The 56,660-nt window shown below is 57.6% G+C and carries 51 protein-coding genes, 1 tRNA gene and 1 pseudogene (1 of these 53 running past the window's edge); 24 read left to right on the forward strand and 29 right to left on the reverse strand.

What is annotated here, in order from left to right; genetic code table 11:
• The first annotated feature begins 112 nt into the window (after window positions 1-112).
• The 4 genes from ACYU7Z_RS06200 (at window position 113) to ACYU7Z_RS06215 (ending at window position 4,611) form a co-directional block, all read left to right on the forward strand.
• Complete coding sequence (locus tag ACYU7Z_RS06200; RefSeq protein ID WP_460568468.1) at window positions 113-817, forward strand: hypothetical protein; 705 nt, start codon at window positions 113-115, stop codon at window positions 815-817.
• A 127-nt stretch (window positions 818-944) separates the two neighbouring features.
• A complete protein-coding gene (locus ACYU7Z_RS06205; protein ID WP_460568470.1) occupies window positions 945-3,341 on the forward strand; it encodes a PAS domain-containing sensor histidine kinase in 2,397 nt (798 codons plus the stop codon).
• Window positions 3,338-3,742, forward strand: coding sequence for a response regulator (locus ACYU7Z_RS06210; RefSeq protein WP_460568472.1), 405 nt, complete (start codon window positions 3,338-3,340; stop codon window positions 3,740-3,742). Before ACYU7Z_RS06205 ends, ACYU7Z_RS06210 begins: the two co-directional genes overlap by 4 nt.
• 134 nt (window positions 3,743-3,876) lie before the next feature.
• On the forward strand, window positions 3,877-4,611 hold the full coding sequence (locus ACYU7Z_RS06215; RefSeq protein WP_460568474.1) for a DUF72 domain-containing protein: 735 nt from the start codon (window positions 3,877-3,879) through the stop codon (window positions 4,609-4,611).
• Here ACYU7Z_RS06215 and ACYU7Z_RS06220 read toward each other — a convergent pair.
• The 6 genes from ACYU7Z_RS06220 to ACYU7Z_RS06245 all read right to left on the reverse strand — a co-directional run bounded on the left by ACYU7Z_RS06220 (window position 4,608) and on the right by ACYU7Z_RS06245 (window position 8,852).
• A complete protein-coding gene (locus tag ACYU7Z_RS06220; protein WP_460568476.1) occupies window positions 4,608-5,912 on the reverse strand; it encodes a glycosyltransferase 87 family protein in 1,305 nt (434 codons plus the stop codon). The two genes, ACYU7Z_RS06215 and ACYU7Z_RS06220, sit on opposite strands and share 4 nt — an antisense overlap.
• A 10-nt stretch (window positions 5,913-5,922) precedes the next feature.
• Window positions 5,923-7,350, reverse strand: coding sequence for a serine dehydratase alpha family protein (locus ACYU7Z_RS06225; RefSeq protein ID WP_460568478.1), 1,428 nt, complete (start codon window positions 7,348-7,350; stop codon window positions 5,923-5,925).
• A 37-nt stretch (window positions 7,351-7,387) separates the two neighbouring features.
• Window positions 7,388-7,864 carry an FKBP-type peptidyl-prolyl cis-trans isomerase gene (locus ACYU7Z_RS06230; protein ID WP_460568480.1) on the reverse strand — a complete coding sequence of 159 codons (477 nt, stop codon included), beginning with the start codon at window positions 7,862-7,864 and terminating at the stop codon, window positions 7,388-7,390.
• A 42-nt stretch (window positions 7,865-7,906) separates the two neighbouring features.
• Window positions 7,907-8,386, reverse strand: a complete 480-nt coding sequence (locus ACYU7Z_RS06235; RefSeq protein WP_460568482.1) for an FKBP-type peptidyl-prolyl cis-trans isomerase — start codon at window positions 8,384-8,386, stop codon at window positions 7,907-7,909.
• Between the two features lie 33 nt (window positions 8,387-8,419).
• Window positions 8,420-8,743, reverse strand: coding sequence for a hypothetical protein (locus tag ACYU7Z_RS06240; protein ID WP_460568484.1), 324 nt, complete (start codon window positions 8,741-8,743; stop codon window positions 8,420-8,422).
• 38 nt (window positions 8,744-8,781) lie between these two features.
• A tRNA-Cys gene (locus ACYU7Z_RS06245) sits at window positions 8,782-8,852 on the reverse strand.
• A 98-nt stretch (window positions 8,853-8,950) separates the two neighbouring features.
• Here ACYU7Z_RS06245 and ACYU7Z_RS06250 point away from each other — a divergent pair.
• The 3 genes from ACYU7Z_RS06250 (at window position 8,951) to ACYU7Z_RS06260 (ending at window position 11,343) form a co-directional block, all read left to right on the forward strand.
• Complete coding sequence (locus ACYU7Z_RS06250; protein WP_460568486.1) at window positions 8,951-9,835, forward strand: nucleoside phosphorylase; 885 nt, start codon at window positions 8,951-8,953, stop codon at window positions 9,833-9,835.
• Between the two features lie 140 nt (window positions 9,836-9,975).
• Window positions 9,976-10,764 carry a diaminopimelate epimerase gene (gene dapF, locus ACYU7Z_RS06255; protein WP_460568488.1) on the forward strand — a complete coding sequence of 263 codons (789 nt, stop codon included), beginning with the start codon at window positions 9,976-9,978 and terminating at the stop codon, window positions 10,762-10,764.
• 105 nt (window positions 10,765-10,869) lie between these two features.
• Window positions 10,870-11,343 carry an NUDIX hydrolase gene (locus ACYU7Z_RS06260; protein WP_460568490.1) on the forward strand — a complete coding sequence of 158 codons (474 nt, stop codon included), beginning with the start codon at window positions 10,870-10,872 and terminating at the stop codon, window positions 11,341-11,343.
• Window positions 11,344-11,490: 147 nt separating this feature from the next.
• Here ACYU7Z_RS06260 and ACYU7Z_RS06265 read toward each other — a convergent pair whose 3' ends face one another.
• The gene (locus ACYU7Z_RS06265; protein WP_460568492.1) at window positions 11,491-12,297 is read right to left on the reverse strand and encodes a VUT family protein; all 807 of its coding nucleotides are present in this window, start codon (window positions 12,295-12,297) and stop codon (window positions 11,491-11,493) included.
• Window positions 12,278-12,577, reverse strand: coding sequence for a hypothetical protein (locus ACYU7Z_RS06270; protein WP_460568494.1), 300 nt, complete (start codon window positions 12,575-12,577; stop codon window positions 12,278-12,280). The genes ACYU7Z_RS06265 and ACYU7Z_RS06270 overlap by 20 nt, the downstream gene beginning before the upstream one ends.
• 53 nt (window positions 12,578-12,630) lie before the next feature.
• Here ACYU7Z_RS06270 and ACYU7Z_RS06275 point away from each other — a divergent pair, with 53 nt between their 5' ends.
• Genes ACYU7Z_RS06275 through ACYU7Z_RS06295 form a run of 5 tightly spaced genes read left to right on the forward strand, consistent with a single transcriptional unit; the run spans window position 12,631 to window position 19,188 of the window.
• Entirely contained in the window at window positions 12,631-15,093 is a 2,463-nt protein-coding gene (locus ACYU7Z_RS06275) for a YfhO family protein (RefSeq protein ID WP_460568496.1), read from the forward strand.
• A complete protein-coding gene (locus tag ACYU7Z_RS06280; protein WP_460568498.1) occupies window positions 15,090-16,187 on the forward strand; it encodes a glycosyltransferase family 4 protein in 1,098 nt (365 codons plus the stop codon). The genes ACYU7Z_RS06275 and ACYU7Z_RS06280 overlap by 4 nt, the downstream gene beginning before the upstream one ends.
• Before the next feature lie 57 nt (window positions 16,188-16,244).
• On the forward strand, window positions 16,245-17,072 hold the full coding sequence (locus tag ACYU7Z_RS06285) for a glycosyltransferase family 2 protein (protein WP_460569146.1): 828 nt from the start codon (window positions 16,245-16,247) through the stop codon (window positions 17,070-17,072).
• Window positions 17,072-18,277, forward strand: coding sequence for a glycosyltransferase family 4 protein (locus ACYU7Z_RS06290; RefSeq protein WP_460568500.1), 1,206 nt, complete (start codon window positions 17,072-17,074; stop codon window positions 18,275-18,277). The genes ACYU7Z_RS06285 and ACYU7Z_RS06290 overlap by 1 nt, the downstream gene beginning before the upstream one ends.
• Window positions 18,274-19,188: a glycosyltransferase family 2 protein gene (locus tag ACYU7Z_RS06295; RefSeq protein ID WP_460568502.1), complete on the forward strand. Its 915-nt coding sequence runs from the start codon at window positions 18,274-18,276 to the stop codon at window positions 19,186-19,188. Before ACYU7Z_RS06290 ends, ACYU7Z_RS06295 begins: the two co-directional genes overlap by 4 nt.
• On the opposite strand, the gene ACYU7Z_RS06300 is transcribed toward ACYU7Z_RS06295, so the two are convergent.
• Window positions 19,185-19,931 (reverse strand): class I SAM-dependent methyltransferase, encoded by a 747-nt coding sequence (locus tag ACYU7Z_RS06300; RefSeq protein WP_460568504.1) that lies wholly within the window; start codon window positions 19,929-19,931, stop codon window positions 19,185-19,187. The two genes, ACYU7Z_RS06295 and ACYU7Z_RS06300, sit on opposite strands and share 4 nt — an antisense overlap.
• A gap of 9 nt (window positions 19,932-19,940) precedes the next feature.
• Between ACYU7Z_RS06300 and ACYU7Z_RS06305 the strand changes: the two genes are divergently transcribed.
• From ACYU7Z_RS06305 to ACYU7Z_RS06330, 6 genes and pseudogenes are all read left to right on the forward strand, one after another.
• Window positions 19,941-20,657 (forward strand): class I SAM-dependent methyltransferase, encoded by a 717-nt coding sequence (locus ACYU7Z_RS06305; protein ID WP_460568506.1) that lies wholly within the window; start codon window positions 19,941-19,943, stop codon window positions 20,655-20,657.
• Window positions 20,654-21,799, forward strand: a complete 1,146-nt coding sequence (locus tag ACYU7Z_RS06310; protein ID WP_460568508.1) for a glycosyltransferase family 4 protein — start codon at window positions 20,654-20,656, stop codon at window positions 21,797-21,799. The genes ACYU7Z_RS06305 and ACYU7Z_RS06310 overlap by 4 nt, the downstream gene beginning before the upstream one ends.
• 86 nt (window positions 21,800-21,885) lie before the next feature.
• Window positions 21,886-24,345: a LamG-like jellyroll fold domain-containing protein gene (locus ACYU7Z_RS06315; RefSeq protein ID WP_460568510.1), complete on the forward strand. Its 2,460-nt coding sequence runs from the start codon at window positions 21,886-21,888 to the stop codon at window positions 24,343-24,345.
• An 82-nt stretch (window positions 24,346-24,427) separates the two neighbouring features.
• Window positions 24,428-25,168 (forward strand): annotated as a pseudogene (locus ACYU7Z_RS06320) (LamG domain-containing protein); the annotation flags it as partial.
• Between the two features lie 1,998 nt (window positions 25,169-27,166).
• Window positions 27,167-30,169 (forward strand): T9SS type B sorting domain-containing protein, encoded by a 3,003-nt coding sequence (locus ACYU7Z_RS06325; protein WP_460569148.1) that lies wholly within the window; start codon window positions 27,167-27,169, stop codon window positions 30,167-30,169.
• A gap of 110 nt (window positions 30,170-30,279) precedes the next feature.
• Entirely contained in the window at window positions 30,280-31,095 is an 816-nt protein-coding gene (locus tag ACYU7Z_RS06330; protein ID WP_460568512.1) for a LamG domain-containing protein, read from the forward strand.
• On the opposite strand, the gene ACYU7Z_RS06335 is transcribed toward ACYU7Z_RS06330, so the two are convergent.
• Window positions 31,092-31,844 (reverse strand): menaquinone biosynthetic enzyme MqnA/MqnD family protein, encoded by a 753-nt coding sequence (locus tag ACYU7Z_RS06335; protein ID WP_460568514.1) that lies wholly within the window; start codon window positions 31,842-31,844, stop codon window positions 31,092-31,094. The two genes, ACYU7Z_RS06330 and ACYU7Z_RS06335, sit on opposite strands and share 4 nt — an antisense overlap.
• Window positions 31,845-32,106: 262 nt before the next feature.
• Between ACYU7Z_RS06335 and purB the strand changes: the two genes are divergently transcribed.
• Window positions 32,107-33,453 (forward strand): adenylosuccinate lyase, encoded by a 1,347-nt coding sequence (gene purB / locus ACYU7Z_RS06340; RefSeq protein WP_460568516.1) that lies wholly within the window; start codon window positions 32,107-32,109, stop codon window positions 33,451-33,453.
• A 204-nt stretch (window positions 33,454-33,657) separates the two neighbouring features.
• On the opposite strand, the gene ACYU7Z_RS06345 is transcribed toward purB, so the two are convergent.
• The 3 genes from ACYU7Z_RS06345 to ACYU7Z_RS06355 all read right to left on the reverse strand — a co-directional run bounded on the left by ACYU7Z_RS06345 (window position 33,658) and on the right by ACYU7Z_RS06355 (window position 37,519).
• The gene (locus tag ACYU7Z_RS06345) at window positions 33,658-35,223 is read right to left on the reverse strand and encodes a flotillin family protein (protein WP_460568518.1); all 1,566 of its coding nucleotides are present in this window, start codon (window positions 35,221-35,223) and stop codon (window positions 33,658-33,660) included.
• Window positions 35,224-35,268: 45 nt separating this feature from the next.
• Window positions 35,269-35,847, reverse strand: coding sequence for a hypothetical protein (locus ACYU7Z_RS06350; protein WP_460568520.1), 579 nt, complete (start codon window positions 35,845-35,847; stop codon window positions 35,269-35,271).
• Between the two features lie 82 nt (window positions 35,848-35,929).
• Window positions 35,930-37,519: a peptide chain release factor 3 gene (locus tag ACYU7Z_RS06355; RefSeq protein ID WP_460568522.1), complete on the reverse strand. Its 1,590-nt coding sequence runs from the start codon at window positions 37,517-37,519 to the stop codon at window positions 35,930-35,932.
• Between the two features lie 192 nt (window positions 37,520-37,711).
• On the opposite strand from ACYU7Z_RS06355, the gene ACYU7Z_RS06360 reads away from it, so the two are divergent.
• Window positions 37,712-37,915 carry a hypothetical protein gene (locus tag ACYU7Z_RS06360; RefSeq protein WP_460568524.1) on the forward strand — a complete coding sequence of 68 codons (204 nt, stop codon included), beginning with the start codon at window positions 37,712-37,714 and terminating at the stop codon, window positions 37,913-37,915.
• Window positions 37,916-38,141: 226 nt separating this feature from the next.
• On the opposite strand, the gene ACYU7Z_RS06365 is transcribed toward ACYU7Z_RS06360, so the two are convergent.
• Window positions 38,142-38,813 carry a LolA family protein gene (locus ACYU7Z_RS06365; protein WP_460568526.1) on the reverse strand — a complete coding sequence of 224 codons (672 nt, stop codon included), beginning with the start codon at window positions 38,811-38,813 and terminating at the stop codon, window positions 38,142-38,144.
• Window positions 38,814-39,116: 303 nt separating this feature from the next.
• Between ACYU7Z_RS06365 and ACYU7Z_RS06370 the strand changes: the two genes are divergently transcribed.
• On the forward strand, window positions 39,117-39,479 hold the full coding sequence (locus ACYU7Z_RS06370; RefSeq protein ID WP_460568528.1) for a hypothetical protein: 363 nt from the start codon (window positions 39,117-39,119) through the stop codon (window positions 39,477-39,479).
• Between the two features lie 21 nt (window positions 39,480-39,500).
• On the opposite strand, the gene ACYU7Z_RS06375 is transcribed toward ACYU7Z_RS06370, so the two are convergent.
• The 12 genes from ACYU7Z_RS06375 to ACYU7Z_RS06430 all read right to left on the reverse strand — a co-directional run bounded on the left by ACYU7Z_RS06375 (window position 39,501) and on the right by ACYU7Z_RS06430 (window position 52,935).
• Window positions 39,501-42,290: a DNA translocase FtsK gene (locus tag ACYU7Z_RS06375; RefSeq protein ID WP_460568530.1), complete on the reverse strand. Its 2,790-nt coding sequence runs from the start codon at window positions 42,288-42,290 to the stop codon at window positions 39,501-39,503.
• Between the two features lie 112 nt (window positions 42,291-42,402).
• Window positions 42,403-42,789 (reverse strand): DUF423 domain-containing protein, encoded by a 387-nt coding sequence (locus ACYU7Z_RS06380; RefSeq protein ID WP_460568532.1) that lies wholly within the window; start codon window positions 42,787-42,789, stop codon window positions 42,403-42,405.
• A 207-nt stretch (window positions 42,790-42,996) separates the two neighbouring features.
• Window positions 42,997-43,566: a shikimate kinase gene (locus ACYU7Z_RS06385; protein WP_460568534.1), complete on the reverse strand. Its 570-nt coding sequence runs from the start codon at window positions 43,564-43,566 to the stop codon at window positions 42,997-42,999.
• Window positions 43,567-43,658: 92 nt separating this feature from the next.
• The gene (locus ACYU7Z_RS06390; RefSeq protein ID WP_460568536.1) at window positions 43,659-44,837 is read right to left on the reverse strand and encodes an acyl-CoA dehydrogenase family protein; all 1,179 of its coding nucleotides are present in this window, start codon (window positions 44,835-44,837) and stop codon (window positions 43,659-43,661) included.
• Window positions 44,838-45,040: 203 nt separating this feature from the next.
• Window positions 45,041-45,622 (reverse strand): thioredoxin family protein, encoded by a 582-nt coding sequence (locus tag ACYU7Z_RS06395; protein ID WP_460568538.1) that lies wholly within the window; start codon window positions 45,620-45,622, stop codon window positions 45,041-45,043.
• A gap of 115 nt (window positions 45,623-45,737) precedes the next feature.
• Window positions 45,738-46,604 carry a beta/alpha barrel domain-containing protein gene (gene pyrF, locus ACYU7Z_RS06400; RefSeq protein WP_460568540.1) on the reverse strand — a complete coding sequence of 289 codons (867 nt, stop codon included), beginning with the start codon at window positions 46,602-46,604 and terminating at the stop codon, window positions 45,738-45,740.
• 119 nt (window positions 46,605-46,723) lie between these two features.
• Window positions 46,724-48,070: an FAD-dependent oxidoreductase gene (locus tag ACYU7Z_RS06405; protein ID WP_460568542.1), complete on the reverse strand. Its 1,347-nt coding sequence runs from the start codon at window positions 48,068-48,070 to the stop codon at window positions 46,724-46,726.
• A 72-nt stretch (window positions 48,071-48,142) separates the two neighbouring features.
• A complete protein-coding gene (locus ACYU7Z_RS06410; protein ID WP_460568544.1) occupies window positions 48,143-48,556 on the reverse strand; it encodes a GxxExxY protein in 414 nt (137 codons plus the stop codon).
• A gap of 101 nt (window positions 48,557-48,657) precedes the next feature.
• A complete protein-coding gene (kynU, locus tag ACYU7Z_RS06415; RefSeq protein ID WP_460568546.1) occupies window positions 48,658-49,929 on the reverse strand; it encodes a kynureninase in 1,272 nt (423 codons plus the stop codon).
• Between the two features lie 131 nt (window positions 49,930-50,060).
• A complete protein-coding gene (locus tag ACYU7Z_RS06420) occupies window positions 50,061-50,480 on the reverse strand; it encodes a RidA family protein (RefSeq protein WP_460568548.1) in 420 nt (139 codons plus the stop codon).
• 104 nt (window positions 50,481-50,584) lie between these two features.
• Complete coding sequence (locus tag ACYU7Z_RS06425) at window positions 50,585-52,045, reverse strand: aldehyde dehydrogenase (RefSeq protein WP_460568550.1); 1,461 nt, start codon at window positions 52,043-52,045, stop codon at window positions 50,585-50,587.
• 104 nt (window positions 52,046-52,149) lie between these two features.
• The gene (locus ACYU7Z_RS06430; protein ID WP_460568552.1) at window positions 52,150-52,935 is read right to left on the reverse strand and encodes a Rossmann-fold NAD(P)-binding domain-containing protein; all 786 of its coding nucleotides are present in this window, start codon (window positions 52,933-52,935) and stop codon (window positions 52,150-52,152) included.
• Between the two features lie 160 nt (window positions 52,936-53,095).
• Between ACYU7Z_RS06430 and ACYU7Z_RS06435 the strand changes: the two genes are divergently transcribed.
• From ACYU7Z_RS06435 to ACYU7Z_RS06445, 3 genes are all read left to right on the forward strand, one after another.
• Entirely contained in the window at window positions 53,096-53,626 is a 531-nt protein-coding gene (locus tag ACYU7Z_RS06435; RefSeq protein ID WP_460568554.1) for a 3-hydroxyanthranilate 3,4-dioxygenase, read from the forward strand.
• A 114-nt stretch (window positions 53,627-53,740) separates the two neighbouring features.
• Window positions 53,741-54,739, forward strand: a complete 999-nt coding sequence (locus tag ACYU7Z_RS06440) for an amidohydrolase family protein (RefSeq protein WP_460568556.1) — start codon at window positions 53,741-53,743, stop codon at window positions 54,737-54,739.
• Window positions 54,736-55,113 (forward strand): hypothetical protein, encoded by a 378-nt coding sequence (locus tag ACYU7Z_RS06445; RefSeq protein WP_460568558.1) that lies wholly within the window; start codon window positions 54,736-54,738, stop codon window positions 55,111-55,113. The genes ACYU7Z_RS06440 and ACYU7Z_RS06445 overlap by 4 nt, the downstream gene beginning before the upstream one ends.
• 1 nt (window position 55,114) lies before the next feature.
• On the opposite strand, the gene ACYU7Z_RS06450 is transcribed toward ACYU7Z_RS06445, so the two are convergent.
• The 3 genes in view from ACYU7Z_RS06450 to ACYU7Z_RS06460 are tightly spaced (at most 42 nt apart) and all read right to left on the reverse strand, a layout consistent with a single transcriptional unit that may run on beyond the window.
• Window positions 55,115-55,591 carry a GNAT family N-acetyltransferase gene (locus ACYU7Z_RS06450; protein WP_460568560.1) on the reverse strand — a complete coding sequence of 159 codons (477 nt, stop codon included), beginning with the start codon at window positions 55,589-55,591 and terminating at the stop codon, window positions 55,115-55,117.
• Window positions 55,588-56,226, reverse strand: coding sequence for an FMN-binding negative transcriptional regulator (locus ACYU7Z_RS06455; RefSeq protein ID WP_460568562.1), 639 nt, complete (start codon window positions 56,224-56,226; stop codon window positions 55,588-55,590). The genes ACYU7Z_RS06450 and ACYU7Z_RS06455 overlap by 4 nt, the downstream gene beginning before the upstream one ends.
• A 42-nt stretch (window positions 56,227-56,268) precedes the next feature.
• Window positions 56,269-56,660, reverse strand: partial view of a four helix bundle protein gene (locus ACYU7Z_RS06460; RefSeq protein WP_460568564.1) — the 3' portion only. The gene runs 19 nt beyond the window's last position; 392 of the gene's 411 nt are visible here — the last part of the coding sequence; its start codon lies off the right edge, out of view; the stop codon is at window positions 56,269-56,271.

Raw genomic sequence — 56,660 nt, forward strand, 5'->3', positions numbered from 1 at the left:
CATTGAAAATTGAACATTACCGGCCTTAGGACAGGTCGACGCAGAAAGTACGCGCCCCTTTCAGCGAACGGGCGGCTAGGCACGACAGTTGCCGTATATACGAAAACGAGTTATGGCAAAGGCAGACGATAATCGGCGCAACCGCGCCCCGGAAAACGATCCGTCGAAAGCAATGGACAGCAAGCGGGAGGTAGAGCAATCGCCCGACGCGAAAACCGACCAGGATTTCCCGGGCTACCCGCACTACCCCGCCAAGGAGGATATCATGGACAAGCGAACGGACAGCCACCGGGTTGACGTGGATGTGGAAAATCTTCCCAACTCACGCAACCTCAGCGGCGTGAGCCAGCGCTTCAACGGCAACAGCGGCAGCAACCGCGAGCCGGAGGCCAACCGCAACGGCGACGTCAGCGAAGGCGAAAGCGATGCGCTCCGCAGCACCGACAGCCGGCGCCGCGAGATCGGCGCCCCGCAGGACGTGGACAGCGACGACCTCGGCCTGCGCCCCGGCACCGACGCGGATGTGAGTCCCGATGAGGCCCGCGCCCTCGCCAACACCGACCGTGGCACCATCGACAGCGACAACCTCCGCCGCGCGGCCCTCGACGACCGCGACTTCGAAGGCGAGCCGCTCAACGAAGCCTCCTTCGGCAACAACCGTACGGGCAGCGACCTCGACGTGCCCGGTGCGACGGATGAGACCGAAACGGAGTCACTGGGCCAGGGCGACGAGGAAAACAAGTACTACAGCCTCGGCGGCGAGCGTAACGAGCCAAACGAGGAAGACCCCTACTCGGGCCCCGATCGCGAATCCTGATCGCACCCGCACTGCATATCGAAAGGGAGGCTCGCCTCCCTTTCCCTGTTCGGGGCATTGCCGTTTTGGGCGTACCTTTAAACCAGATTTTTCACCCGGCCCCGAGCCATCCCAATAAATTCAGTTCGTGCATAGCCAAGCAGAAACCCAACAACCAACGCTCGACCTGGAATACCTGCCTTCTTTTGCGCAGTACCTGCTGACGCAGCAGCTCGAGGACCTCATCCGCCTGCAACGACAACTCGCCCTCGAGGAAGACCTTCCGCTGCTTCGCCAGGTGGCCCACCTCGACACCGACACCCAGCTCTCGCTGCTCCGCACATTTGCCCAGGAACAGCTTAGCTACCTCGCCGAAAACCGCGCCGCCGACTGGATCGAAGTCAGCATCCGCCACTGGCTCGAGAACGAATTTCCCTTCGACCGCTATGCCTTGCTTTCGGAAGACATCAGCAAGACAACCTATATCCGCAAGAAAAGCTTCCTGCAATTCCTGCCGGGCTATTGCACCGATACCGGGCTCATGCTCCAGGTGATCGAAGAGATCGACCGCTTTCACCTCGAGCACAGTAAGGCCGTGATGAACACCTTTTCGCGCCTTATGGAAGAGCGCCTCCAAAGCCGCGAGGCGCAGCTGCTCGAAGCCCAGGCACTGGCGCATATCGGCTCCTATGTGTGGGACCTGGAAACGGGTCAGTCGTCGGTAACGCCGGAGCTGACAAGGCTGCTGGAGGTGGAAAACGACAGCTTCACATTCCTCAGCCACGTGCACGAGGACGACCGCGCCCGCGTGGAAGAAGAGCTGGCAGCGGCCCGCATCAGCGGCCGCTTCGACAGCGAGTTTCGCTACCGGCACAGCAGCGGGATCAAATACCTCTGGTCGCGCGGGAAAGTGCAGTACCGCGACGACAAAGCCGTTTCGATCGCCGGCACCGTGATGGACGTGACCGACCGGCAGCACCTAATGCACCAGATGCAGGAGAAGGAACACTTCCTGCGCAAGCTCGCCGACGCGACGCCGTCCATTATCGCGGCCTACAGTATCAAGACGGGCGCTTATTCCTTTGTGAGCGAGGGGATGGAAAAGCTGTTGGGCTATTCCCCACTCGAGGTGTACGAGAAAGGGTCGGCCTTCGTTACCAGCCTGATTCATCCCGACGACCTCGCAACCCTTCAAAACCGCAACAAGGAGATCATCGACGAAGCCAATGCGAACCCCGAGCGCGAGCCGGTCGCCGAGTTTCGCTTCCGCGTGCGGCATGCCGACGGCTCCTGGCGCTGGCTGCACACCTTCGGCACCGTGTTCGACCGCGACGAGACGGGCCAAGTGGCCCACGTGCTCAACATCAGCCTCGACATCACCGAGCAAACCGACGCGCAGCACAAGATCCGCGAGCAGGAATATTTTATCCAGCAGATCGCCGATGCCTCGCCGATGGTGCTCTATCTTTTTGATATCCCGAGCGGCTGTTTCCATTACCTCAACCGCGAAATTTTCTACGTGCTCGGGTATACGCCCGAGGAAGTGCTGGCCATGACACCCGAGCAGGTAAGCAGCCTGTACCATCCCGAAGACCGGCACCTTCTGCCCGAGCGCAGCGGCAGCGACAGCCACTTCCAGTACCACGAGTCGATGATGCAGTACGAGTGCCGCCTCCGCAAGAAAGACGGCAGCTGGTACTGGCTCCTTGCGCGCGAGATCGTGTTTCGGAAAGACGACCAGGGCGGCATCCTGCAGATCCTCGGCGCAGCGCTCGACATCAACCGGCGCAAGGAGATGGAGCGGACGCTGCTCCAGAATTCGTTCCAGCTCGAACAGAGCAACGCCAGCCTCGAGGAGTTCGCATACGTCGCTTCCCACGACCTGAAGGAGCCGCTGCGCAAGATCTCGACCTTCGGCGACCGCCTCGTCGCCACACAGGTGAACCTCATGACGGAAGACGGGAAGATGTATCTCCGTAAAGTGGTGGATGCGTCGCAGCGGATGCAGACGATGATCGACGACCTGCTTTCGGTATCGCGCATTTCCGGCAACCGCTCTTTTGAAAATACAAGCCTCCAGAGCCTGCTCAACGACGCCCTGCAGACACTCGAGTTCAAGATCGAGCAGAAGGGCGCCACGATCGACGTCGACGAGCCCCTCCCCGAAGCCAAGGTGGTGCCGTCGCAATTCCGGCAGCTGTTTCAGAACCTCCTGAGCAACTCGCTCAAGTTTGCCCGTGAGGACGCCGCCCCGGTTATCCGTATCCGTTCGAGCGTGCGTACACCCGAAGAAGTACCGGCGGGCGTGGCGAAGGCCCCGGCCTACCTGCAGCTGGAATTCACGGATAACGGGATTGGCTTCGAGCAGGAATTTGCCGGCAAGATCTTCCAGATCTTCCAGCGGCTTCATGGCCGCAGCGAATACGAGGGCAACGGCATCGGCCTGGCGATCGTTAAAAAGATCGCCGAGCACCATGGCGGCACTATTTATGCATCAGGCACGCCCGGCGAAGGAGCCGTCTTTACCCTAATTTTACCCCTATGAGGAAACCCTACGAGATCTGGATCGTAGACGATGATGCCGATGACCGCGAAATCCTGCGCGATGCGTTCTCCGCAAGCCGGAGCGGCGATGAGTATGGCTTCCAGGAGAACGGCGATGCCCTGCTTGAAGCACTCGCGGCCCGCAAGACCGACGCGCTGCCCTCGCTGATCATGCTCGACCTCAACATGCCGGGTAAGGATGGCCGTGAGGCCCTGCGCGAGATCAAGATGCACGAAGACTTTCACCGCATCCCAATCGTGGTGTTCACCACGTCTTCTTCCGACCGCGACAAAAACCATTGCTATAACCTCGGCGCCAACTGCTTCGTCACAAAGCCCGATACCTTCAAGAAGCTCGTCGAGCTCGCCGGGCATGTACAAAGCCTGTGGCTGCCTGCATAAAACAAAGTTTGTAGTTTGTAGTTTGAAGTTTGGGGTTTTGCAGGTAGTTGCGTAGCGTGGCGAACTCCAAACCGGAAACCGCAAACGCCAAACTGTCAATAACCTGGTGGCACCATTATTTTGCCTTCCCGTTCATGACTCACCCGATTGACTGGAAGATCGGTTGCTCCGGCTTTCATTACGATAGCTGGAAGGAGGTTTTTTACCCGAAGGGCCTGTCGAAGAGCCGCTGGCTGGAATACTACTGCGGGCACTTCAACTCGCTCGAGATCAACAATACCTTTTACCGGTTCCCCGAGCTTCGCACCTTTGAAAGCTGGTACCAACGCACGCCGCCCGGCTTCAACTTTTCGGTCAAGGTGCCGCAGCAGGTAACGCACGTGCAGCGCTTCGAGGACAGTGCCGACCTCGTAACCGAATTTTACCGGCTTGCCGCCGCGGGTCTACAGGAAAAGCTGGGCTGCATCCTGTTCCAGCTGCCGCCCTCGATGACCTACGACAGGGCATTGCTTGATACGATCCTGGCGCAGCTTTCCACCGAGTTCAACAACGTGCTGGAATTCCGCCACGCAAGCTGGTGGAAGCCTTCGGTCTACGACCGCCTCCATGCCGAGGGCGTCACGTTCAGCGGCGTGTCGTACCCGGGCCTTTCGCCGGATGTGATCTCGAACGCACCGCTGATTTACTACCGGTTTCACGGGGCGCCGCGCCTGTATCACTCGGGGTACAGCTATGAATTTATCAACCAGATCATCGACCTGATCCGGACCGATCCGCAGGCACGAAAGGCCTGCCTGTATTTCAACAACACGGCCGACGCCGCAGCGCTGGCAAATGCACGGACCGCGCAGGCATTGATAAAGGGTTAAGGCGCCGTTGCTACGGGCTCCGGCCAGAGGTGGATCAGCAGCGCAAGCAGCAGCAACACTTCACCAAGGGCATGAAGCAGCGGGCTCGCCGCCGGGAAGCCGATTACGAGGCATAGTCCCGACAGCAGCAGCGGCCAGACAAATGTTCTTCGCCGCGGCTCAAGCAGCAGCACAAGCGAAGGGACGATCCAGAGGATCATGTTGTACGTGCCGCGGGGCGCGGGCACCAGCACTTCGAGCCATACATAGAGAAGAAAGCCGGCAAGCAGCAGGTCGGACGCACTGCCGTTGCGGAAACGTCGGCGCAGGAGCACGACGATCGTGGCAGCGCCAAATGCGAAGACATTCAGGAAGGCCTTCGGAGGCAAGCCCCGCAGCCAGTATTGGTATTTGAAAAACAGCGACGGCAGTCCGCCGATGCGGAAGTCCTGGTGCGCCCGCTGGATCCATTGCGCGTCGAGCCCTTCCACCTGTTGCGGGAAGCTCCACACAGGCGTGACCACCGGTGCCGAGCGAAGGAGTCCGGAATAGATGGCCATGGAGCGGGTGTAGTCCTGCCAGAGCGGCGACAGCAGCATGTGCAGGGCCAGCGGCAGGCCGGCAGCGAGTGCGGCGGCCAGCATCCGCCAGCGGCCAGCGAGCAGGAAGGGCAGACCGAATACGACCATCGTCGGCCGCAGGTATACCAGCACCGCGAGCAGCACACCGGCCGCATACTGGCCCTTGCGCTGCGGGCTTTCGGCCAGGCGGAGCAGCCCGGCAAGACCGGCCGCCAGCAGCATGTACGACTGGCCGCGCTCCACATTAAGCAGCCACAGCGCCGAGCAACCGAAAAACAGGAAACCCACGCCCAGTGCGCGCAGCCGCGCCTCGTCGGAAGGGCCGCGGCCCGGGAGCAGCCAGCCGAAGCAAAGCGCCAGCAACACATATTGCAGCAGCGTCCACAGCCAGCGAACGGTGCCGAAACCGAGCGGGTTGAAAAGAACGTGGAGATAGAGAAGTCCGGGCGACACCGATACGCCGTTGACCTCGGCGGGATGAAGCGGGTGGTGCGGCGTGATGATCCACCGGTCGGGGTCGCCGGGACGCCACTTGTAGAAATACGGTGACTCGCCGGCCGCCAGCAGCCGCGCCCCGACCACGCGGGTGCGGAGATCGACGCCGCCATAGTCGCGGGTGTAGTGCACGGACCGGGAGATGCTCAGCATCAGCAGCGCCGACAGCAGCAGCGCGCTGAGCGGCCCGAGCGCGCGCGGGCGCCGGGCGGCGACCAGTTCGTATGCGGTACTGAGGGCTCTCATGCGGGCATCGTCAGCATTCGCTGAGGCTAAGGGGGATATTTACAGCCAGGCCGCCCTCGGCGGTTTCCTTGTATTTGCTGTTCATGTCGAGCGCCGTGGCCCACATCGTATCGACAACTGCGTCGAGCGACACCTTGGCGTAATCGGGCGCGCTCTGAAGTGCCAATTGCGACGCGGTGATGGCCTTGATGGCGCCCATCGTGTTGCGCTCGATACAGGGCACCTGCACGAGGCCCGCTATGGGGTCACAGGTCATGCCCAGGTGGTGCTCCATGGCGATCTCGGCCGCCATCAGCGCCTGCCGCTGCGAGCCGCCGAGCGCTTCGGTAAGCGCCGCCGCCGCCATCGACGACGATACGCCGATCTCGGCCTGGCAGCCACCCATCGCCGCGGAGATCGTGGCGCCCTTCTTGAAGATGGAGCCGATCTCGGAAGCCGTCAGCAGGAACTGAACGATCTTATCATCCGTAACACCGGGATAAAAGACCTTGTAATAATGGAGCACGGCGGGGATAACACCGGCAGCGCCGTTGGTGGGTGCCGTCACCACTCGGCTGAAGGAGGCATTCTCCTCGTTCACCGCCAGCGCGAAGCAACTCACCCAATCGAGAATGTATTGAAACTGGTTGCCGCCCGAGCGCACGGCTTCGATCCAGCTGTCGTAATCCGCATAGCTTTTGCCCTGCAGCAGGCGCGCGGCAAGCGGCGCGGCACGGCGCTTTACGTTGAGCCCTCCGGGCAGCGTGCCTTCCGTATGGCAACCGCGGTACACGCATTCCTGCATCACCTTCCAGATGCGCAGCACACCGGCCCGCGTTTCAGCTTCAGGGCGCCAGGCGTTCTCGTTCTCGGCCACCACTTCGTGAATGTTGAGGCCGGTCTTGCGGCACCAGTGGAGCAGGTTCTCGGCATCGTTGATCGGGAAAGGCAGCTGTACGCTGTCCTTGACACCGCTCGTCTCTCCTTCCTTCAGCACAAAGCCGCCGCCGATCGAATAGTAGGTATCCGAAATCTGCGCGCCGTCGCCGAAGCTGACGAGAAAGCTGAGGGCATTGGGATGGTACGGCAGCGACTCGGTCATGAGGAACTCGATGTCGGTGGCGGGGTCGAAGGGAACAGGCTGCGTGCCGGCGAGGAGCAGTTGCCGCTCCGAACCGATCCGCGCGATCTTGCTATCAAGCTGGTCGACGGGAACGGTTACCGGGTCTTCGCCATTGAGGCCCAGGAGCACGGCCACATCGGTGCCATGTCCCTTGCCGGTTTTGGCCAGCGATCCGTACAGCAGTACCCGCAGCGAGCGCACCGAGCCGAGGCGTCCGGCTTCCTGCAGCGATGCCGTGAAGCGTTGCGCGGCACGCCAGGGTCCCAGCGTGTGGGAGCTCGATGGGCCGATGCCGATCTTGAACATGTCGAATACGGAAATCGCTTCGTGTGCCAAGGGATTGCTTTTGATAAAGGTAGCTCAATCGCCGCGCCTACTGGACGTCGACGAGTGTGACGTCGAAAATGAGAATGGAGTTGCCGGGGATGCTTCCGTAGTTGTTCGGACCGTAGCCTAGCGACGGCGGAATGTACATCAGGATATGCCCGCCTTCTTTGACCAGCGGCACGAGGTTCGTCCATCCTTTGATGACGCTGCCGAGGCTGAAGGTGGCGGTTCCGGCATCGAACTGGCTGCCGTTGGTAAAGCGCCCCTGGTAGGTGGCGGTCACCGAAGAGCAGGCGGTTGCCGCGTCGCCGCTGCCGCCGTCGAGGATCTTATAATAAGCGCCGCTGCAGTGCTGTACAGCCCCGCTGATGTTGTTTTGCGTGAGATAAGCCTGTACCGCGTTGATCTCTGCCTGCGGCGCCACGGTGGCGCAGGCGTCGTAGCGGCAGCCGGTGTCTTTTGCCTTCAGGCAGGAAGCGAAGAGAAACAGTACGGGAAGAAGTGCGATCCGGAATTTTTTCATGACTGGTTTATTGGGTGCGGACGCCGTGCGCCGCCCGGTGGATTAGTTGACGCCGATGAGCTTAACGTTGAACTTGAGATACGAGTTGGCCGGGATCGACGCGAAGGCGGAGCCACCGTAAGCCATTGTAGGCGGCAGGTACATGTTGATCTCGCCGCCGGTGCGGATCTTGGGCAGCAGGGCGCGCCAGCCTGTGATAACCTGCTTCATGTCGATATTGCCGTATTGCGTGCTGTCGAAGCGGCCGCCGCCGATGACCCAGCCCTGCGAGATCACGTTGACATTGCTGCAGGGATCGATGGAGGCACCGGTGCCGGGGTTAACGATCTCGTAAAAGCCGCCGGTGCAATGCGGCGTAGCCGTGATGCCCTGGCTGGTCAGGAGGCTGTCGAGAAAATCAAGCTCGCCCTGCGGGGCGAAAGCGCTGCGGCATTCGTCGTAGTTGCAGCCCGTATCTTTTGCTTTGAGGCAGGAGCTGGCGAGGATCAGGAGCGCCAGGGCGGCGCCGATGGTCTTTTTCATTCGATTTGCTTTATGGGTGGACAAGATTTTGTTTCAGGGCGCTGCATTTTGGTTCTCGCGGTGCAGCAGCGTCTGGTAGCGTTCTTCATTCTGGTCCCACTCGTGCTGGGCCGAGAAGTAGCTCATAAAAATGACGATGCCGACGGCTGCAAGGATGACGACGAGGATGACCGATGAATGGGTGCGGATGACGGCGGTGGCACGCTCGTACCAGCCGGTGAAGATGCTGACGAACAGCACCGCCACGATCAGCACGCTGAGGGGCAAGCCCGAGGAGAGCCGCGATGCGACCGACTTGCGGCGGTTGCGCTGCACCGCCCAATAGTCAATAAAGGCCTTTTCTTCCGGTGTAAGCATAGACAGCAAAAAATCCCGCGGGCGGGATTTCAGGTTTGAGGTACCAAGCAGATTCGAACTGCTGTAGCAGCTTTTGCAGAGCTGAGCCTAGCCACTCGGCCATGGTACCGGATTCAGCGGTAAAGATTACCGTTGGGCAGGCCGCGAAAATAGATATTTTTACGCAATTAATACCTACAGAATCAATTTTTTAAAAAAGGACCGTCCATGCAGCCGATTGCCGAATCCGAACTCATTATCAATGCCCGCGGGGCCATTTACCACCTCGATGTACGCCCCGAGGAAATCGCCGATACCATCATCACCGTAGGCGACCCCTTCCGCGTAAAAGAGGTCAGCAAGCACTTCGACCGAATCGAGCACAAAAGCGAGCACCGCGAGTTTGTGACCCACACCGGCTACATCGGCAGCAAGCGCCTTTCGGTCGTGAGCACCGGCATTGGCCCCGACAATATCGACATCGTATTCAACGAGCTCGACGCCCTTGTCAACATCGATTTTGCCACACGCACGATCAACCCGCAGCTCAAATCGCTCAGCATCGTGCGGATGGGTACATCGGGATCGCTCCAGAAGCATATCCCGGTCGATACGTTCGTGGCCTCCACCCATGGCCTCGGCCTCGACAACCTGCTCAATTACTACCGCCTCGAGCAGAACCCCGAAGAGAACGAGATGCTCCAATCGTTCATCACCCACACGGGTCTCAGCAGCAACATCACGAACCCGTATATCAGCAGCGCCGCTCCTTCCCTGCTGAAGCACTTCGCCGGCGAGGGCTGGCATGCCGGCATCACGGTCACCTGCCCGGGTTTCTACGGTCCGCAGGGCCGCGTACTCCGCCTCGGCATCCGCAACCCCGCGCTGATCGACCGCCTTACCGAGTTCCGCTTCGGCAACCATTTCATCTCCAACTTCGAAATGGAAACCTCGGCTATCTACGGACTGGGCCGCCTGCTCGGGCACCAGTGCCTCTCGCTCAGCGCCATCGTGGCCAACCGCGTGGCGAAGGAATTCTCCAAAGACGGCGGCGCGCTCGTGGAGCGGCTCATCGAAAACAGCCTCGGGATTCTCAGTAACTTGCCGGGATAAAGAGAAAGAACGCAGATCTTTTATGATTGTTATGATTGACGCGGATTTCCGTTTGCGTGCGTCAGCAAATCATAACCAATCTTAATAGATCTGCGTATCCCGCTTGCGGGATCTGCGTTCCTTCTCTTTCCACTCTACACATGAAACACACGTTCTACAAATACCAGGGCACGGGCAACGACTTTGTGCTTTTCGACAACCGCGACGGCGCGTACGACGCCCTTGGCACCGCGCAGATCCGCCGGCTTTGCGACCGCCGCTTCGGCATCGGTGGCGACGGCCTCATGCTGCTCAACATGGCCGATGGCTACGACTTCGAGATGAAGTATTTCAATGCCGACGGCCGGGAGAGCTCGATGTGCGGCAACGGCGGGCGCTGCCTTGTACAGTTTGCCGCCGACCTGGGTATTGTGCAAACCGATTACCGCTTCCTCGCCGTCGACGGGCCGCACGAGGCCTCCATCGGGCTCGACGGGCTCGTGGCGCTTAAGATGGTGGATGTGACCCATATCGAGCACGACGGCAACAACTTCGTGCTCAACACGGGCTCACCGCACCTCGTGCACCTCAGCACCGATGTGATGCACAAAGACATGGTCCGCATCGGCCGCGAGATCCGCTACAGCGCGCCCTACGAGAAGGAAGGCATCAACGTCAATTTCGTGGAGCAGACCAACGAGGCCGACGAGATCATCGTGCGAACCTACGAGCGCGGCGTCGAGGACGAAACACTCTCCTGCGGCACCGGCGTTACGGCGGCGGCACTTGTATGCGCCCACAACGAAAACGGCTTCAACCGCGTGGAGGTACGCACCAAGGGCGGCCAGCTCGCCGTGGAGTACGACAAGAACGGAAACCACTTTACCGACATCTGGCTCATCGGCCCCGCCGAGCGGGTGTTTGAAGGCAACATAGAGATTGATCTCTGATCTCTGATCTCGGATCGCGGATCTCGGAGGTTGGCAGTAGCCCAGAATCCGACCTCAGCCGCTCTACATCCGACATCCTACATCCTACATCCCACATCTTCTCCCATGGCTTTATTCAACATCCGCGTCTACGGTTTCCTGGTCAACGAGCGCAACGAGGTGCTGGTGACCGACGAATGGATCCGCGGGATGCGGATCACGAAGCTCCCGGGTGGCGGGCTTGAATTCGGCGAGGGCACCCGCGACTGCCTCGTCCGGGAGTTCCAGGAGGAAATGGCCCTCCGGGTGGAAGTGGGCGAGCACCTGTATACCACCGATTTCTACCAGCAGTCGGCCTTCAACCCGGCGCACCAGATCGTATCCGTTTATTACCGCGTGCGCGCACTCGAGCCCATCGCCGTTCGCATCAGCACCGAGCCATTCGACTTCGACGAAACTCAGCTTGCGCGCTACGCCGCGCAGCAAGAGTGCGAATCCTTCCGCTTTATTCCCTGGGACGAATTTTCCGAAGACAGCGTTTCGCTGCCCATAGACAAGGTGGCTGCGCAACTGTTCAAAAGGAAGGGGCTAATCTGCTAGTCTGCTAATCTGCTAGTCTGCAAATAGAAGAAAGCGTGCCTGCGGCACGCTTTCTTAGTAAAATGGACTTCCCTAATTAGCAGACTAGCAGACTACTTCATTAGCAGACACCTTATTAGCAGACTAGCAGACTAACGCATTAGCAGATTAACCAGCTGTGGGAACCGGTGTCGGAGCCTCGTCCTGCCCCATGGCCGCGGCCTTCATCCGCTGCGTCGTTTCGGTGCCCAGGTAGCGCTCGATGCGTCGCTCGGCGAGGTAGATCAGGGGCGTGAGCAGCACGGCGACCGTCAGCTTGTAGGAGTAGTTGAGCAGGGCGATGGCGATGACCTGCGCCCAGGACCAGTTGTTCCCGAATTTGAAGGCAATGATCAGCACGATGAAGGAATCGATCAGCTGCGAGATGAGCGTGGAGCCGGTGGCGCGGAGCCACACCCGCTTTTCGCCGGTATAGCGCTTGATGCGGTGGAACACGTAGACGTCGATCAGCTGGCTGACGCCGAAGGCCACGACGGAGCCGAAGATGATCCACATGCCCTGGCCGAAGATGCCGGTATAGGCCTTCTGCATATCGGGCACGCCCTGGTCGGCCTTGGAGCCGATCCACCAGGCGGCGCCCGGTGCGCGCATGCTGATATAGAACATCAGGAACGCATAGAGGATAAGCGCGATGGCGGTGTAGCTGATGCGCCGTACCACCTTCGGCCCGTAATACTCGTTGACGATATCGGTCATGATGAACTCGAGCGGCCAGAGAAGCACGCCACAGGTAAGGCTGTACGAAAGTCCTTTTTGCCCCAGGAAGCTGATATTGGCCTGCGGCAGGCCGAACACATCCTCGAGCGAGAAGATCTTTCCGCCGATGATCTCGGCGATGAGCGCGTTGGCCACGAAAAAAGCCGACATGCCGAGCAGCAGCTTCGTGGGGCGGTGGTTAAGCAGGGTATTTACCATTGATAAAAAGTATGTATTGTACTTGTAACAGGAGGAAGATAAAGTTGGCGACGGCAAGCCAGACGGGCATCGCGGCCCGCAGGCGGCGGCGCAGGAGGAGCACGCCGTTTACGAGGTTGGCAACCGGGTTGAACAGCAGCACGAGCAGGTAGCCGGCAATCAGGATGGTCGATACAAGCGCCTGCGAGCGCGCCGGCACACCCATCTGCAACAGCAGCACGAGGAGAAAAAAGAGGTTGCAGATAAAAGCCACACGGCTCAAAAAAAGCGAAAAGCGCATACCGGTATTTGCTGTAAAATAATCTTAATTTGCCCAGATTTTAAATGATAACTATGAAGAAAGGGCTCCTTGTCAAACTCCTTCCCCACCTGGTCGCTGTCGTGGTTTTCCTGCTCGTGGCGGTTCTTTATTGCAAGCCCGCCCTGCAGGGAATGGTGCTGAGCCAGCACGACATCATCCAGTGGAAGGGAGGGATCCATCAAAGTGAGCTCTATAAGGAAACGCACGGCAAGTACCCGCTGTGGACCAACAGCATGTTCAGCGGCATGCCTGCGTTCCAGGTCGGGTCGCCGGGCAACAATATCGTACCCTGGCTGGTGCACGACATTCTTACGCTGCACCTCCCCGCTCCCATCCAGTTCTTCTTCCTGGCCTGTATCTGCTTTTATATTCTCTGCCTCTGCCTGCGCATCAACCCCTGGATCGGGATCTTCGGATCGCTGTCGTTTGCGTATGCCACCTACAACCCCGTGATCATCAGCGTGGGCCACGACACCAAGATGTGGTCCATCGCCTACATGCCGGCGCTGCTCGGGAGCATCCTCCTCATCTTCAACCGCCGCTACTGGCTGGGCGCGGGGCTTACGGCGCTCTTCACCTCGGTGCTGGTGGCGATGAACCACCCGCAGATCGATTACTACCTGTTCCTGACCCTCGGGATCATGGGCGTCTTTTTCATCGTCCGCTGGCTGCGCGAAAAGCAATACATCCACCTGTTCAAGGCCCTCGGCCTGACGCTCGTGGCCGGCGCTATCGGGCTGCTCGTGAACGCGGTGACGATCCTTTCGACCTACGAATACCAAAAAGAAACGATCCGCGGCGGCGCCTCCGAGATTACCGGCACGAAGCAGGGCGATGCGAAGGATGGCCTCGACAAGGAATACGCGTTTTCCTACAGCTTCGGGCTCGGCGAACCGGTCACGATGTTCCTGCCGCATGCCTACGGCGCTCATTCGCCGAGCAACAACCCGGCGGTGCGACCGGTGGTTGAGGACGACAAATCCAAGACCGCGCAATTTCTCAGCGAGCACGGGCAGTCGGCGCAGGGCGTCAGTTATTACTGGGGCAACTTAAGCCTCACCTCGGGCCCGCCCTACATCGGCATCGTGGTATGCCTGTTAGCCCTTCTGGGCTTTTTCATCCTCGACGACAAGCACCGCTGGTGGGTGCTGGCAGCTACCGTACTGGCCATCCTGATGTCCTGGGGCTCGAACTTCATGGGCTTTAACACGTTCCTGTACGACCACCTGCCGATGTACAACAAGTTCCGCGCGCCGTCGATGATCCTCGTGATCCCGCAGCTGCTCTTTCCCTTCATGGCCGTGCTCACGCTCGACAAGCTGGCCTCGACCGACTTCGCCGTGCTCCGGCCGCGCCTGAAGCAGGGCCTCATCGGTATCGGTGTCCTGTTCCTGTTCTTTTTCGTGATGTATGCGATGCTCGACTACATGAGCCTTCAGGAGCACGACGCACTCAAGGCTGGACTCAGCAACCCGCAGCAGGCGGAAGGCATGCGGCAATATTTCGACGCGCTGAAGTCCGACCGCCAGTCGCTTTTCATGGGCGATATCTTCCGTGCCCTCGGTTTCGGCATTGCCGCGGCGGCGCTGGTATGGATGCTGCTGAAGCGGATCCTGAAACCGGCGTTTGTATTCGCGGGCTTCGCCCTCCTGTCGCTTATCGATCTTCTTCCCATCGACAGCAACTACATCAACAGCGATTCGTTCATGGAAGACTCGTCGGGTGAAGTAGTTTTCAGCACTACCGACACCGACCGGCAGATCCTCGCCGACAAAAGCTACTACCGTGTGTTCGATGTATCGGGCAATGCCTTCGCCGATGCGCACACCTCGTACCACTACAACTCCGTGGGCGGCTACCATGCCGTGAAGCTGCGGATCTACCAGGATCTTATTGAGAACCAGCTGGCCAAAGGCAACATGGCCGTCGTGAACATGCTCAATGTAAAGTACCTGATCCAGAAAGACCAGGGCGGCAACACGACCGGCATGCAACAGAACCCCGGCGCTCTGGGTCCTGCCTGGTTTGTCAAAAACCTCGTATTTGTAAAAGACGCGAAGACGGAAATGAGCTCGCTCGATCACTTCAACCCGCGCGACACGGCCTTTGCGCGCGCCGAATTCCAGGTGCCGAGTGCGCCGACCCAATTCAGCGGCGAAGGCAGCATCGTGCTGGAAAAGAACGACAACGACGTCATCACCTACAACAGCAATTCGCCGTCGGCACAGTTTGCCGTGTTCAGCGAGATCTACTATAAGGCGGGCTGGAAGGCCTTTGTTGACGGCAAGGAAACGCCGATCGCCAAGGTCGACTACGCGCTTCGCGGTCTGCAGCTGCCCGCAGGTGCGCACAGGATCGAGTTCCGCTTTGAGCCGCAGGGCTTTTACCGCGGCTATACGATCACGACCATTTGCCAGGTGCTGCTCGCCCTGCTGCTGCTGGCCGGCGTCTTTCTCGAATGGCGGTCGCGCCACCGCGAAAGCGAGCCCGCATGAAGATCCTGAGCCTCGTATGGTTCAAGGTTTTGCCGGCGCGCTTCGGCGGCCAGAAAGGGACGGCGCAGTTCAACCGCTACCTGGCGGAGCAAGCCGAGCTGGTTTGCCTCTGCTCCTCGGACAACGAGCCCGACGGGCCGCTGCCCTACCGGTTGCTGCCCCTGCTGCCCCCCGGGAAACGCTCTGTGGCGCGGCCCTGGGTGTGGCGGCTTATCCGCCGCACGGTGCGCGCCGAGCAACCCACGCACCTCCTGCTCGAATATCCCTACCATGCCCTTGGCGCGCTGCGGGCCTGCCGCCGCTATGGAGCGAAGCTGGTGCTCCACGAGCACAACATCGAATACCGTCGTTTCCGCGCACTGGGTCACCCCGGCTGGCGCCTCCTGAAGGCCTACGAGCGCTGGGCCTGCCGCCAGGCCGACCTCGTGCTGTTTAAAACCGAAGCCGACCTCCGGCATGCCCGCGATGTTTTCGGGATCCCCGAAGAAAAAACCTTTCTTGTGCCCTACGGTATCGATCCGAAGTCGCCGGAGCCTTTATCCGTAGATATACGGGAGCAGTGGAGCATCCCTCATGACGCGCAGCTCTATTTGTTCGCCGGCACGCTCGACTATGCGCCCAACGCAGCGGCTGTCCGGGCCCTGTACGAGGAAGTAGCGCCGCGGCTCGATGCCACGGGACGGCCGTACCGGATCCTCGTATGCGGGCGCAACCGGAGCGCCGGATTCCGGGAGCTCGACACGTTACAGCATCCGAACATCATCCGCTGCGGCGAGGTGCCCGACATTGAGCCCTATTTTGCTGCGGCCGACCTCTTTCTCAACCCTGTACTCGAAGGCGGCGGTGTACAGACGAAGGTGATCGATGCGCTGGCGCAAGGTTGCCAGGTTCTCTGTTTCACATTCGGCGCGCAGGGCATAGATCGCCAGGTTTGCGGAAATGCGTTACGTACTGTGCCGAACGGGGATTGGGATGGATTGCTGCGGCTCTTATTAACCCCGGAGAGGAAAGGCCCGGCACCGGATGCGTTTTTTGCGTATTACAGTTGGCCGAATATCGTAAGACGCTTACTAGAGACTTTACGGCATCTCTAACGGTAAAGCGGTACTGAAACCGTATTTTTGCAAGTCGGCAACGCTGCCAGTCCCAATATGCCCCGTGTAAGTGTTATTATGCCTGTGTACAACGCCGCTGCTTTCCTTCGGGAAGCGATCGACAGCATTGTACAGCAAACGTTCACCGATTGGGAGCTCATCCTCGTTGAGGATTGCAGCACGGATGCGTCCCGTTCCATTATTTCCAGCTACAACGATGAACGCATAAGGCCTTACTATCGCAGCCAAAACGGTGGCGTGGTAGCGGCTACCAACGATGGTTTGCGTATAGCCGTAGGCGATTATATCGCGATTATGCATGCCGACGACGTGTCCTACCCCGAGCGCTTTTCCAGAGAAGTCGCGTGGCTGGATGCACATCCGGAAAGTGCCGTCGTAGCAGCCTTCATCAATATGATTGACGAAAGCGGAACACCTGCCGGCGTATGGAAGGTAGACCGGGCAGTTCGGTCACCAGTAGAAATTAGGGAACACATGGTGCTGGAAAATTGCATAGCGCATTCTTCTGTTATGATGCGCGGCGATATTGTGCGGCAGTATGGTTACGATGCCGGCCAGCAGAAAAAAGGCTTTGCTGTTGAAGATTATGGCCTTTGGCTGGAATTGCTCAGCGATGGCTTCGAGTTTGGGAAAATAGAGCTGCCCTTGCTCCAGTACCGTGTACATCGGCAGTCGGCCACGAGCAAATATTTACGACGCAACAATCCTTTTTTTATCAACTACGAGACAAAAAAGATGTACCTCCAGCGAATCAGAACGAAGAGGTCACTTAATTCGTTTGATCGGCGGATTCAGCGGCGCATGTTTATCGATTATTTACTGGCAATGGGGAAGGAAGTCAGGCAAAAGCTGAAGCGACGCTGATGTTTTCTCTATTGATTTGGAAACGCCGACTGGAGAGCCTGCTGATGTCGCCACTGGTGGCGCTCGGCTGGCTGGCAGCGCAATGTGTTCCGTGGAAACGAACCTACCGCATCATATACTTCTTCCCGTTTTACCACACCGGCGGCGCGGAAAAGATCCATGCCCAAATTGCCGCGGCTACCGGCGGACCGGATTGCCTGATCATATTTACCCGCAAGTCTGTAAACGAGCGCTTTCGCAGCGCATTTAACGAAAGCGGTAGTCGGATTCTCGATCTGAGCCGCTACACCGGCACGAAATGGCTGTACCCGATCAATTTCTTCTTTCGTGGCTTTGTCGCGGCCCAGATCAACAGGATGGCACAAACACCGGTACTATTTAACGGCCATTCGAATTTTGCCTACAAGCTTTCGCCCTGGCTGCGCCGTCAAATCCGGCAGCTTGACCTGGTACACTCGCTGAACAGCTTTTCCCGCATCCGGGTGCCCTATGCCCCGTTTTACGCGCAAAGTATACAGATAAGCAAAGTAAAACTGGAGGCACACCGGGCCCTATACCACAAACTTCATGTACCCCAAAACCTGATTGAGCGTCTTCTCTATATTCCGAACGCGGTACCATTCCCGGAAAGGGATATCACTGTTAAGCCAGAAGAGCGCTTTACAGTTCTCTTCAATGGCCGGCATAGCCCTGAAAAACGCTTCCCACTTTTTGTTCGCGTAGCTGCCGAAGTAAAGGCAAAAGAGTGGCCGGTACGATTTCGCGCGATTGGTGTTTCTCCCGACGAAGCAGGACCGAAAGCAAATGCTTTGGTAGAATGCCTGGGTTCGCTAACCGACCCCGCCCGGATCCACAATTTATTTTTTGAAAGCCAGGTTTTACTGCTGACTTCGAGTACCGAGGGGTTTCCTCTCGTAGTCATTGAGGCCATGGCGAATGGCTGCGCGATCCTGGCTACTCCTGTTGGCGATCTTCCATTGCATATTACGAATGATGTCAATGGATATCTTTTTTCGACCATAGACGACGAAAATCAAATTATTGAAGAAGCCGTTGCCGCCATTGGGAAGTTGCTAAAACATACGGAACTTTGCCAGCAAATGGCTAGAAGCAACCGAACCTATGCTGAAGCAAACTTTTCTATGAGCGCATTCAATGAGGCCTATCGGCGTCTTCTCCATCAACAAAACGCATTCAGAGCGTGAAGCCAATCAGTTTTATCATTATTACGTATAATCGTCCGGATGATACGATGGCCCTGTTGCAAAACATCATGACCTTAGACGGTGCAGACACGCTTGTACAGGAGATCGTACTGGTCAACAATGCATCAACAAGTGATTACAAAGATGTGCAGGACTATTGCCGGACGCCACATCCGGTAGCTATTCGCTACGAGGACGCCCCCGCGAACCTGGGGGTGGCCCGTGGACGCAATTATGCGTTGCGCTTTGCCACAGCTCCGATACTTGTGATGATTGATGACGACGCCGAAATGGGCAACAGCGATTGCCTATACCGGCTGCTGGAGGAATTCGAGCTTGAACAAACAGGCCGACCCAAAGCGATCGTTTCGTTCAAAGTGCTGTACTACGAGAGCAGACAGCTACAGCGGAACACGCTTCCCCATAAGCAGTTTGAACGCTACAAAAACAAATCGTTTTTCGAGACCTATTTCTACGCCGGTGGCGCACATGCTGTACGGCGGTCGGCACTCGACAAGGTTGGCGACTATCCGGAAGATTTCTTCTACGGTATGGAAGAATACGACCTGAGCTACCGCCTGCTCGATGCCGGCTTTTCGATCGTCTACACCGACGCCATAGTGATGTTGCATAAGGAATCGCCGCTTGGCCGGAAGCCTAAAGCCGAGAAACTACGGATGATGTGGGTTAATAAATCAAAGGTTGCGTGGCGCTACCTGCCTTTACGATTTTTCTGGAGTACGGCAGTGCTTTGGTCTTTTGAGTATCTACTGAAATCCGGAGGCAAGCTGGGAGGATATTTCAAGGGTTGGAAGACGATTTTCGAAATGATGGGGCACGAACGCCGGCGTACCGTTTCCTCCTCTACCCTCCAACATTTGCGGGCACTTCACGCAAGGCTTTGGTACTAGGATTTGATAAATACCCGACCGGTGTAGTCAATCCGATGTAACAGCGGGAAAAGGTTGTGCTGTGCGAAGTATTCGTCAACTGCTTTACGGGCACCCTGCCAGTGTCCGTAGTCATCGATGATAACCACGCCCCCAGGCGCAACCAGAGGATATAAATGAAGGAGTTCGTGGCGGGTCGACTCGTACCAATCCGTATCCAGACGCAGCAAGGCGATTGTCCGGGGAAGTGTTGCCGGAATGCTGTCCTCTACTTTCCCCTGCACATAATGGGTGTTCGCAGCCGGGTAACCAGTCCGGGAAAGATTTTGGCGAACATCTTCCAGAGTGGCATAAGCCCAGATAATGCTTTCATTTGTTTTTTGTGAACGTTGGAGCAGTTTGTCGGCACTATTTTGATTCAAGTCGACGTCTTCCGCCCCGGGTTCGGACATTCCCTCGTAGGTATCGTATAAATACAGGTCGCGTAATTCGCCGGCGGCAAGAAGCTCAATCGCCATCATCATGGAACTGCCACCGCGCCACACGCCGCATTCCACAAAATCGCCCTGAATCCGGTTCTTGACGACGTAGCGAACCGCGGTGCTTAAGGTGAACAAACGTTCAGGCGATGTCATCGTAAAAGGCTGACAGCGCTGGAGGTGAGACATGAATTGCAGATCCGCAGCTATATCCTTGTCTGGCTCCCGGGCTGCGTCCTTTCGGACGTATCCTAGTTTTTCTATTACTTTGTTGATCAGATTCATATCGCCTAAATGCCGCCAAAAATAAAGCTATTACCTCAATTCGACCCTTCCGTCAATTATTCGCTGTTCCTGATCCGCAACCGGCTTTTGAAAGCGATACAGAAGCAGGCGCCCCGCTTTTCAGGCCGCCTGCTCGACTTTGGCTGCGGGATCAAGCCTTACCAAAAGCTTTTCACGGTAGCGGAATATATAGGCGTCGACTACGCGGGAGAGGGCGAAACTTATTCGAAGGAGCAAGCGGATTTCTTGTATGACGGGAAGACGCTGCCTTTTACCGATAGTTATTTCGACGGCATTTTCACAACTGAAGTGGTCGAGCACATTTTCAATCTTGAAAGTATCATTCCTGAACTAGCAAGGGTGCTCAAGCCGGGTGGGGAACTTTTGCTGACCTGCCCCTTCGCGATGCCGGAGCATGAGGTGCCTGCAGACTTTGCACGGTATACCTCCTTTGCCATTCAGGACCTGTTTCGCCGCAATGGTTTCGATATTGTGCATTACGAGAAAACCGGCAATTTCATCGAGGCCATCTTCCAGCTTTGGATCATCTGGCTTGACCAGGGCCTTCTATACCGTGTTCGAAAAATACCAGGCTTACGCTGGGCATTGCGGGCAATCGTTTATTGTACAATGAATGTGGCAGCATTACTTTTCAGCAAGCTCTTTCCCCGAAACCGAAACCTGTATTTGAATAACGTACTGGTATTGAAAAACACGAAGCGATGAAAGTAGGATTTGTTTCCATAGTCAGGGAGCCCTGGGGCGGGAGCGAAGAGTTATGGGCCGAAGCTGCACTGCAACTGCTGCAGCAGGGGCATGAAGTTTTTGTATCGATTCTCCACCATGACCGGATGGCCCCACGCTTGATTCAGCTAGGTGATGCCGGTGCCAAAATCATTTACAGGAAAGGTTTTATCAAACCGGGCCTACCTTTTAAGAAACGGGCTCCACGAAAGCTTTGGAACTTTGTTTCGGAACGAGTGCGCAACCCTTATCAAGCCTTTTTCGCCCTTCCGCTTGACGTACTCGTCTTTACGGGGGCATGCGACTCTTTTAAGAACGATCGGAATTTTCTGAAGGCCATTACCGCGTCAAGCATTCCCCTGGTTAATATCAACCAGGTGAACTGGGAATACCTGCGCACATTTGACGACTATGAGGCGGAACTGATCCTGCGCGGGCACAACCGGGCCGAAAAAAACCTTTTTGTTTCGGAGCGTAACCTGCACGTGCTTGAGCGGTTTCTGGCGGCCTCCATACCCAATGCGCAGGTTGTGCGCAATCCCATTAATCTGCGTGAAATTGGTGTGTTGCCGCTGCCTGAGTCAGAACCGATTCAATTCGCTACCGTCGCAAACCTATTGATCAACCACAAGGGGCAGGACCTCCTTTTCGATGTTCTCCGGCAACCGAAGTGGTTGAAACGCCCGTGGCACCTGAACCTTTATGGTGAAGGCATTGACGAAGCCTACTTAAAAAAGCTTTGCCAGTTCTATGGGCTTCAGAATCGCGTAACCTTTCACGGGAGGGTAGCTGATATCCGGGCATTGTGGCGCACAAACCATATACTCGTAATGCCTTCGCGCCTCGAGGGCACACCGCTGGCGATGGTCGAAGCTATGCTCTGCGGGCGTCCGGTAGTTATGACAGACGTTGGAGGTCATGCCGAATGGGTTCGGGACGGTGCGAACGGATTTCTGGCAGAGGGTGCCAATTCCCTATCCATTGATCGTGCTTTGGAGCGAGCTTGGGGACGTCGCCCTGAGTGGGAAATCCTTGGCCGGACGGCATTTACCGATGCCGAGGCAAAATATGACCCTTCGCCGGGCAAGACCCTGGCGGACCTCATTCTCTCGCTCCGGCAATAACAGAATGGGTCCGAAATTGATTACATTTATTACACTTTCGAATGGGCGCACAGCGCTCTGTCCGGGACAACGCCAACTGTAACTTTATGAGAAAGATTATTTCCATTCTTCTGCTAACACTGCTTTTCGGTACCGTCAGGGCGCAGGTAGACCTTACTGCCGGCCTTGTGGCCAATTACCCTTTTTCCGGAACTGCCAACGATATTAGCGGCAACGCACACCATGCTACAATCCTTGGTGGGGCTGCATTTACGGCGGACAGGTTTGGTAACGCCGGAAGCGCTATTTCGTTTGATGGGATAGACGACTACCTCCGAGTTATCGACAACGGAGCCTTTTCTACCACAAGTTTCTCCATTTCATTCTGGTTCACAACCGATCGCAACAACCAGATTCAGGTGCCTGTCGGAAAACGCGATTTTGGCCCCACCAATAATTCCGAGTTTGGAATCAACCTGATGCCTGCAGCTTCGGGCTCACACCTGCAAACATTTCTTGTTTCCAGCACGAAAACATGCGCAGACTTTGGCGCACCGAATGATTATTATAACTATGATGCGTTTCCTGCGAACTATTGCACTGGACGCTGGTACCATGTCGTGATTACGTTCGCCAACGGCACCGAAAAGGTGTACCTCGATGGGCAGCTAAAAAGCAGCGGTACAGCTCCTTTCGCCGGCAAGTCGACCTGCCAGACGGACCTACGCTTCGGTATGTGGTGGGGAGGCGATCCGGCATGGTTTCGTGGCAAACTGGACGACATTCGCTGGTATAGCCGGGAAATCAATGCTGCCGAGGCTTTTGCACTTTACAGCAGCCCGGTAGCTCCTCCGGCGCAAGCGAATTGTGCCAGTTGCAGTGTACTGCCGCAGGGAGGAATCAGTGGGTCCAGCCTTTGTGTGAACAGCGGTACTGGTTCAATTAGCTTCAGCGCTACAACCGGCACGGCTCCATTTACGGTTACGATCAGTGATGGAACGAATAGTTACACCCGTCTTATCGCAGGAAACAGTGGCAGCATTGCCGTTCCTGCCGTTAGCACTACTACGTATACACTTTTGTCTGTAAAAGATGCAACCGGGTGTGAACGTAGTTCGGGGTTCAACAGCGGCAGCGCCACAGTGACATTTAACCCTGCTCCCACCATCGCAACGACACCGGCTAACCCGGCCTTCTGCCCTGGTGATTCGGTCCAACTGACCGCATCGGGCGGAAGCACCTATACCTGGACACCTACAGCAGGACTGTCGAATCCTTCCATTGCCAACCCCAAGGCTTCACCTGCCGTAACGACAACCTACAAGCTTTTGGTAGCAACCGCCGCCGGCTGCAAGGATTCAGTGAACCTGACCGTCACGAAAAAGCCAGCTCCGGTAGTGTCCCTCTCTCCTGCTACGGCTACTTTTTGTCCGGGCGACTCGGTACAACTAAATGCCGGAGGCGGCGTCACTTATTCCTGGTCCCCTGCCACCGGTTTGTCGTCCGCTGCAATATCAAATCCGAAGGCCGCGCCGGCTGTTACTATGACTTACCAGGTGATCGTGACCAATGCCTCGGGTTGCAAAGACTCGGCGACACGGACCGTTACCCGCCTTCCCGCAGCTGTCGCTACGGCTAATGCAGCCCAAACTTCAATCTGCACTGGCGACACGACGCAGCTCACAGCTTCCGGTGGCGTAAGCTATGCCTGGTCGCCATCGGCAACACTGACGAATGGCTCCAGCGCCACCCCCCGCGCGTTCCCCGTTACCACTACCAACTACCAGGTGCTGGTGACAAATAGCTCGGGTTGTAAGGATTCTACAACCCTCACCCTCACGGTAACTCCGAAGCCTTCGTTGAATCTTGGCGCAGATACCACACTTTGCGGTACGAATACCCTGATGCTTCAGGGAGCAGTAACCGGTGCTACCCAATATAACTGGAGCAACGGAAGTACCAGTGCCAGCACCCTGGTAAGCGCCGCTGGAACTTACTCGGTGGCCGTGCAGGTCAGTGGCTGCCTGAACCCGGTGCGAGATACCATTGTGGTGCTTATCGCCTCTGCCCCTTCGGTCACCCTTGGTGCCGACCAGAAAATTTGCAGCTCAGACAATCTCCAACTTGGATTTCAGGGGTCGAATTACACATCATTTGTATGGAGTACCGGCAGCACGACACCCACAATCCGGATTAATACAGCAGGCCAGTATTGGGTTACAGTTCGGAACCAATGCGGTAGCGCCTCAGACACGGTAGCGGTGCAGACCGAGCAATGCAACGACGACATTTATTTCCCTTCGGCATTCACACCAAACGGGGACGGCAGGAATGACCAATTCAAAGCCTTGCATTCGGCGGCTGTAACCGTTGCTTACTATCGATTGTATATCTACAACCGATGGGGGAACCTGGTGTTTTCCACAACGCGTCTCGACGGAGCCTGGGACGGTACAATTAAGGGCAAAGCCCAGGGCATTAACACGTTTACGTATTATGCCCAGTATCGCCGTCAGCCAGGTGACCGGGAAGTGTTCCGGAAAGGGACTTTTGTCCTGCTACGCTGACGCAACTGCGCAAGGTTTCCGTGTTCGGTATAAAAGGGGGAGGAAGCAAAGATTCTGAAATTTACTAATATATTTGCCGGTCATGTTACGGATTGACGACAAACCAACTGCTTTCTCCCGCCTTCTTCTTGTTCTAGGAACCTTATGTATTTGGGTCGCAAGTTCGCTTCGTGCTGAAGCCCAGGTTGACCTGACAACTGGCCTGGTAGCAAGTTATCCATTCAATGGAAATTCCAATGATGCCTCAGGAAATGGGCACCATGCTGTGGTCAACGGCGGCGCACAATTGGGATCGGACCGGTTCGGTAATACCAATAGTGCGTACGTCCTCGATGGCATTGACGACTACCTGGGAGTAGCTGACAATGACGGAGCGTTTTCCACGCCGGCAATGACCGTGTCGGTCTGGTTTTATACCGAGCGCGATGACCGCCTTCAAATGGCAATTGCCAAGCGTGCTTTCGACGCAAGCAACGTGTCGGAATTCGGGCTCAATATCCAGGCAGGTCCTGCAGTTCGCACGTTCATCGTGCGCAACAACCGCCCTTGCAACGACCCCGTCGGAAATAGTGACTATCAGTCCACATCGATTCCGTATGCAACTTTTTGCAAATTCAAATGGTACCATGTAGTTGTCAGCTTCAGCAATGGGGTAGAGAAGATCTATGTGGACGGGCAGTTATTAAGCACGGCTAATGCCAGTTTCCTTCAACGCTCGGATTGCCGCAGCCAGCTGCGCTTCGGGGTTTGGTGGAGCGGCGACCCGAATTGGTTCCAGGGAAAGCTCGATGATATACGTTGGTACAGCCGCGCGTTGACTGACGCGGAGGTGCAGGCTCTTTATCAAAGTCCATTGCCGCCTCCTCCTCAGCCCAATTGTCCGACCTGCATTTTACCACAAGCCTCACTTACGGCTGTTAGCACCTGTGCCGGCCAAACGGCTTCCATCCCGTTCCACGCAACATCGGGTACCGCTCCTTTTACCGTACAATTGAGTGATGGAACCACGTCGTTCAGCCAGAGTATTTCTGGCAACGATGGCGTTATCCAGGTCACTCCTGCCTCGCCAGCCACCTATTCTGTAGTTAGCATCAAAGATGCAACAAGTTGCGAGCGAAGCAGTGGTTTTACCACTCCTTCTGTTACCGTAACGGTGAATCCACGACCTGTCATTACCGTCACGCCGACCAACCCTTCGATTTGCTGCGGAGCCTCTGTGCAACTGACAGCCACGGGCGGAAACAGCTATCTCTGGGTACCGGCTACGGGGCTCAGTAACGCAACGATCGCTAACCCAAGTGCTTCTCCGGCCACAACCACGGTTTATAAGGTTATTGTAACGAATAGCCAAGGCTGTAAAGACTCGTCCAATGTGACAGTTACCGTGGCAGCGCCGCCACCGAGCATCGCTTCCTTTATTGCCCCGGATACTGTTTGCGTGAATGCACCGGTAACACTTACCAACACGTCCAGCAATGCAAGCTCCTATTTGTGGAACTTCTGCGTAGCCAACTCAACGACAGCGCCTATTGGAACCAATCTAGGCAACATGGGCTATTCGCTTCCCGTGTTTATGGACTACGCCAAAGAAGGAAACAACTACTACGGGTTTGTTACAAATAATTCGCCGGCATCGGTAGTGCGCCTGGATTTCGGTAATAGCCTCCTTAATACGCCAATCGCTACTAACCTCGGCACGTTTGGTGGCATTGTGCCCTACCAGGCAGAGGGAATACAACTGGTCTTTAATGAAAACCGCTGGTATGCCATTATAGTGGGCGGCTCTGGTGCAAACAGTCGGATTCTCCGACTCGACTTCGGAACGTCTTTGGCTAATACTCCTGTGGCAACCAATTGGGGCAACATCGGAAGCCTTGCCTACCCTACCGACCTGCACATATTCCAAAGCGGCAGCAATTGGTACGGACTTACGCTTAACGCGGAAAGCAGTACAATTACCCGTTTTAACTTTGGCACATCATTCAGTGGTACGCCTACCGGACAAAACCTTGGTAACATTGGCGGACTAAATTACCCCACCGGAATTTTTGCAGTCGCGAATGGCGGCAACTGGTATGCGTTTGTTTCGAATGCAGGCAGCATTTCATCCGGCTCTTCGGTCGCATCTTTAACGCGCCTGGATTTCGGCACGTCACTGCTGAATATGCCCACGGGTACCAATTTGGGCAATCCGGGTAACAGGCTTAGCAGCGTGCGTGACCTGACGATCTATTCCTCCTGCTCGGAGATCGTTGGGTATGCAGTCAACTATTCTGGCACAGATGACATCGTCAAAATGGATTTTCACAACTCCATTACCAGTATCCCAACGCTGACTTCCCTTGGCAATGTTGGCAACCTAAGTTTTCCACACAGCATTTCCCGCCTTTTCCGGGCAGGCAGCGACCTCTACTCGTTCGTGCTGAACGTGAATTCGAATTCACTGACCCGGCTGCGCTTTGTTGGGTGCAGTAACGCCAGTATCGCCAACTCGAGCCTTGCCACACCGCCTTCATTTAGTTATAATGCCCCCGGCACTTATAGCATAAATCTTACTACCGACGAGGGATTGTCCACCCAATCAACCTTCTGCAAGCAAGTGGTTGTTGTCGCTGGACGAATACGAACTCAAGCTTTAAGCTTTTGTGCAGGCGATAGTATCTTACTTCAGTCTGGAAGCAGTACCGGAAACATATGGAGCAATGGAAGCACTGGCGCCTCACTTTACGTGAAACAGCCGGGCGTTTACTGGGTTCGTTACCCGAATGGAAGTTGTACCGACATCGACACATTCCGGGTCAGCCGACTGGCCGCACCTATTTTGACAATCATCCCGAGCAACCCTTCCTTCTGCCCCGGCGACTCCGTACAACTGACCGCCGCGGGCGCTGCCGCCTATTTGTGGACTCCGGCGACAGGCCTCTCCTCGACCACGGCCGCCAATCCGAAAGCCGCACCTGCCGCAACAACTACATACCAGTTGCTCGGAACTTCGGCGCAGGGATGTAAGGACTCCAGTAGTATTACGGTCAGCAGGAAGCCCGCTCCTATTGTCAGCCTCGCCGGCGGCGGAACCATCTGCGCCGGCGATTCCGCACAACTAACCGCAAGCGGCGGAGCCACCTACCTCTGGAGCCCCGCAGCCACGCTGAGCAACAGCATGATTGCCAACCCGAAGGCCGGCCCGCAAATCACAACCAGTTACAAGGCCGTAGCCACCGGCGCCAATGGCTGTAAGGATTCTTCGACCGTTACGGTAACCGTCAACCCAAAACCCATTGTTGGTATCACCCCGGCCGCAGCCGCCATCTGCCGCTTCGATTCGACACAGTTGCAGGCATCCGGGGGCGTTTCGTATCAATGGATACCCGCTGCCGGCTTAAGCGATCCGGGCAGTGCCAGCCCCAAAGCCTCACCCGCAAGCAGCACCACGTATAAGGTTATTGTCACGAACGCATCGGGATGCAAAGACTCTGCTTCCATTACCGTAACGGTGCATGCAAAACCCGTTGTAACGGTATCGCCGGGGTCGGCGTCGTTTTGTCCCGGCGACTCGGTGCAACTGGCCGCAACCGGTGGTACCGGCTATGCCTGGTCGCCGGCCTCCGGCTTGAGCAATCCCAATATTTCCAACCCCCGTGCGGCTCCGTCAACTTCCACCAATTACACGGTTACGGTTACCAATGCGGAAGGCTGTCAAAGCACGGGCAGTGTTTCCCTGACCCGAAAAACAGCACCCGTGCCGGTGGCTACGTTTGGCGGCCCGGTATGCCGGGGCGACTCAGCGCAACTGCAGGCCAGCGGCGGCATCCAGTACCTCTGGTCGCCGGCGGCAACCCTGAGTAACGCATCGGTCGCGAACCCAAAGGCCGCGCCGCTGTCAACCACCCTATACAAGGTAGTCGTCACCAATGCAGCGGGCTGCAAAGACTCCACGACGGTGACGGTTCCCGTTCTCCTCCCTCCTGTCATCGCGATCACTCCGGTCAATGCCGTTATCTGCCGCGGCGACTCCCTGCAACTCCAGGCCAGCGGCGGCTCTGCTTACCAGTGGAGCCCGGCTACCGGATTAAACCACGCGGATGTTGCCAACCCCAGGGCCGCACCGCTTTCCACTACTTCGTACCATCTATTGGTGACGGGCACAAACGGTTGCGCCGATTCAACGGATTATGTCGTTACGGTTAACGCGAGGCCCATTATCAACCTGACAGCTTCGGCATCGATCTGCCAGGGCGACTCCCTGCAACTTTCGGCGCAGGGCGGTGGCACCTATGCATGGTCGCCCGCTAGCGGTCTGAGCAATCCTTCGATCAGCAACCCGAAAGCATCACCCGCCTCGACCACCGATTACCAGGTGCTGGTTACCTCGCCACAGGGTTGTGCAGACTCGGCTACCATGACGCTGGCCGTACGACCGAAGCCGCTGATCGGACATACACCTAACAGCACGATCTGTGCGGGCGATTCGCTGCAACTGGCCGCAACCGGTGGTATCGCTTACGCCTGGAGCCCTGCGGCAACGCTGAGCAACCCGGGCATCGCGAACCCGAAGGCGGGCCCGCAGGTCACTACCCTCTACCAGGTGGTTGTAACCGGAGCCAATGCCTGTCGCGATTCGGCAAGTTTCACGGTAACCGTTAACCCCAAACCGGCGCTGACTATGACGGCGAGCAGCAACGTCTGCCGCGGCGATTCACTCCAGCTTAACGCGGGCGGCGGCACGAGCTACCAATGGTCGCCGGCAACCGGTCTTAGCAGCACAGGAGTAAGCGATCCAAAGGCTTCGCCCCCAACGACAACTACGTACCAGGTCGTAGCAGCAACGGCCCTTGGCTGCCGCGATAGCGCAATGATGACCCTGACGGTCAAGGACAAGCCGGTCATCACAGTCACGCCGCGCACGCGCTTTTGCAATGGCGACTCACTGCAACTGAACGCCAGCGGTGGCAGCTCGTACCAGTGGCACCCGGCTTCCACCCTCAGCAACGGGTTGCTCGCGGATCCTCTCGCTTTCCCTTCGGATACAACGCGCTACACGGTGGTGGTTACGAACGCGGCCGGCTGCGTCGACTCCGCCAATACACAGGTGGATGTGTTCCATCTGCCACTGCTGTTCCAGCATCATGATACGGTGCTCTGCCCGGGGCAAACGTACCTGGTCAACGCGGCAGTTCTCCCGGGTAGTACGTCCTGGCTCTGGCAGAACGGATCTACCTCGCCCGGCTTCCTTATTGATGCACCGGGTATTTACTGGGTGCACAGCCAGGTAACGGGCTGTCATAACCCGGTGCGCGACTCGATCTTCGTGGATACCCTTGGCCGCCCCACGGTGACCCTCGGCCCCGACCGCGACATCTGCGCCTACGATAACTTCCTGCTGACCTTTCAGGGCCGCAACATCCGCTCGTTTGTCTGGAGCACCGGCAGCACCGACTCGGCGATCCGAATAACTACAACCGGCACCTACAGCATCGACGTATCCAATCGCTGCGGCACGGCCCACGACGAAGCGGATATTTTGGTCCTGCCCTGCAACGACGACCTCTATTTTCCTTCCGCATTCACGCCCAACTCCGACGGTAAAAATGACCGTTTCAAAGCTGCTCACCTGCCTGGCGTCACCGTATTTTCCTACGAGCTTCATGTATACAATCGCTGGGGCGAGGAAGTTTTCCGAACCACGCAACTCAACGCGGGCTGGGACGGCACCGTGAACGGGAAAATGCAGGACACAAACCATTTCGTTTGGTATGCCCGCTACCGCAAAAACGCCGGCGCCGCGGAGCAATTCCAGAAAGGAACGGTGCTGCTGATTCGGTAATAGCTACGGGGGACAGTTGAGGAAGAAGATGCCTGCACGGCGCGGCTGTTCCCCTTTGGTATTTCGACTGGCGCATTGCCTATCTTTAGGCTACACCTAAACCAATCAGCATGAATCCTGCAAAATCGTTGATAAGAAGGCCTGCACTGGCCGCGACGGTCTTGCTGGCCTTCGCCGGCATAACGAGCGCCTTCTGCCTTTCCGAAAAACATACGGCTACTGAGGCATCTGCCCTCGATTCGAGCCTGTGGGCCTGGTATTCGTTCGACCAAGACGCGCATGACCTTACGGGGCATGGGCACACGATGCGGCTAACGGATGGCGCGGCGCTCCAGCCCTCGAATGATTGCGCGGGCCGGTCGCTGGCGCTGGATGGAAAGACCGGCGTCGCAGTCATCAACGATGGCCGTGCGTTTCCCAAAGGAGAATTCGCGCTTTCCTTCTCGGTGCTCGCACATAACACCTCGCAGGGACGGGTGTTTAACCGCGCGGACTTCAGCACCGCTAAGGGCGCTTCGCTCACGCTGGGCTTCGAGCCTTCGTTCGACAAACGGCTTTGTTTCGGAGTGACCCGCGAAAGCAATGTATGCGACGCCTATTCGGACTTGTACAATACCAACACGCTTCTTTCGGAGCAGGAAGTGCCAACCGGCGAATGGCACGAGATCGTGGTGCAGACAGGCGGCGGCGTGCAAAGCCTGTATGTCGACGGGAAGCTCAGTTCCGAACGAAAGATCGACCAGGGCGATTTTTCCGTTTGTTCCGAGGCGCCCTTTTATTTCGGCAAATGGTGGGATGTGGATCCCCGCAGCTTCGATGGGTTGCTGGATAACATCCGCATCTACACACGAACCCTTTCGGAAGCTGAAATCGATTCGATCTTCCGCCTGAATCGCAGCGAAGCTGCGAGCTTCGCCATCCGTTAGGAATACTGCTTCACTTTTTCGATAAAGAGGGACAGCGCTTCCCTCTTTTTTTCGTCCAGCCGGTAGTCGATGTATTTCGTGTAATAGTCGTGCAGGGAGAAATGCAGGTACGGGTTTTCGGCCACCACCTCGTCGATATGGGCCAGGCCGATGCCGTTGGCCTCGTTGAAGCGCGCGATGAAATCTGCGGGAAGCTTCTTGTTGGCGATCCAGGCGGCGAACACGAACGGCAGCCCCGTGTGCGCCATCCAGGCGTCACCCAGGTCGTAGATATACGGGGACACGAGGCGCTGCTCGAAGGCGCGATCGCCGATGACGAGACCGGCCGTGCGGCCGCGGATCCCGGAACGGTAGTCTTCGCCCGAGGCGCGCACCAGTTCCGCATCGCTCTTCCAGTATTCCTTGAGCAGGATGGTCGCCAGCATCACCGAGGTCCGCGACTGGTAGTCGAGGTATACGCGCTCCACCTCCCCGATGGGAACCTCGCTGAACAGGCATACCGACGACACCGGGCCGCTCGCGCCGATGCAGTAATCGGTGTAAATGTGCGACTCCGCGAGGCGCGGCAATACCGCCACCGGGATCAGGCCCATATCCACCTCGCCGTCGATCAGCTGCTGCGCGATCCGCGACGGGTAGTCTTCCGTCAATTCGATCTCTTCGAGTACCGGGTGCCGCTTCACTCCGTACAGGAGCGGTTTCGTGTTGAGGTAACTTACGGCCGCCACCTTGATCTTCCCTTCATTCATAGCGCCGCAAAGATAGAACGGTTTGGAGTTTGGGGTTTGGAGTTTGGCCCTGCCCGCCGAAGCTTCAGCGGAGGAGGGAGTTTGGCTCCGCCCGCCGAAGCTTCAGCGAAGGCGGGAGTTTGTAGTTTATGGTTGGCTGGCGTGCTTTCACCTTTTATGCTTTCCCTTCCACCCACATCAGCACATCACCACATTACCACATTACCACATTCCCCGATTAGCAGACTAGCAGACTAACCCATTAGCAGACTACCTTCGCGCTATGGAACTGAGCCCCCTGACCGCCCTTTCCCCGATCGACGGACGCTACCGCCGCCAGGTACAGCAGCTGGCCGATTACTTCTCCGAATATGCGCTGATGAAATACCGCGTGCGCGTGGAGATCGCCTACCTGGTTTTTCTTTCCGACAAGCGCTTTTTCCGGCTGCCCGCTGCCGCCGCCAGGCACCTGCAGGCCGTGGAAGCCGACTTCGGCCCCGAGCAGGCGACGCGGATCAAAGCCATCGAAGCGACCACCAACCACGATGTAAAAGCCGTGGAATATTTCCTCAAGGAAGAACTCGAAAAAGCCGGGGCAGCCGCTGCGAAAGAATGGGTGCATTTCGGCCTGACCTCGCAGGATATCAACAATACCTCGATCCCGCTCTCGTGGAAAGAAGCGCTCGAATTTGAATACCTTCCGGCCCTGCTCAACCTGAACACGGAACTGCGCCTGCTGGCCGGCAGCTGGAAATCGGTGCCGATGCTTGCGCGCACGCACGGCCAGCCTGCCTCGCCCACAACGCTCGGCAAGGAATGGATGGTGTTTGTGGAGCGCCTGCACAACGCCATCTACCTGCTGCTCCAGGTTCCCTTCAGCGCCAAGTTTGGCGGCGCCACCGGCAACTTCAACGCCCACAGCGTGGCCTACCCGAAAAAAGACTGGATTGCGCTGGCCAACGAATTCGTGGAGGACCGCCTGGGGCTCCAGCGCCAGCAGTTTACCACGCAGATCGAGCACTACGACAACCTCGCTGCCCAGTTCGATGCGATGCGCCGTATTAATACCATCCTCATCGACCTATGCCGCGACATCTGGACCTATATCTCGCAGGATTATTTCAAGCAGAAGACAAAGAAGGGCGAAGTCGGGTCATCGGCCATGCCGCATAAAGTCAACCCGATCGACTTCGAAAATGCCGAAGGCAACCTCGGTATCGCCAACGCGCTCTTCGAACACCTGTCGGCCAAGCTACCGATCTCGCGCCTGCAGCGCGACCTCACCGACAGCACCGTGCTGCGCAACCTCGGTGTTCCCTTCGCGCATACGATGCTGGCCTTCCGCTCCATCGAAAAAGGGCTGGGCAAGCTCGTATTGAACCAGGAGAAGATCCGCCTCGACCTCGAAGACAACTGGGCCGTCGTTGCCGAAGCCGTACAGACGATCCTGCGGCGCGAGAACTACCCGAACCCGTACGAGGCACTCAAGGAGCTCACGCGCGGCAAGGGTAAAGTCACAAAAGAGACTATGCACGCCTTCATCAATGGACTGGATGTGTCGGCTACGCTCAAGAAAGAGCTGAAGAAGATCACGCCGGAGAATTATACCGGTGTATCCCCTGAGTTTTGACAAGCACGTTGACACGGTCCTTGCGAGCGAAGCGAGGCAAGCGCTCCCGCTACGCGAAAGCTTTGGAAGGGATAAAGCTGATCCTGGCTGCAGAACATTTTATGGCATGTGCGCTTCGTTGCATGTTTTTGCTTCTCCCGGTAGTACGACAGAGGCCCCGCAGTGCGGGGCCTCTGTTATTGTCCTGGTGTACGATTATTATGCTTACTGCAGCAGGTCGACCGGCGGCGTCGGCGGCTTTTCATCCGCCTGTCCCTTACCGAGATAGTTCGGCAGATCCATACCGGCCATATCGAAAATGTCTTTGAGCGGGGGTACAGCCTTGTATAATCCCGAAACGAAGTTGGCAGTCGAGTTCTTGCCTTCGCCGTTCTGCTGGCCGTTTTCCCACACGGTGATCTTGTCGATCTTGATGTTCTTGATGGCTTCCGTCTGCATCTTCACAAGCTCGGGAAGCTTGTCGGAGATGAGCAGCAGAACGGCATCTTTCGGATTATTGCCCGCAGCCTTTACGATCTGGTCAAGACCCTGGGCCTGCTTGGTGAGGATCTCGTACATACCGCGGGCTTCGGCTTCGAGCTTGGCATAGATGGCATCGGCCTCACCCTTGGCGCGCTCGCGGATGCGCTCGGCGTCGGCCTGCGCCTCGATAATGGCCTTCTGCTTCTCGATCTCCGCCGACACTACGATGTTGGCCTGCTGCGAGGCACGCTCGCGCTCGGCTCGGGCTTCCTCGGCCTTCCGTTCCGCGTTATACGCGGCTTCGAGGGCCTGCGCCGACTGTACCTTCTCGGCTGCGGTGGCGCGCTTCAGCGCTTCGGCCTCCCGCTCGCGGCGCTCGGCGTCCGACTGTGCAATGGCGATCTTCGATTGGTTCTCGCCCGTCATCGCCACGGCATTGGCCTCGGCAGTTTTAATACGTGTATCGCGCTCCGCCTCGACCTTGCCGATCTGCTCGTCGCGCCGGGCGGCAGCGATCAGCACTTCGCGGTCGCGGGTAGCCAGGGCGATCTCGGTGTCGCGGTCGCGCTGGGTCTGCGTGATGCGCACGTCGCGCTCCTTCTGCGTTTCCTGGATGGCAATGTCGCGCGAGCGGTCGGCGTCGGCCTTACCTACCTCACCCATACGCTCCTGCTCGGCCACGCTGATCTTCGCTTCGTTGATCGCCTTGGCAGCGGCTTCCTTACCCAGGGCAACAATGTAGCCGCTCTCGTCTTTGATGTCGGTGATGTTCACGTTGATCAGCTTGAGACCGATCTTCTTCAGCTCCGCCTCCACGTTGGTGGCAACGTTGGTGAGGAACTTATCGCGGTTGTTGTTGATCTCCTCGATATCCATCATCGCCACCACGAGGCGCATCTGGCCGAGAATGATATCGTTGGCCAGCGAGTGAATATCCTGCTGCTGCAGCCCGAGCAGGCGCTCGGCGGCATTCTCCATCACGCCGGGTTCCGTAGAAATACCTACCGTGAACTTCGACGGCACGTCCACGCGAATGTTCTGCTTGCTGAGTGCATTGGTGAGGTTGACCACGATCGAGATCGGCGTAAGATCCATGAACGCATAGTCCTGGATGATGGGCCAGATAAATGCTGCGCCGCCGTGGATGCACTTGGCACTGAGGTTGCCTTCGGCGTTGGAGCCGACCTTACCATATACCACCAGCACCTTGTCGGAAGGACAACGCTTGAAGCGGCTGAAGAGCGAGAAAAGCAAAATGAAGAGGAAGACCACCGTTACGGCGATCACGATCAGCAATAGACCAGACATAATGAGGGTTTAGAAAGTTTAGGAGGTTCAGGAGATTCAGAAGGTTCAGGAGGTTAGTTCGGAGGTAACGAGCAGCACGTGGTTGCCCAGCACGCTGACAACCTGTATGGGGCGTCCGGTGGCGATGTCGGCCGGATCATCGGTCATGGCATCGAGCTCGAGGTAGCGTCCCTGCACATGAAGCTGGATCTTACCCGTGCCGCCGCGGCTGGCGGGAATGCGGAGGTAGGTTTCGCCCACCTTGTAGAGCGCGTTTTTGAGTTGAAGGGTGCCACTCGAGCGGAGCTTCGCGGCGCGGCCCATGACGGTCCAGAGCAGCCAAACCAGGCCGCAGCCGGCGCCGAAGGCCAGCAGCGTCGACGTCATCTCGCCGAGGCCCGCGTGGTAGGCGGCAAGCCCCGCCCAGCCAAACATGGTGAAGAAGGCGATCATCGAACGGATCGTGAAGAAGGAATGCCCCGCATCGCCATCCAGGTTGCTGTCGTGGCCGTCGTGGCCATCACCGAAAATGACGGATGCAACAGATTGCAGCAGGAACAACAGGGAGAAAAGAAGCGCAATGCACCACAGCACCAGTTCAAAGCCATGGAGATGCTGAAGCCAATGAAAGAATTTGCCGGCCATGCAGTTTGGTTTACCCGACAAATATATTATTTTTTTTACCTGTCGGGCTTCAGGAACTACAGATCACAGAGCAACCCACGCCTCAGGATTTATGCACTTCACTCGTAAAGTGAAACTCGATATCCGGGTTGTTGCTGCGCTCCGTATTCAGGAACCATTCGCTCTGCGCGAGGTAAACGAGCTGCCCGTCCTTGTCTTCCGCTACGTTGTTGCTTTTGAACCGGACAAAATCCTCGAGCTTCTTCGGGTCTTTGCTGGTCAGCCAGGTGGCTTTGTAGAAAGGCAGCGAGTTGAAGGCTACCGAAGCGCCGTATTCGTGCAGAAGGCGGTACTGGATCACCTCGAACTGGAGCTCACCCACGCAGCCGATGATCTTCTTGTTGCCGCCGTACTGGGTAAAGAGCTGCGCCACACCTTCGTCGGTGAGCTGCAGCAGGCCCTTCTCGAGCTGCTTCGTTTTCATCGGGTCCTTGTTCACCACTTCCTTGAAGATCTCCGGGGAGAAGGTCGGGATGCCGGTGAAAAAGAAGTTCTCGCCTTCCGTCAGCGTATCGCCAATCTTGAAGTTGCCGGTGTCGAAAAGACCCACCACGTCGCCGGGGTAGGCATCATCCACCACGCTTTTTTCGCGGGCGAGGAAGGTGTAGGGGTTTGAGAAGCGGACGTCCTTGTTGAGACGAACATGGTGAAAATATTTGTTGCGCTCAAACTTGCCCGAGCAAACGCGGAGGAACGCGATGCGGTCGCGGTGCTTCGGGTCGAGGTTGGCGTGGATCTTAAAAATAAAGCCGCTGAACTTGTCCTCGCCCACCGCCAGGTGGCGCGTGGAAGTTTCCCGGTCCTGCGGTACCGGCGCAATGCGGATAAAGGTGTCGAGCATTTCCTTCACGCCGAAGTTGTTGACCGCCGACCCGAAAAATACGGGGGCTACATCACCGCTGCAGTAGGCTTCCGGGTCGAGCTCGCCATACACGCCATCAAGAAGCTCCACGTCTTCGCGAAGCGTGGCGGCATCGCGCTCGCCGAGGTTCTGGTCGAGAATCGGATCGGACAGATCACTGATCGAAATGGTATCATCGTCGGTGGCCTTCGTGCTGGCCGTGAAGAGACGGAGGCTTTTGTTGTGGAGATCGTAGACGCCCTTGAAATCCTTGCCCTGGTTGATCGGCCAGGTCATGGGGTGCAGCGAGAGCGAGAGCTCTTTCTCGATCTCCTCGAGGAGGTCAAAGCGGTTCTTGCCGTCGCGGTCGAGCTTGTTGATGAACACGATCACCGGCGTCTTCCGCATCCGGCATACCTGCATGAGGCGGCGTGTCTGGTCTTCCACACCGTTTACCGAGTCGACCACAAGAATAACAGAGTCGACGGCGGTGAGGGTGCGGAACGTGTCTTCGGCGAAGTCCTTGTGACCGGGCGTATCGAGGAGATTGATGAGCGTGTTCCGGTACTCAAAGCTCATCACGGAGGTGGCAACCGAGATACCGCGCTGCCGCTCGATCTCCATGAAGTCGGAGGTTGCGGCCTTTTTGATCTTGTTGCTTTTCACGGCCCCCGCCACCTGGATGGCGCCCCCGAACAGGAGAAACTTCTCGGTCAGGGTGGTCTTGCCGGCATCGGGGTGCGAAATAATGGCGAAGGTGCGGCGCTTTTGAATCTCGGACTGGTACTTCATAACTGCGGCCGCAAAGGTAGCCCGAAAGTGCCACTTTGCTCCCTCCTATTGCCCAGGTTGCCCCACAGCCCATCTGTCTTAACAATGTTTTGTCCCCAACCTGCACCCCTTTTTCCGCACAACGGCCGGGCTGTAAAGAGCGTAAAAAAAGGCACCATTTTCGTCTGTAGTTAACCTGTAAATGCTACCCGTATGGAACACATCAACCAAGGCAAGAACAGCGGCCCCAGCCAGAACGAGCAACGCCAGGGCCGTCCCGGTGCCCCCACCGGTTTCGAGGGGATGAACTTCGAAGAGCAGCGCGGCAGCCTTAAAAACAGCGACGGCGCCGGTGTAAGCTATTCCCGCGAGGAAAGCCAGCGCGAGCGCAACGGCCGCAGCACGCCCGAAGAATAAACTTTGTGTTTGCACTTCCGATCGATAGTGTGTGTTTGAAGGAGGTTTTCTGGAAGAGCACTCAAAAAAAATCCCATCGTCACAAGACGATGGGATTTTTTTGAACCCGAGAACAAGGAAGGATGAATATTGATCGGGAGGGACGAATAATAGAGAAGGGAAGCCTGTTCGGACTTCCCTTCTTCATTCAATATTCCTTGTTCCTTGTTCTGCTGTTCGACCTGCTTCAGCGCAGATCGACCACTTCCACACCGGGAAACTTCGCCTTGTTGAAAACGAATTCGGCATCAGAGGCGCCGGAGTCGGGCTTCAGGCTGCTCACGGTATAGGTGAAGCGGTTGCCGTCCTTGTTGAGGATACGGGCGCTGTAGAATACTTTATTGACCTTGTCTACCCAGAGGTACACCTTGTGGTAGGGACGTGTCTTATTGGTCGGCGTCAGCTCGATCTCCTGGAGCACACGGCCGCCCTCGCGCTTCTCGCCATTGAGCTTATACAGGAAGTCCTTGTCGTAGAAGTTCGTGAAGAGCTTCTGCGGCGTGATCTCGCCGGTTGCCGTTTCCACGTCTTTTACGGTTACCTCATTGGCGCTGCGGTCGAAGCTCCAGCTTGTTTTGCCGTCGGAGAACAGCTCCATGCCGGGGATCGTCACGTGGTACTTGGTGCCTTTCATGATCACCTTGCCTTTCTTGGTGGAAAGAGCCTTGCCCTGGGCATTCTCGATCTTATAGGTAAAGGCGGCGCTGGGAGCCCGGAAGGTGCGGAAGCGGGCGCTCACCGCGTCGAGGATCTTCTTGGCCTCGGGGTCGCTGTTTACGGGATTGCTGGAAGTAACTTTCTGCGCACTGGCGGCGGTCAGTGTCGCCAGGCCCAGCATAAGGGTAACAATTCTTTTCATGGAGTCGTGTGCTTGCTTAAGTAATGCGGGCAAATATAAGCCCATTAACGCCCCGCCAAGGGCAAGGAGCATACCGATCGGCCCTAACCGGCAATGGATTAACAGCGTTCTAACGGGTCTTAACGAAGCTTAACATGAAGCCCGCGGCAAATGGGCGGTCGGAGGCATAGAAGTTGACCGCATTCCGGTATGTGTCGCCTCTACCTCGTTGCTGCTGTCATCCTTTTCGCCGCCTGCACGGACAACCGCACATCCAATCCGCCGGATGCGGGTCAGCCGGGCGCTCGCGAAAACCGCGATCATATGCCGACGTCGGTAAAGCCGGATAATTCAGAAGCAGCAGCAACCGATACGCTTCGCTTCGCCTCCGGCAGCGACAGTATCAGCGTACTGGGTGAATTCTCGCCCTTGCGGCGCGACAGCATCTATCATTTCGAAGTAGCGCGCCCGGGACGGCTGGAGGCACGGCTCTTTACAGCGGGCCCGAACGTCAACCTCCGATTCAACCAGTTGCTGATGCCCGGCGGCGAAGCCGACGGCCCCTTCGGCCAACAGGTAACATATACGCTGCAGAAAAAAGGCTGGTACGCGCTGCGGATCGGGCCCGACCGGATGGCCGAAGGCGATACTCCAGGCAGGTTCCGGCTTACGATCCGGATCCGCTGAACCGTATCAATTGCAACCGCATCAACCCAGCATGATGAGGTGCTCCATCAGTTCCGTCTCGGTTTTGAACAGCACCTCGCGGGCTTTCGAGCCTACGTTGGGTCCGACGATCCCGGCACGTTCCAGTTGGTCCATGAGGCGGCCGGCGCGGTTGTACCCAAGCTTCATGCGGCGCTGCAGCAGCGAGGTCGATCCCATCTGGTTTTGCACAATGAGTTTGGCCGCATCCTCAAAGAGCGGGTCTTTCTCACCCGAGTCGAAGTCGCCGCCTTTTTCGAGTTCTTTCTCGTCCACGTATTCGGGCAGCAGGAAGGCCTGGGGGTAGCCGCGCTGGTCGGCGATGAAGTCGTTGATCCGCTCCACTTCGGGCGTATCCACAAACGCGCACTGCAGGCGCACCAGCTCGCCGTTGTAGGAGATCAGCATATCACCCTTACCAATGAGCTGCTCGGCGCCGCCGGTGTCGAGGATGGTGCGTGAGTCGATCTTGGAGGAAACCTTGAAGGCGATACGCGCGGGGAAGTTGGCCTTGATGGTACCCGTGATGATGTTCACCGAAGGACGCTGCGTGGCGATGATCAGGTGAATACCGATGGCGCGGGCCAGCTGCGCGAGACGCGCAATGGGCATCTCCACTTCCTTGCCGGCGGTCATAATGAGGTCGGCAAACTCGTCGATCACCAGCACGATAAAGGGCAGGTACTGGTGGCCCTTCTGCGGGTTGAGCTTGCGCTTGGTGAACTTCTCGTTGTACTCCTTGATGTTGCGGGCGCCGGCTTCCTTGAGGAGGTCGTAGCGGTTGTCCATCTCGATGCAAAGCGCGTTGAGCGTGGCGATCACCTTTTTGGTATCGGTGATGATCGCTTCCTCCTCGCCCGGAAGCTTGGCCAGGAAGTGGTGCTCGATATGGCGGTAGATGGAAAGTTCCACCTTCTTCGGATCCACCAGCACGAACTTGAGCTGCGAAGGATGCTTCTTGTACAGCAGCGATACGAGGATGGCGTTGAGGCCAACCGATTTACCCTGCCCCGTGGCACCCGCCATCAGCAGGTGCGGCATCGTGGCGAGGTCGGCCACAAAGAGTTTATTATCGATCTTCTTACCGATCGCGATCGGCAGCTGCATCGAGGAGTTGCGGAAATCGTCCGACGCCAGCATCGTACGCATCGACACGACCGATTTTTTCACGTTGGGCACCTCGATACCGATCGTGCCGCGCCCGGGGATCGGCGCGATGATGCGGATGCCCAGCGCCGCGAGGCTGAGGGCGATATCGTCTTCGAGGTTCTTGATCCGCGAAATGCGGACCCCCGGCGAAGGCACGATCTCGTACAGCGTCACCGTAGGCCCGATGGTGGCCGATATTTTCTGGATGCTGATGTCGTAGTTGCTCAGCGTGTTGATGATCTGGTTCTTGTTGGCCTCGAGCTCGGCGGGGTCGTGCTCCACGCGCTCCGAGCCATGCACTTCGAGCAGGTCGATATGCGGGTGCTTGTAGTCGCGCAGGTCGAGCGCCGGGTCGTAGGGCGGCAGGTCGCCGTAGCCCTTGTCGGCCTGGACGATCTCGTGATCCACCTCGGGCTCGGGCTCCGCTTCCTTGATCTCCAGCTGGAAGTTGTCGGAAGGCATGATGACAGCCTTCGCTTCCGCGGGCGGCGCCGGCGGCTCGGGAGCGGGCTCGGCTTTCGGCGGCAGCACCACTACCGAGGGCTTCGAAGGTATTTCGAGGTCGTGGGTATGAAGGATGTCGGCCACGATCTCTTTCTCCTGCGGCAGCTCCTCCTCCATCGGGAGATCCTCTTCTTCTTCGGGCTCTGTTACCGGCTCATCCCCGGGCTCCTCTTCCTTTTCCACGATCTCGAAAGGAACGCCGGCGTACATGTCGTTGACGCTGGGGGTGAACTGCATCCCACCCTCGCCTTTGAGCTGGTTGGGACGCTCGGGAGCGGCTTCTTCGCCGGGCTCGGAAGCTTTGTCGAGGAAGGGTGTTGCGATGCTGAGACGCGCGCCGGACGGCACTTCGGCTTCTTCGTCAACAGCCGGCTCGTCGAGGAAGGGACTGTCGCTTTCCTCCGCAACCGGCAGCAGGGGGCGCTGCTTGCGCTCGGGGATCCTGAACGTGGGGTTGAACTGCCAGATCAGGTACGAGGCACCGACCACCAGCAGGAGTGCCGCTGTGCCGACGCCGCCGAGGAAGCGCCCGAGCCAGTCGGAGATCATGTTGCCCACGCGGCCGCCCCAGGGAAAGTCAACGCCGTCTTCGTAGTGCGACGGGAGGATAAAGGCCATCGTCACCGAGGCGATGAGCAGACCGAAGGTGATGTATTTGAGGTTGCGCCAGATGGAGAACACCTTGCGCTCGAACAGCAGGTTGATGCCGACCACGAAAAAGAAGGTGCAGAACAGCAGCGATGAAGCGCCGAAGCCGCGGTAGATGAAAAAGTGGGCGGTCCAGGCGCCGAGGCGGCCGAGGAGGTTGGTGACCTTCACCTCGTCGTCGACGAGGAAGGAAGCGCTGTTTTGGAGCACCTTGTCCTGGTCTTCTTTCCACGTGAAAAAATAGGAGACGAAGGCGATGAACAGGAAGATCGCCATCAGCAGCGATACGGTGCCGATGATCTTCCAGGTGCGCTCGTCGCGCGCGAGCTTTTTGAAGTCGATGGCTTCCTCGCGGTCTTTCCGGAATTTACCGGCGTCTTTGGAAGCCTTTTCCTTGGCCCCGTCCTTGTCGGCCTTGGCGCGCGGCGACTTGCGGGCAGGCTTGGGCTTGGCGGGTTCCGCCTCCTGGATTTCGGGAAGTTCTGCAGGCACTTCGGGTTCAACCGCTGCAGGCGGGGGTGGTGGAGTTTTCAGCCGGTTCGCCATAGAACAAAGATAATCGCCCGATCCGGATGGGTGGCGGTTTTCGGCTAATATATTAAAATTATCGGCGCAGCATTCCGATCAGCAGCGCAATCCAGCCGGCGATGAAAAAAAGTCCGCCGATCGGCGTGATAATGCCAACGCCGCGCAGACCCACGCTGTCCATGGCCTTGAGCGAGGCCAGCAGGTACAGCGATCCCGAAAACAGCACGATCCCCACGAGGAAGCACCAGCCCGCCGCGCTGAGTGCGCTGCCGCCGAACTTTTCCCAGAGGATTCCGGTGAGGAGCAGGGCAAAGGCGTGGTACATCTGGTACTGCACACCCGTTTGATAGGTGGCCACCACGTCGGCGCCCACGTACTTCTTGAGGCCATGTGCCCCGAACGCGCCCAGGATCACACCCAAACCGGCCAGGATGGCGCCGAGGGAAAGGAAGGTTTTCTGCATGGGGGCAAAAATAGGCCTTGGGGAGGTTTTGAAAGGCTTTGAAAGGTTTCGGAAGGCAGGCCGTCATTGCGAGGCGCCCGAAGCAGCGCGAAGGGCAACGAAGCAATCCCTATCGGGCTGACGCCGCGGCTTCAAGTTACTTCTGCGCGGGCCGGAAGAGATTGCTTCGTCCACTTCGTTTCCTCGCAATGACGCTTCGAATGGAGCTTACGCATGCGCAATCTTATCCAGCAATTGCCCGAGCTGCAGGTCGTCCTGCTCCACCACGATATCGGCCTGCTGGTAAAAGATCCGGCGGTCGCCGAACTTGCGTACGATATAGGCACGGAGCTGGTCTTCACCAAGGTCGCGCACGAGGGGCCGCCTGTCGCGCTCCTTCAGCAGCCGGCTGTGGAGGCAATTGGTGGAGCAGTTGATCCACAGCGTGCGGCCCATCTCGTTCATGTAGTCGATGTTCTTGTAGAAGCAGGGCGTTCCGCCGCCGGTGGCCATCACGAAGGCCGGGTGGCTCTCGGTGAGCAGGTGCAGCGTTTCCTTTTCGAGCTGGCGGAAGTACTCCTCTCCATCTTCCGCAAAAATGTCGTTGATGGATTTGCCCGCCGATTCCTCGATCTTCTCGTCGAGGTCGATAAAAGGCACGCCCAGCGCGGGCGACAGCTGCCGGCCCCAATAGGATTTGCCACAGCCCATAAAGCCGACGAGGAAGAGACGGCCGGCCCCCTGCCCCCCGGGGGGAGCGCTTAAATCCGATCTGTCTTGCAGGTGTTGCACATTCATAAGTACGTAGATTCCAAAAATAAGGATGGCTCGCAATGCGAGCCATCCTTATTTATTGCTTTAGGAAAAGTTTGAGGGTAACGCGATGCGGCCTACTTGAACGCATTGAATCCCGTGACATCCATACCCGTAATGAGCAGGTGCACATCGTGGGTGCCTTCGTAGGTGATGACGCTTTCGAGGTTCATCATGTGGCGCATGATGGAGTATTCGCCGGTGATGCCCATGCCGCCGAGCATCTGGCGGGCGTCGCGGGCGATGTTGGCGGCGATCTCGCAGGAGTTGCGCTTTGCCATCGACACCTGCTGCGGCGTGGCGCGGCCCTCGTTCATGAGGGTGCCGAGTCGCCATACCAGGAGCTGGGCTTTCGTGATCTCGGTGATCATCTCGGCCAGCTTCTTCTGCTGCAGCTGGAACGCGCCGATCGGCTTGCCGAACTGGATGCGCTCCTTCGAATAGCGAAGGGCCGTATCGTAGCAGTCCATCGCCGCGCCGAGCGCGCCCCAGGCAATGCCGTAGCGGGCTTTGCTGAGGCAGCCAAGCGGCCCCTTCAGTCCTTTGACTTCGGGAAAGATATTTTCCTTCGGAACTTTTACGTTGTCGAAAACGAGCTCGCCCGTGGCCGAAGCGCGCAGGCTCCACTTGCCGTGTGTTGTGGGGGTGCTGAAGCCTTCCATGCCGCGCTCCACGATGAGTCCGCGGATGTCGCCCGCCTCGTCTTTCGCCCATACCACAGCTACCTGGGCGAAGGGCGCGTTGGAGATCCACATTTTGGCGCCGTTGAGCACGTAGTGATCGCCCGCATCCTTGATGTTGGTGATCATGCCCGCGGGGTTCGAGCCGTGGTCGGGCTCGGTAAGACCGAAGCAACCGAGCCATTCGCCCGAGGCCAGCTTCGGCAGGTATTTGCGCTTCTGCTCCTCCGATCCATAGGCATGAATCGGGAACATCACCAGGGAGCCTTGTACCGAGGCCGTGGAGCGAACACCGCTGTCGCCGCGCTCGAGCTCCTGCATCATCAGGCCGTAGGAAATGTAATCGAGGCCACCGCCGCCGTACTCAACCGGCACGGTCGGTCCGAAGCAGCCAAGCTCGCCGAGCTGCTTCACGATGTGCTCGGGAAATTCGGCGCGCTGCGCGTAGTCTTCAATGATCGGGGAGATCTCTTTCTTGACATAGTTGCGCACCGTTTCGCGGATAAGCTTGTGCTCGTCGGTGAGCAGTTCGTCAACCAGGAAATAATCCGGGGAGGTAAATTGATCGGTAGCCATGCGCGCAAATGTAGGTCAATCGGTGAAAATGATCGCCCGCAGGAACGGCAGATTCAATAGAAACGTCATTGCGGGGAAGACGGCGTGAAGCGCCGGCTGAGGAAGCAATCTGTTGATGGCTGGCGCCGAAGCAAGTTCCGTGTAGCAGGGAAGAGATTGCTTCTCCGCCCGCTGGCGGATCGCAATGACGGGTCAGCCATTAACTAACCCTTGTTCTTTTTGAACCGCCCGGCAATCAATTGCAGTTCGTCTGGGGTCAGCTTTGTCGTCTTCTTCAAAACCTCCACAAAAAAGGCCACTTCGTCTTCTTCGGCCGGGCAGCCGATGTTCTGCCCTGGCGCCTTCTGCGAATCGGCCAGCTTGTTTCCCCGCGCATCGAAGAGCAGGAAATACGGGATGCCGAGGTCATTGCCTTTGTATTGCTTCAACAGGTCTTCGGCGCCGGGATTTTCGAGGGCTTTCTTCGGCGGCTGCTCGTACACATCGAGCCAGCGGATGACGAAGCTCTTCTCAAACAACAGCTTCATGTCCGGCTCCTCCATCGCCTTCTGCATTTTGTGGCACCAGCCGCACCACGATGCATGAAAGAGGATGAGTACGTTCTTATGCTCTTTGGCTGCCACGGCACGGGCTTCCTTCAGCACTTCTGCGGCGGTGGGCGGTGCGTCTGCCTGTGGTACCTTCCTGGCAATCGCAACACTCTTCACAACGGCAACCGGGTGCTGCGATTGCGCAACGGCCGCCGTTGCAACGAAGAAGGCAGGGAAGAAAAATCCATATCGCATAGCGATCATTTTCGAAAAGATACGATTCATTCAACCGGCATCGATTGATGGCAACGCTTTTAACAATCCTCTGAGCGTAACACTTCTTCTCTTTTTTCTTTGCGGTTCCGGAAACTTATTTCATTTTGATGCCCTCGAGGTACCCGCGCATTTCGAAGGCATATTGCTGCGCGATCGCGGCCGCTTCTTCCGCGAAGTCCTCCCCTTCCGAGGCATAGATGATCGCGCGGCTGGCATTCACGAGGAGGCCACAATCTGCCGTCAGCGCGGCTTGCGAGATTTCCCGAAGGCTGCCCCCCTGCGCGCCCACCCCAGGCACAAGGTAAAAGTGATCGGGCGTCAATGCGCGGATCCGCGCAAAGGCATCGGCCTGCGTAGCCCCGACGACAAACATCAGGTTGCCCGCGCTGCCCCATTCATTACCCTTGCGGAGCACGAACTCGAACAGCTGCCCGTTTTCCTTTGGTTGCGTATGAACACCATCCACCAGTACATCCTGCTGCCGCGTGCATTCGAGCAGCTCGAAGTCGCGCGCGCCGGGGTTGGACGTAAGCCCGAGCAGGATCGTCCATTTGCCTTCATAAGCGAGGAACGGCTGCACCGAGTCGGCTCCCATATAGGGCGCCACGGTGATGGCGTCGAAGGGCAATGCCTGGAAGAAGGCCTTGGCATACTGCGTGGAGGTATTGCCGATATCGCCGCGCTTGGCATCGGCGATCTTGAAATGCGTGCCGGGGATGTAGCGCACGGTGCGGTCCATCGCCTCCCAGCCTTTCAGCCCCTGGGCCTCGTAAAAAGCCGTGTTGATCTTGTAGGCCACGCAATGGTCCTTCGTGGCGTCGATGATCGCCTTATTAAATTCGAAGACCGCATCGGGCCTGCTTTTCAGGTGCCCGGGAATTTTTTCGGGATCGGTGTCGAGCCCCACACAGAGGTAGGTTCCCTTGGAGAAGATCTGGTCGATGAGCTGGGCGCGTGTCATGAGACGAAGGTAGTGCCTGCGCGGTGAGCCGTGAGCGGTGGGAAGTGAGCGGTGAGCAGTGAGCGGTGAGCGACATGAAACAATTCATTACCACATTACCCCATCACCACATTACCACATTACTCCAACCCTTTCAGGATCCGCTCTTTCACGGCATCGCTTTTCCAGTTGTCTTCAATACCGGGCTCCCGCATGATCTGCTGCATGATGGCTTCCTGGCGCTGGCTGTTGCGGAGCGCTTCGCTGTAGCGGATCTGCGGGCTGAAGGTTACCTGTGAGTAGGCCGGGATCCACTTGTCGGGATGCTGGCCGTGCACCCAGGCTTCGATCTTTTTCTGGAGGAGGAATTTCGGGTCGGCGGTGCGGGAGCGCATCTCGGTGAAATTGTTCACCGCGAGGTCGGCGATGGCATCGGCATCGGGCTTGCGGAGCCGCTGAAACGCTTCGAGCAGGGCGCCCCAGTCGCTGCCGTGCTGCTCCATCAGCTCGTTGAGCACGCTGCAGTCTTCGAAGCCGGCATTCATTCCCTGCCCGAAGAAGGGCACGATGGCATGGGCGGCGTCTCCGATGAGGGAGAATTTATCGTCGCGGATCCAGGGAAAGCACTTGACCGTAACCAGCGAAGCCGTGGGGTTGCGGAAGAACTGCTCCTCGAGATCCGGGATGAGCGGCTGTACATCCGGGAAGTGCGCGGCAAAAAATTCGGCGACAGCTTCTTTGGTTGTGAGCTTCTCAAAGGAGGTCTCGCCTTCGAACGGGAAGAAGAGCGTACCGGTAAAGGTCCCGTCAAGGTTGGGCAGTGCAATGAGCATGTACTCCTTGCGCGGCCAGATGTGGAGCGCATTCTTTTCGAGCAGGAACGAACCGCCCGGGCCGGCGGGGATCGACAGCTCCTTGTAACCGCAGTCGATATAGTATTGCTGGTAATCGAATTTGGGATGCTTCAGCATATGTGCCAGCCGCGTAGCCGAATAGGCGCCGTCTGCCCCGAACAGCAGGTCGAAGGACACATCGTGGCTTCTGTCGCCGCTGCGGAACCGGACCGTGTTGGCATTCCAGTCCACATCGGCGCAGACCTCGTCGAAGTGGATGGCGACGCCCTCGCGCTCGGCGAGATCCATCAGCTTGCAATTGAGCTCGCGGCGCGACACCGAGTTGATGTATTGTCCCTCCTGGCCATAAGGCTGGAAGGCGTGCGCGCCATCGGGCTGGTGCAGGTGGCGGCCGTGCATGGGGATGGCGATCTGCAGCACCTCGTCGGCGATGCCCACTTCGCGGAGCGCCTTGATGCCGCGGTCGCTGAGCGCGAGATTGATGGAGCGCCCTGCCTCGACGGCCTGCCGGCGCATATCGCCCCTCCGCTCGTAGATGGAGACGTTGTAGCCGCGGCGCTTCAGGTAAATAGAGAGCAGTGAACCGACAAGGCCGGCACCGGTGATGAGGATATTTCGGGAGCTTTGGGACATAGGAAAAGAACGCAGATTTTCTATGATCTATATGATTTGCTAAGATACCTTTTTGACCAGAGGGATTGGGAATTAAGTCATTGATTCTGGATCTGGAAATTTCTTCCGGTCGTTGGCAAAAACCCTGCGCCGGCATTCAGGCTCGGGTCCGAAATTCAGAAGGAGGCCAACTTCAATCTCAGTTGAGCGCAAATAGTTGACCAATTGAGCTTCATCCGCTTCGCAAAAGCCTTCGGCTGTTTTCAGCTCCAAAATCACTTTGCTTTCCACCAGGATGTCTGCTTTGAAATCTCCTATCAGAATGCCATCATAGTACACTTTGACAGGCACTTCTTCTTCACAAATCAAACCCATCTTACGAAGCTCGATCAGCAGCGCACGTTTATACACCTTTTCCAGAAATCCATATCCCAGCTTATTATAAACAACATAAAAAGCCTTAATGATTTTTCGGGTCAGCTCGGTGTGCTTGAAGTTGTCGTACATAGATCAGCGTTTCACTAAAAATACCGCTGCGCTAATCCTATCAATCATAGGAAATCTGCGTTCTTTCCCGTGAAAATTCCCAGATCACTCCGATGTTTTTCTCACAGTATCTCACCGATGATCTCGCCGAAGCGCCACACATCTTCGAACGTATTGTACAGCGGCACCGGCGCCACGCGGATGACGTTGGGCTCGCGCCAGTCGGCAATGACGCCGCGGTCGCTGAGGGCCTTGAAGACCTCGCGGCCTTTTTGCAGCATCAGGATCGACACCTGGCAGCCATGGGCCTCTTCTTCCCGCGGGGTAATGACCTCGATGGAGCGGAGCTCCTGGCGCGTGTTGATGTCGTCGAGCACGTGAAAGAGAAAGCCCGTAAGCGCGCGGCTCTTGCGGCATAGCGCCTCCATGCCGGCTTCGGCAAACAGGTCGAGCGCGGCGCGGTGGGCGGCCATCGACAATACGGGCGCGTTGCTCAGCTGCCAGCCCTCGGCCGTCGGGATCGCCTTGAATTGCGGCTTCATCTGGAAGCGCGTTTCCTTTTCGTAGCCCCACCAGCCGGCCATCCGCGGGAGCTCCGTATTTCTACAATGCCGCTCGTTGATAAAGGCACCGGCTACCGAGCCCGGACCGCTGTTGAGGTATTTGTAGCTGCACCAGCAGGCGAAGTCCACATCCCAGTCGTGCAGGTGCAACGGCACGTTGCCCGCGGCATGGGCCAGGTCGAAGCCGGCGTAGGCGCCTACATTGTGGGCCACGTCGGTGATGACCTTCATGGGCAGCACCTGGCCGCTGTAGTAGTTGACGCCGCCGAAGAGCACCAGCGCCAGCTGCGGGCCATGCTGGTTGATGGCGTCGATAATATCTTCCTCGCGGAGGCAGTGCTCACCGGGACGCGGGGCCACTTCCACAATGGCTTCGTTCGGGTCGAAACCATGGAGCCGCACCTGCGACTCAAGCGCATACTGGTCCGACGGGAAAGCCTTTGCCTCGCAGAGGATCTTATAGCGCTCCTTTGCCGGCCGGTAAAAGGTCGCCATCAACAGGTGCAGGTTGACGGTCAGCTGGTTCATCGCCACGACCTCATCGGGGCGCGCGCCCAGCAGCGGGGCCAGAAGCGCCGGGAAGAGCTCGTGGTACGAAAGCCAGGGATTGCGGGCCTCGAAGTGACCTTCCACACCCAGCCGGGCCCAGTCGTCGAGCTCCTGCCCGATATAGTCGCGCGTTGCCTTCGGCTGCAGCCCCAGCGAGTTGCCGGTGAAGTAGACCGTATCCTGACCGTTGTGCTGCGGGATGTGAAAGCGCTCGCGGAACTGCTTCAGCGGGTCGGCGGCATCCTGCGCGCGGGCGAAAGAGAGGGAGTTCTGGTATTGCATGGCGGGGCTAAAGTTAGGTCGTCAATCGTGAATCGGCAATCGTCAATCCGCAATGCGTTGAAATAACAACTGTATTGTCTGCAGCAGAAGTCTTCTGCCGGCCAGCACATTCACGATGCACGATTGACGATTCACGACTCCACCGTCGCGATTACCTTCAGCTCAATGGCGATCGGTGTGGGAAGGCTCAGTACTTCTACAGTGGTCCGGCAGGCTTCGACGCCCTTGAAATACTCGCCGTAGATGCGGTTGTAGGTGGGGAAATCCTTTTGCATATGAGTCAGGAAGACGGTGACATCCACGATCTTCTCCCAGCTGCTGCCGCTGGCCTCGAGCACGGCCTTTACGTTGGCAAACACCGAGTGGCATTCCGCCTCGATATCGTAGGCCACGATATTGCCTTCGCGATCGAGCTGCAACCCCGGTATCGAATTGTCTTTCGCGCTTCGCGGCCCGATCCCTGAAAGGAATAAAAGATTCCCGACACGGCGGGCATGCGGGTATGCCCCGAGGGGCTTGGCGGCGGAGTTGGTTTTGATGATATCAGACATGAGAAAGTTTGTAGTTTGTAGATGGTGGTTTGTAGTTGCTTCCGCCCGCTTCATTACTCATTAGCCGACCAGCAGACTTTCCTGTTAGCAGATTAGATCGAAGATTAAAGCTGCACACAAACGTTTTTCGCCTCGGTAAAAAAGCGCAGTGCTTCCCAGCCACCCTCGCGGCCGACGCCGGAGTTCTTGATTCCGCCGAAGGCTGTGCGCAGGTCGCGGAGCAGCCAGCAGTTGACCCAGATGATCCCGGCCTCGACCTTCATGGCCATGCGGTTGGCACGGCTGATGTCCTGCGTCCAGATGGTCGCCGAAAGTCCGTAGTTGGCGGCATTGGCGAGCGCCAGGGCTTCCTCTTCGGTGTCGAAGGGTTGCAGCGTAACCACGGGCCCGAAGATCTCCTCGAGGTTGGTCTGGCACTGCGGCCCGAGACCTTCGATCACCGTTGGCTCTATGAAGAAGCCGCCGGCACAGCGTCCCTCCGGCCGAATGGCCTTGCCACCACTCAGTATGCGACCGCCTTCCCGCCCGGCCGTTGCGATGCAGGCCATCACCTTGTCGAAGTGCAGCTTGCTCACCACGGCGCCTTGCTTCGTTGAAGGATCCATCGGGTCGCCGACGGTAAGTTTTTTCACTTCCGCGATAAAGGCTTCCTTGAACTTTTCGTAGATGCTTCGCTCCACCAGGATGCGGGAGCCGCAGAGGCAGATCTGTCCCTGGTTGCTGAACGACGACTGCACGGTCGTCTTGAGCATCTTGTCGAAATCGCAGTCCGCAAAAATGATGTTGGGATTCTTGCCGCCCAGCTCGAGCGACAGCTTCTTGAACATCGGCGCGGCGACGGATGCAATGTGCGCGCCTGCGCGCGTGGAGCCGGTAAAGGAGATCGCCTTTATCGCCGGATGGCGCACGATGGCTTCACCGGTGCCCGGACCGGTGCCGTGCACGATATTCAGCACACCAGCCGGCAAGCCCGCCTCCTGGCAGATACGTGCCAGTAGAAATGCGGTGAGTGGTGTTACTTCCGAAGGCTTCGCCACAACGCAGTTGCCCGCGGCCAGCGCCGGTGCGATCTTCCAGGTAAACAGATAGAGCGGGAGGTTCCAGGGCGAGATGCAGCCCACGATCCCGATCGGCTGGCGAAGGGTGTAGTTCACCGCCGCATTTTCCATCGTGTGGCTCTCCGCTGCGAAGTGCATTATCCCCGTGGCGAAAAAGCGGAAGTTGGCGGAGGCCCGCGGGATGTCGACACGCTGGGCCAGCCACAGGGGCTTGCCGTTGTCGAGCGTCTCGGCCTCGGCCAGCGCATCGCGGTGCTCGTCGATCAGCGAGGCAATGCGGTTCAGCACCCGGAAGCGCTCCTCGGCCGGCGTGTTGCTCCAGCCCGGGAATGCCTTGCGGGCTTCCGTCACGGCCAGCTCCACATCCCGCTCATCGCTGTCGGGTATCTGCCCGAAAACTTCGCCGGTAGCGGGGTTCACGTTGTCGATGAATCGCCCGCTCAGCGGCCCGATGAGGTAACCGCCGATGTAGTTTTCCAGGTGAGACGGTATCGAAAAATCAATCATTGGGCTTCGTATTATACATGCTGTTCATCTTGCTATCTCGGATCTTTTGATCCCGGATCTATGTCACGAACCAACCCGAGATCCCTGGATCCGGGATAACCAGATCAAATGGATCCTGTTCGTCCACCATCCACGGGAATGCTGGTTCCATTCACATAGGCCGCGGCAGGTGTGGCCAGGAAAGCCGCCACGGCGGCGATCTCCACCGGCTCGCCGAAGCGCCCCGCGGGAATTTCGGCCATCATTTCTTCTTCCACGTGGCTGGCGTCGGTGCCCTTTTTCTGCGCCGTGTTTTGAACGATGGCCTCGAGGCGCTGCGTGCGCGTGGCACCCGGGAGCACGTTGTTGACGGTGATGCCGAAGCGCCCGAGCTCATTGGCCATCGTCTTCGACCAGGAAGCGACTGCGCCGCGGATCGTATTGCTCACCCCGAGGTTACGGAGCGGGATCTTCACCGAGGTCGACACGATGTTGATGATCCGGCCATAGCCTTCTTCCTTCATCCGCCCGATCACCGCTTTTGTGAGCCGGTGGTTCGTAAGCAGGTGCTGCTGGAAGGCCTGCAGGAACTGCTCCTCGGTGGCATCGACAATAGGTCCCGCCGCCGGGCCGCCCGAGTTGTTGACGAGGATATGCACCGGCCGCTCGGCCACGATCGACTGAATGAGCGCCTCTGTAGCCGCGGTATCGTTGAAGTCGACGGCATGGTAGCGGTGCACCTGCTGCAGTGTAGTATCGAGTTGCAACAGTGCCCGCTTGAGGCGCTCCTCGTCGCGCGCCAGGAGGATGCATTCGGCGCCCATCAGCGCCAGCTCCGCGGCGATGGCGAGGCCAATTCCCTGGCTGCTGCCGCAAACCAGCGCCGTCTTGCCTTCGAGTGATAAATTCATGGTTCAAACTTAAGCCAAAAGGAAAAAGGCAAAATTCAAAAGTCAAAAACCGGTTCTCGCAAACGAGCGGACACACCAGCAGAAGCTCCGGCACGGAATGTTTTTGAATTTTTACTTTTGACTTTTGAATTAGCTTTAGCCACTTTAAAACTCGCTCCCTATGGCCATCACAGCCCCGTTCAACCTGAAGCATTGGATCGACGAGCACCGCGACCTCCTGAAGCCGCCCGTCGGCAACCAGTGCGTGTACAAGAATGCCGAGAACTTCATCGTGATGGTCGTCGGCGGACCCAATGCCCGCAAGGACTACCATTTCAACAAAAGCGAGGAGCTTTACTACCAGGTGGAAGGCAATATCGTGCTGAAGATCATCGACGACGGCGTGCCCAGGGACATTCCCATCAACGAAGGCGATATGTTCCTGCTGCCGCCCAATACGCCGCACTCGCCGCAGCGTGGCCCCAACACCGTCGGCCTCGTGATCGAAAAGATCCGCAACGAGGAAGAAAACGAGGAGGACGCCTTTATGTGGTTCTGCGAAAAATGCGGTAACAAGCTGTACGAGGAATCCGTTTTCGTAAAAGACATCGTCACCCAGCTTCCGCCCATCATGGAGCGCTTCTACTCCAACCTGGACCTCCGCACCTGTAAGAAGTGCGGCACGGTGATGGAGCCACCGGCGAAGAAATAAAATGTATCAATCTCGGATCCAAGGATCTCGGATCTTTACCTGCCATATCATACAACCAAAGGCAGCCCTACGTTTCCAATCCAGATCCGAGATCAGCAAATCCGAGATAACAAGATGAAGATCGACATCCACACCCATATCATGCCCGACCGGATGCCCAATTGGGTGCAGAAGTTCGGGTACGGCGAATTTATCCACCTCGAGCACCGCAACTGCAGGGCCTGTATGATGAAGGGCGACAAGCTTTTCCGCGAGGTCGAGCCGAATTGCTTCGATTCCACGTCGCGCCTGCTCGATATGGACGAAACCGACGTGACGCAGCAGGTGCTTTCGACCATCCCCGTTTTGTTCAATTACTGGGCAAAGCCAAAGGACGGCCTCGAGACGTCGCGCTTCTTCAACGATCATATCGCCGACACGGTGGCCAAACACCCGGATCGCTTTATCGGGATCGGCACGGTGCCGCTGCAGGATGTGGCGCTGGCCATTCGCGAGATGGAGCGCTGCGTGCGCGAGCTCGGCATGCCCGGTCTCGAGATCGGCACCAACGTCAACGGCATCAACCTCGGCGACCCGGCGCTCCTCCCCTTTTTCGAAGCCGCCGAGCGCCTCGATTGTGCGCTGTTTGTGCATCCCTGGGAGATGATGGGTGAAAAAGACATCCAGAAATACTGGCTTCCCTGGCTGGTGGGAATGCCCGCCGAAACCACGCGGGCCATCTGCTCGCTGATCTTCAGCGGCGTGCTCGAAAAATTCCCGAAGCTGCGTATTGCCTTTGCGCACGGAGGTGGCTCCTTTCCCTACACGCTCGGCCGTATCGAGCACGGCTATGCCGTTCGTCCCGATCTCGTGCAGGTCGACAATACCGTCAGCCCGCGCGACTACCTCGGCCGCTTCTGGGTCGACAGCCTCGTGCACGACGCCGATGCCTTCAAATTGCTCCGCCGCGTGATCGGCGACGACCGTATCTGCGTGGGCAGTGACTATCCCTTCCCGCTGGGCGAGGAGCGCCCCGGTGCGCTCGTGGAAAACCTCGTGGCCGAAGAAGCCGTTCGTCGTAAATTACTGGTCGACAATGCCCGCGACTGGCTGGGCCTAACCACACGCTCATGAAACTACTGGCAACCGCGCTACTCGCGCTTTTCCTGTTCCGCGCCGGCGACCCGCCCCCGGAGCTGCTGGACAGGAAATGGTACTTCACCTACATGGTAGCCGATGGCCGCGCCATGGAGCTGCCGCTGAAGGTTCCGGATGACAAGCGCCCCTGGCTTCTCTTCAGCAAGGGCGGCGCCTACCAGCAGGCGATGGACAATGTAATTGAAAAAGGACGCTGGACCTACGCGGATGCATCGAAGAAGCTCGGAACAACGGTCACCACGCGAAAGGGAACGACCGAAGTGACGGCCTTTGTGCTGCAGCGCGTCACCAAAGACAGCCTGGAGCTTCGCGAGCCGGAAGGATCCGTGCTCGGGCTCGTCAGCAAATAGGTCAGGATAGGAATTTCCGCATCTTATAATTCGTGAGCAGAACGCCATCGATGGTTACCTGCTGTTCCTGCTGCAGCTCAAAACCCTTCTTCTCGAAAAACGGCCTGGCGGTGATACTGACGTCGGCCGTCAGGAAGAGCGCGTCGTGGCGGATCGCGTAGGACTCCAGCATATCGACCAGCGCGTTGGCGATCCCCTGGCCCTGGTGGTCTTTATGCACGAATAACATATCGAGAAAACCGCCGGCCGTAATGGAGCCGAAGCCGGTGAGCTGACCGTCTTCCTCGGCTACCAGGAAGTATTGCTCTTCGATGCGGCTGAGCAGGCTCGCGGTACGGTCGGCGCGGCCGGCCCACACGGCCACCTGCCGGGCATCGTAGTCGCGGCTGTTGATGGCCGTGATCGTGCCGCGGTACAGCTCGCTGATCGGTCCTGCATCTGCTGCCGTGGCCCGGCGGATATGCCGTACGACGCTCATGCCTCCGGATAAACTTTATTGGTTCGCTCCTCCATGATCCGCGCCACTTCCCGGGCATCGGCATCCTGCTGCTTCAGCTGCTCAATGATGTTCCCATAGCTCTCGCGGTCGCGGTTCTGGCTAAGCTTGAACACGTGCTGGATATCGGTAACGGCTACCTCGAAGCCCGCGATCGCCTTCAGCATTTTGCCGGTGTAGGCCGCAGGAAGGTTATCGTAGACCGTTGCCGATGCTGCGTTGCCGCCCTCGAAATGAAGCGACGTTTTGCGAAGCACCGCGATGAGTCCTTCCTCGTCGAGAAACCGCATCGTGCCGCGCACATGCACCGCTTGGTAATTCCAGGTAGAGCCCTGCTGCGGGTTGCTGTACCAAGTCGCGCTCACATAGGTATGCGCACCGGTGAATACGCACAGCGTCTGCGGATTTTCTTCGAAGGCAAGCTGATGATCGAGCTTGCGCATCATGTGCCCCGAGAGATACAATTTTCCCTCGCGCTCCTCGATGAAAACCGGGATCTGCGTGGCTACAGGCGCGCCTTCCTTCGTGACACCGATGATGGTTGCAAAGGGATGCTCGCGGATGAAACGGAGCACCAGCTGCGGATCCTGCTCTTTGTATTCGGGGAGGTTGTACATGGACGAAGTACGTTTTATGTTTTACGTTTTACGTTTTGGGTTTTACGTTTTGGGTTTGGGCTGCGTCCTGAATTTCGGGCCTTTTATGGGAGAAGATTTCAGGTAGTGAATCAGCCTGATCAGTTTTGCCCGCTCCTTCTCAGTAAGCGCAGACAGTTCGGTAAAATCGCTTTCCGTAATGTACTCCTTGTCAAGTGCCCGAGTGCCCTGCGATTCCACCTCGTTATTCGAGCCCAAAGCTATTTCCAGGAATTGGGCGAATTCAGCATTTCCGCCTCTCCCAAACCCCTCGGCAATGTTATCCATTATCGACCCCGCTGCATCGTTGATCTGGTCTTTATGTTTAAAATCGCGGGCAAAAGGCTCTTTTTGCGTGAGTCGGAATACCAGCCGGCAAATTTCCCGGGCGATTTGCCATGCTTCAATATCCTGGT

The organism is Flaviaestuariibacter terrae (assembly GCF_054777635.1).

Bases quoted from the DNA above. Each gene is read 5' to 3' on its own strand.
- ACYU7Z_RS06200 (WP_460568468.1), top strand. From the start codon at position 113: ATGGCAAAGGCAGACGATAATCGGCGCAACCGCGCCCCGGAAAACGAT.
- ACYU7Z_RS06210 (WP_460568472.1), top strand. From the start codon at position 3,338: ATGAGGAAACCCTACGAGATCTGGATCGTAGACGATGATGCCGATGAC.
- ACYU7Z_RS06215 (WP_460568474.1), top strand. From the start codon at position 3,877: ATGACTCACCCGATTGACTGGAAGATCGGTTGCTCCGGCTTTCATTAC.
- ACYU7Z_RS06220 (WP_460568476.1), bottom strand. From the start codon at position 5,912: ATGAGAGCCCTCAGTACCGCATACGAACTGGTCGCCGCCCGGCGCCCG.
- ACYU7Z_RS06230 (WP_460568480.1), bottom strand. From the start codon at position 7,864: ATGAAAAAATTCCGGATCGCACTTCTTCCCGTACTGTTTCTCTTCGCT.
- ACYU7Z_RS06235 (WP_460568482.1), bottom strand. From the start codon at position 8,386: ATGAAAAAGACCATCGGCGCCGCCCTGGCGCTCCTGATCCTCGCCAGC.
- ACYU7Z_RS06240 (WP_460568484.1), bottom strand. From the start codon at position 8,743: ATGCTTACACCGGAAGAAAAGGCCTTTATTGACTATTGGGCGGTGCAG.
- ACYU7Z_RS06250 (WP_460568486.1), top strand. From the start codon at position 8,951: ATGCAGCCGATTGCCGAATCCGAACTCATTATCAATGCCCGCGGGGCC.
- dapF (WP_460568488.1), top strand. From the start codon at position 9,976: ATGAAACACACGTTCTACAAATACCAGGGCACGGGCAACGACTTTGTG.
- ACYU7Z_RS06260 (WP_460568490.1), top strand. From the start codon at position 10,870: ATGGCTTTATTCAACATCCGCGTCTACGGTTTCCTGGTCAACGAGCGC.
- ACYU7Z_RS06265 (WP_460568492.1), bottom strand. From the start codon at position 12,297: ATGGTAAATACCCTGCTTAACCACCGCCCCACGAAGCTGCTGCTCGGC.
- ACYU7Z_RS06270 (WP_460568494.1), bottom strand. From the start codon at position 12,577: ATGCGCTTTTCGCTTTTTTTGAGCCGTGTGGCTTTTATCTGCAACCTC.
- ACYU7Z_RS06275 (WP_460568496.1), top strand. From the start codon at position 12,631: ATGAAGAAAGGGCTCCTTGTCAAACTCCTTCCCCACCTGGTCGCTGTC.
- ACYU7Z_RS06280 (WP_460568498.1), top strand. From the start codon at position 15,090: ATGAAGATCCTGAGCCTCGTATGGTTCAAGGTTTTGCCGGCGCGCTTC.
- ACYU7Z_RS06285 (WP_460569146.1), top strand. From the start codon at position 16,245: ATGCCCCGTGTAAGTGTTATTATGCCTGTGTACAACGCCGCTGCTTTC.
- ACYU7Z_RS06290 (WP_460568500.1), top strand. From the start codon at position 17,072: ATGTTTTCTCTATTGATTTGGAAACGCCGACTGGAGAGCCTGCTGATG.
- ACYU7Z_RS06300 (WP_460568504.1), bottom strand. From the start codon at position 19,931: ATGAATCTGATCAACAAAGTAATAGAAAAACTAGGATACGTCCGAAAG.
- ACYU7Z_RS06305 (WP_460568506.1), top strand. From the start codon at position 19,941: ATGCCGCCAAAAATAAAGCTATTACCTCAATTCGACCCTTCCGTCAAT.
- ACYU7Z_RS06310 (WP_460568508.1), top strand. From the start codon at position 20,654: ATGAAAGTAGGATTTGTTTCCATAGTCAGGGAGCCCTGGGGCGGGAGC.
- ACYU7Z_RS06315 (WP_460568510.1), top strand. From the start codon at position 21,886: ATGAGAAAGATTATTTCCATTCTTCTGCTAACACTGCTTTTCGGTACC.
- ACYU7Z_RS06330 (WP_460568512.1), top strand. From the start codon at position 30,280: ATGAATCCTGCAAAATCGTTGATAAGAAGGCCTGCACTGGCCGCGACG.
- ACYU7Z_RS06335 (WP_460568514.1), bottom strand. From the start codon at position 31,844: ATGAATGAAGGGAAGATCAAGGTGGCGGCCGTAAGTTACCTCAACACG.
- purB (WP_460568516.1), top strand. From the start codon at position 32,107: ATGGAACTGAGCCCCCTGACCGCCCTTTCCCCGATCGACGGACGCTAC.
- ACYU7Z_RS06345 (WP_460568518.1), bottom strand. From the start codon at position 35,223: ATGTCTGGTCTATTGCTGATCGTGATCGCCGTAACGGTGGTCTTCCTC.
- ACYU7Z_RS06350 (WP_460568520.1), bottom strand. From the start codon at position 35,847: ATGGCCGGCAAATTCTTTCATTGGCTTCAGCATCTCCATGGCTTTGAA.
- ACYU7Z_RS06355 (WP_460568522.1), bottom strand. From the start codon at position 37,519: ATGAAGTACCAGTCCGAGATTCAAAAGCGCCGCACCTTCGCCATTATT.
- ACYU7Z_RS06360 (WP_460568524.1), top strand. From the start codon at position 37,712: ATGGAACACATCAACCAAGGCAAGAACAGCGGCCCCAGCCAGAACGAG.
- ACYU7Z_RS06365 (WP_460568526.1), bottom strand. From the start codon at position 38,813: ATGAAAAGAATTGTTACCCTTATGCTGGGCCTGGCGACACTGACCGCC.
- ACYU7Z_RS06370 (WP_460568528.1), top strand. From the start codon at position 39,117: ATGCCGACGTCGGTAAAGCCGGATAATTCAGAAGCAGCAGCAACCGAT.
- ACYU7Z_RS06380 (WP_460568532.1), bottom strand. From the start codon at position 42,789: ATGCAGAAAACCTTCCTTTCCCTCGGCGCCATCCTGGCCGGTTTGGGT.
- ACYU7Z_RS06385 (WP_460568534.1), bottom strand. From the start codon at position 43,566: ATGAATGTGCAACACCTGCAAGACAGATCGGATTTAAGCGCTCCCCCC.
- ACYU7Z_RS06390 (WP_460568536.1), bottom strand. From the start codon at position 44,837: ATGGCTACCGATCAATTTACCTCCCCGGATTATTTCCTGGTTGACGAA.
- ACYU7Z_RS06395 (WP_460568538.1), bottom strand. From the start codon at position 45,622: ATGCGATATGGATTTTTCTTCCCTGCCTTCTTCGTTGCAACGGCGGCC.
- pyrF (WP_460568540.1), bottom strand. From the start codon at position 46,604: ATGACACGCGCCCAGCTCATCGACCAGATCTTCTCCAAGGGAACCTAC.
- ACYU7Z_RS06405 (WP_460568542.1), bottom strand. From the start codon at position 48,070: ATGTCCCAAAGCTCCCGAAATATCCTCATCACCGGTGCCGGCCTTGTC.
- ACYU7Z_RS06410 (WP_460568544.1), bottom strand. From the start codon at position 48,556: ATGTACGACAACTTCAAGCACACCGAGCTGACCCGAAAAATCATTAAG.
- kynU (WP_460568546.1), bottom strand. From the start codon at position 49,929: ATGCAATACCAGAACTCCCTCTCTTTCGCCCGCGCGCAGGATGCCGCC.
- ACYU7Z_RS06420 (WP_460568548.1), bottom strand. From the start codon at position 50,480: ATGTCTGATATCATCAAAACCAACTCCGCCGCCAAGCCCCTCGGGGCA.
- ACYU7Z_RS06425 (WP_460568550.1), bottom strand. From the start codon at position 52,045: ATGATTGATTTTTCGATACCGTCTCACCTGGAAAACTACATCGGCGGT.
- ACYU7Z_RS06430 (WP_460568552.1), bottom strand. From the start codon at position 52,935: ATGAATTTATCACTCGAAGGCAAGACGGCGCTGGTTTGCGGCAGCAGC.
- ACYU7Z_RS06435 (WP_460568554.1), top strand. From the start codon at position 53,096: ATGGCCATCACAGCCCCGTTCAACCTGAAGCATTGGATCGACGAGCAC.
- ACYU7Z_RS06440 (WP_460568556.1), top strand. From the start codon at position 53,741: ATGAAGATCGACATCCACACCCATATCATGCCCGACCGGATGCCCAAT.
- ACYU7Z_RS06445 (WP_460568558.1), top strand. From the start codon at position 54,736: ATGAAACTACTGGCAACCGCGCTACTCGCGCTTTTCCTGTTCCGCGCC.
- ACYU7Z_RS06450 (WP_460568560.1), bottom strand. From the start codon at position 55,591: ATGAGCGTCGTACGGCATATCCGCCGGGCCACGGCAGCAGATGCAGGA.
- ACYU7Z_RS06455 (WP_460568562.1), bottom strand. From the start codon at position 56,226: ATGTACAACCTCCCCGAATACAAAGAGCAGGATCCGCAGCTGGTGCTC.